Origin of the sequence: Bradyrhizobium valentinum (assembly GCF_001440405.1) — a bacterium.
GTDB lineage: Bacteria > Pseudomonadota > Alphaproteobacteria > Rhizobiales > Xanthobacteraceae > Bradyrhizobium > Bradyrhizobium valentinum.
In genome coordinates this window covers 64,294-121,964 of the sequence record NZ_LLXX01000153.1, presented here as the reverse complement: position 1 = coordinate 121,964, position 57,671 = coordinate 64,294, and the positions used below count along the sequence as shown (strand labels likewise).

Sequence of the window (57,671 nt, the reverse complement as noted above, 5' to 3'; positions counted from 1 at the left end):
TCTCGACTCCGTTGCCGAAGCCACTGTTCACCGGCTGATTGAGGATTTGCGCCGTGCCGGGAAGACCATCGTGGTCATCTCTCACCGACTCAGCACCATCTGTGGTGCCGACAAGATCGTCGTCTTAGATAAGGGGCGGATCGTTGCAGAGGGCAAGCATACTGATCTGCTGGGAGAAGGCGCTTACGCTCGCTTGTGGTGGACGCAAACCGGAGGCAGCTAAAGTTGTCGATGATGGCTGATCGGCAGAATGAACACACCATGTGATCGAACCCACACTCGCTTCGTACTAGAAAGCATCAAATGAAGAAACACGCTCTGCTCATTGCGCTTAGCGCCACCATTGTATCTCCGGCATTTGGCTGGGAAATCCACCAGTTCAAAAGCCGCCCGGAACGCACCGAGATCTTAGCAGAACTGCGCAGCGTTGGCGCGACGCTGTACGTCGGTTGCATCAACGGCGAGGCAATGCCTGTCCTGGAGTTCGACATGCGCATTGGCTCGGCAGGGATTGACGTGAGCTACAGGCTAGACGATGGTCCGATAATACGGCGCAATGCCGGGGTAAGCCAGGACGGTCGCTATCTCTGGATTTGGCAATTGGACGCCAATGAAGCAGTCGAGCGCTTACGGAACGCAAGGCGACTTAGGGTCAGCCTACGCGACATCACGGTCGATTTTGACCTAAGCAAGGGACATCGTGAGCTACCTAACTTCAGGTGCGCGCCCTTTCCTGTCTGAACACTCAAGCTCTGCGAATGTGGACGACCTTAACCGGAGTAATGTTTTGAAGAGTTCAAATGGAGGAAACATGACGAGCTCGACCCACGCGAATTCGACCGCGGCGTCGGGCTCCTTCATCGTGGCATCATGCTCTTCTCGCTTGCGATGGGCGGGTTTGCGATCTGACCCACCGACTTCGCACCTGCGTTCGGAGAACGAGGCTTTGAGGCACAACGAGGGCATCATCTAATTCGAGAACGATAGCCTGCGCCGTCAGCTCGCCAAGGCGAACGCCGACCGCGACGACCTGAAGCGCAGGAGCGAGGCGATCAAGAGCCTGCTCGATCAGACCGGCGCGTCGCTGATGCACGGACCGGTGTAAAAGTATGCACTTGACCTGACGACTGGCTCTTCGTCGTGGTGGGTGTCCGACGAAGATTTGTGTCCGGCGCTACGCGGCCGGCAACAATTTCTCCCTCGCAATGGGCAGCGCGTCAAGGAAGGTTTGCATCGGTGTTTTTCCATAGCACCATCGTCCCTGATGCGGGCGCGTTTCGTTGTACGCCGTCACCCAAACATCGAGATCATTCTGCAGCTCGTCGATGGCTCGATAGATCTTCTTGCGGAACGCCACACGATAGAACTCATCGAGCGCGGTTCGATGGAAGCGCTCGCAGATTCCGTTGGTCTGCGGGCTCTTGGTCTTGCTCCGCGTATGATCGATGTCCTCGACGGCGAGATAGAGCTCGTAGTCGTGATGCTCGGGGTTGCCGCAATACTCGGTGCCACGATCCGTCAGCACCCGGCACAGTACAATACCGTGCTGTTCGAAGAACGGCAGCACCCGATCGTTCAGCATCTCCGCCGCGGTGATTGGCGTCTTGCGGTCGTAGAGCTTGGCGAAGACCACCTTGGTGTAGGTATCGATGAAGGTCTGCTGATAGATGCGGCCCACGCCCTTCATGTTGCCGACATAGAAGGTGTCCTGGGCGCCGCAATAGCCGGGACATTCGCTCTCGAACTCGCCGTGGACCTCCTTCTCGGTCTTGGCTTTCTCCAGCGCCACGACCTGGGCTTCGGTGAGGACAAAGCCCTGCTTTGCCATCCTGGCTTCGAGCGCCTTGAGCCGCGTCTTGGTGTTCGCCAGATCGTGGCGCAACCAGACGCCCCGCACACCGAACGGGCGAGATCGACAAGCCCTGTTTCTTCAACTCGTTAGAAACACGCACCTGGCCCCAGGTCGGCTGTTCGATCGCCAGCGCCACCACTGCCGCTTCGATCTCAGGCGCGACACGGTTCTTGAGGATCGGCTTCTTCCGGCTGATCTCGGCAAGCGCCAGCTCGCCGCCTTTGTCGTACAGTTCCTTGAACCGGTAGAAGCTGTCGCGACTATATCCCATCATCTGGCAGGCTGGCTGACATTGCCCAACTGCTTGGCCAGTTCCAACACCCCGACCTTCGCGCGAATGACTTTCTGCTCTTGTGTCATGGTTGCATCTCCTGTGTGAGACGCTGCGGGGCAGCGCGGAAGCGCCAGTTCGGGTGAGCGCTCCCGCTCGCCCCGCAGCTCCATTCCCCACCAGTCCAAACCATTCTGTCTGATTAAGTCGAGATTTTTACAACCGGAGAGTTTACGCGCCCACATTCGGCAAGAACGTGTTGAAAGCTGTCCTTACAAGACTCGCTCTTGGTGGCGCTTTTGGTCGCCGTGACGAACTTTATATGGAATCTAATGAGGGCGTCGCCGTCTCTGACCGAATCGGCCGCAAGTCCGGTTCTGCTAGCCATTGCCGGCCTTGCGTTAGTGACCGCTTATCCGGCATAGCACTGGCTGGTAAGCGCCCCTACGTTCGGCGAGATGCTCGTGCCGGCGATGATGTTCTCGTTTTTACTTCGGCATCTATACCGGCACTATGCTGGGCGCTCCGGTCGAGATCGTGCCGAAGCATATGGGCACAACCTGCTTCTCCCTGGCCTTCACGCTCGCGTCCGCCTTGTTCGGCACCTTTACGCCACTGGCCTCGAATTGGCTGATCAACGGACCGATGACAAGGCTTACTCGCTTTTGGTTGATGTTCGCAGCCGTCCTCGGCATCATCGCGGCACTCACTTCTATCCCGGGTCCCTCAAGCCATCGAGAGTTGCGAAGCCGTCGCGGCCTGAGCGGCCCAACAGCGTTTTAGGCGTGCAAGCCACACCGCACTGGCCAGCGGTCCGAACCGCTGACTGGGCGGAGCATCGAGCTTCGGCGACATCGCGTGCTCCTTGGCTCCTTGTTCGGTGCCCCTGCCAGCATTCGTTGCCAGCCGAGGGCGGGAGTACGGCCGACTACTTCATTAACGAAAGGTGCGCCTCGACAACGAGAGCTGTGTCCGATCTAGCTCTTACACATGATCAGTAGTGATCTGCGCCTCCACCAGAATGATCACCAGAGTGGGTCCGCCACATGATAAGCGTTTCCGCTATGCTCGCTTGATCCAGAGTCGAAATGAGAAAAACTCCGTCGCTCTGCATCTATGATCATCGAAGTGTAAAGTGCTCTAACCGCGCCGTATTCAGGTTAGAGGGCTTAAGATCATGGAGCTTCTTTCAGCTCGGCCAAATCTCTCAACCTCGCCTGCTTATTGAAGAGCCACGGCCATGCCAACAATGCCGAGCACGGTGGTTGTAATGGCAGCTGAACAGGCAAACATATTCGTAGCTGTTCGCTCCTCTTCGCTTCCCGTTCAAGCGACGATGAATTGCCCGATCATACGCTCCAGCAATTCAGCAGAACAGCCAAACAGCTCCCGAATAAGGACATTGACCATTTCTGGCGAACACTTGGGCTAAACATCTTTTTAGCTTCACCAGCCGAAACGGCGCAACGGAGGGAGCGGGATTGCAGTGCGCCGGCCAGATGGATCGAACCAATGAAGGTCCTTGTTAGGCACCATAGCAGCTGCCCAATCGTCACCGAAACTTGAATAGCTCGCCATAGCCGCCGTGTCGCTGGGCTCCATTCGATGTCGCGGGCGGCTCGCCGATGAGCCAACAGGGCCGCATTCGACGCGACCGTCAACGGTAGTCTCGGCATGGTGTTCGACTCGTATTGGCGCGGCAACAGCTTTCAGCATGAACGACTAACTGCAGTAACGGGCTCTCGTCGGGCCGCCCCCTTGATGTAGGCAGGTGGGACGTCGGCCAAATAACGGGCTATAGAACAGCTAGTTCTTTACGCGCATCGAATGCTCGAAGTTCACATTTCTGGCTCCCATGTTTTCGCTTGAGCTAGTGCTGATTCAGCGCCAGGCGCGCGGTAAGCGGAAGCCATTGCCGAAGAGTCCGGTCCATGACCACACATCGCCAAAGGATTTTGAGTCCGACTGCTTCTCCCCCGCCTTTGGCCTGCCACCGATGCGCGCGAAGTTCAGGATTGCCTTCGAGACGAGCTGCGGATGGGTGAGGAGAAAGTTGTCCGGCTGGGTGTGCATCAGCGCCGGCATATCCTTGTATTTTTTCAGATCCTCATACGACTCATTCAGCATCTTCTTGTATAGTGAAAAACTGTTCGACGTGCTGCGACCGCCGCGCGACTTCACACGGAAGATTGCTTCCGCGGCAATTCGTCCAGAGATCATCGCAACGTTCAGAGGCCCACGATGGCTGGTATTATTGAGTTCGGCGGCATCCCCGACCACCACCCAGCCCTTGCCGCAGAGCTGGGGTATGGTGTTGTAGCCGCGTTTCGCGATGAGGTGCGCGGAATATTCCTTGAGCTCTGAGCCGTTGATTAGCGGCACCACCGACGGATGACGCTTGAAGCGATTGAGTAGCGCGTAAGGCGTTTCGCCCGTTCGCTGGAGATCGGAGACGAGGCAGCCGATGCCGAGTGAGATGCACTCCCTATTCGCACAGATGAAACCCATGACGGTCATGCCGCGCGAGATGGAGCCGGCGGCCTCGATCACGATCCCTTCGTCGCGCTTGAGATTGAAACGGGCTTCGATGGTCTCGCGCGGCAAAAGGTGCATTTCCTTGACCTGCAGCGCAACCTGGTCGGGCGTCGGCCGCTCGCGCAAGCCCGCACACGTCCCGAGCAAGCCATTGACGCCCTCGGCGAGCACCACTACATCGGCGTGGATTATGCCGTCCTGGCGGTCGGTACGCACACCAATGACGCGGCCGCGGCGGTTCTGCGCCAGCTCCGTAACTGTAGTCTGGTACAAGATGGTGGCGCCGGCCTCCCTCACCTTCCGGGAGAACCATTTATCGAATAGGGCGCGGATAACGATATACCGGTTCGGTCGCTCGTCGTTGCAGTCGTTGAAACGGTAGCGCAGTCCGACATGGGAGCGCCTATCCATTAACCAAAAGCGCTGCTCGACAAGGCGGCGCTCGAGCGGCGCGTCCTCGCGGAAATCGGGGGTCAGCTGTTCCACGATGTCCGCATCAAGGATGGCAGTCTGCACGTTCTTTGATCCGGAATATTCGCCGCGCTCGAGCTGCAGCACCTTCATGCCACGCTTGGCCATGGTCAGCGCCGCCGCGTTGCCGGCCATTCCGGCGCCAACCACGATGGCATCGAACCTCTCTTCGATCACGGGGCCTCTCCTTTGTTCAGTGGCGCATGTTCTCAAAATGTACGCTCGCCTGCTACGCGGTCGCGTGAATGCGGCGACCGCCGGAGGCGGCGAGATCAAGGCCCAAGATCGTGGCTCCCAACAGCAGGATCTCCGGCTTGTGGGTGTTGACAAGATCGGCCAACGCCATGCTGTAGGACTGGTTACGGTAATCTGCGAGCATGTTGTCGGCGACGAGATGGACAAGGTCCTCGGCGTAGGAGAAGAATTCGACCGCGGCGCTGCGTGTCGCCTCGCCCTCCGGACCGATCTCGACCGCCGCGAGAACAACCTCCAGTTTTTCGGCAAGCTTGCTGCTCTCCCCCATCAGCTTCCAGGAGATTGGATGCACCTCCCCGCGCTCCTGTTCGATGAAGACCAGACATGCTTGTCAGCGTTGAATGCCCCGGCAGCGCCTTCTTGGCGGCGCGCCGTTGCGCAGGCAACGCGGGAGCTCTTATCACGTCGCTCATCGCCAAGACCCTTCAGATCAGGCATCGCGGGCTAGCGCCGCAAGGTCGGTTTCAAGCTTGGGCTGGTGCTTGAAGATGGCGTCGATCAATGCTTGCGCCGGCTGCTCGGCGGCCTCTACCAGCACCGCCTTCTCAGCGCGCGCGGACGGCGCGAAGACACGCTTGACGATGGTCGGCGAGCCCTTGAGACCGCATTTGGAGATGTCCTCGACACCGGCCTCCTGCGCACTCCATTTCACGATCGGCGTCCGGGCGGCACGCAATGCATCGGCCATGGCGCCGCGGCGAATCTGGTTGGTTGCCTCCAGCATGGTGATGAGACACGGCAGCCTGGTGCGAAGGACCTGAACGCCACCTTCGGAGCGCCGTTCCGTTTCAATTGTGCGGGCGGTGAGATCCAGGGCCCTGATCTTTGCGACGTAGGTAAGCTGCAGCACACCGAGCCGCTTCGCGACGCCGGGCCCAACCTGCGCGGTGTCGCCGTCGATGGTCTGCTTACCGGTGAAGATGAGGTCCGGCGGGCCATATTCCTTGCCGATTTTGCGGATGGCGGTCGCCAGCGCGTAAGTCGTTGCCAGCGTATCGGCGCCCGCAAAGCAGCGGTCGGTGAGCAGTACGGCGCGATCGGCGCCAAAGGTCAGCGCTTTGCGTAATGAGTCCTCGGCTGATGACGGCCCCATTGTAAGGACGGTGATCTCGCCGCCGAACTTATCGCGCAGCTCCAACGCGGCCTCGAGCGCGAAGAGGTCGTATGGATTAATGATGGTCGGCACGCCCTGACGCATGATCGTGTTGGTCACGGGGTGCACGCGGATCTGCGCGGAGTCGGGAACCTGCTTGATGCAGACGACGTTGTGCATGTGCTTCTCCAGACGTTGCAACGGCTGGCGAAGAGAACAGCAAGTGTCGTACCATTGCGCGAATTTCAAAATCAGGCAGCAATATAATGGCCTTTGGGAAGCGTCATGTCACTGTAGCCTGACGTTCGCCGGCGGAATTGCGACATTCGTCGTGACTACGACAGCCCGGTTCGCGCGGCGTGATTTGTCGTTGATCTGGATCAAGGAGAGCGGCTCAAAACGGGATGCGCTTTGCTCGAGTCGATCCATACGGATCCCGAGTCTCCGCAGCGGCCGCTGCGCTCACGAGAGAGCGTAAGTCCTGAGCCGACTTGCACTGGACGATGCTTCGCATCGCCAGGGGCAAGACCAGCGCCGCAATAAGCTTGCGGCGCCTGCGACCGGCTGGCACACGGCGGTCCCTTCGCGCGCAGGCCGCATCGCGCAGCGGTCGCTGCATATGACGCCGGGCAAATTGAACGAGGTCGAACACCCGATGGTCTCGCTGACTATATCCGGCGTGAGCTAATGGTCGATGGCGACACGGCCAACGAATTCGCGATGACAGCGCCGCGTTCGCACGACCGTTGCGGGCATGGGACCGCCGGTGGTCGCGCGGGCTGATCTCGAGGATGACAAAATCGGGCCGACGCGGGGGTCGCATCCGATCGTGATCGGGTCCAAGTCCGCGCCAAACCAACCAAGCCTCTATGTCTGTTTCTCCAGCTATTCGCCCCAACGGCGATGGTCACGGCCCCGACATACCCCAAGTCCGACACTCCTTTCACAAGCGCTTGATCTCGATGCCATATTTCCTCAGGGCGTAGCCAATCTGGCGCGGCGTAAGTCCAAGCAGGCGCGCCGCCTTTGCCTGCACCCAGCCGGATCTTTCCATGGCCGCGATGACACGCTCGCGATCTGTCATCTTAGCACCACCTACGAGGGCTGCGCCGACTGGCGCTAGCGGAGCCAGCTCGCTGCCGAAAGGCGGGAGCGATGTAGCAGCCTCGGCCGGCGATGTGGCCGGCTTGGCGGGCACTGGTACGATCGGCCGCGGCTGCAGCGCTATCTCGTCCGATCCGCTCTTCCACAGCATCGCGGAAAGGCACTGGCCGTGGCAGCAGGCAAAGTCGTCTCTCACGATCGATGGCCCCGGTGCCAGAGTCGCGGTCCGCTGCACGCAATTCTCAAGCTCGCGGACATTTCCGGGAAAACCGCAGTTCATCAGTACTTCAATCGCACTCGTATCGAAGGTGAGCGTACGGCCGTTTTCGCTGTTGAAATTCCTGAGAAACTTGGTGGCGAGGAGCGGGATATCACCGCGCCTTTCGCGCAACGGCGGCAGCAGCAAGGGAACCACGTTGATGCGATAATAGAGGTCGGCGCGGAACTCGTTCCTTGCCACCGCCTCTTCCAGGTTCTTATTCGTCGCGGCAATCACGCGAACATCGACCTTAATGGTCTGGTTGCCGCCGACGCGCTCGAATTCCTGCTCCTGCAGCACGCGCAGTAGCTTTGCCTGGAACGAGGCCGAGATCTCGCCGATCTCGTCCAGAAATAGCGTCCCCTTGTCGGCGAGCTCGAAGCGACCCTTGCGCGTACTGAACGCGCCGGTAAAGGCACCCTTCTCATGACCGAACAATTCGGATTCCAGTACCGTCTCAGTCAGCGCCGCGCAATTGAGTTTTATGAAGGGCCGCTTGGCGCGCGCCGACTGCTCGTGAATGGCCTTGGCGACCAGCTCCTTTCCGGTACCGGACTCGCCGCGCAACAGCATCGTGCTATTTGATTTGGCTACGACCGCGATCTTCTCGAGCAGCTTGCGCAACGCCGGGCTGTCGCCAATAATCCCCTCGACATGAACCTTCTTGCGCTCCCGCGCAGGCTGCTTGAGCTCGGACAATTCCTTTTGCAGCCGGTCCTTCTCCCCTATCAATCGCTCGCGGTCACACGCGAACAGGCGATGCAGCTTCACTGTCTGCCCCACTAGGTTGGCAATCATTGTGAGCAGCCGCACGTCGTAATCGAGCCGAACGCTCGACGCGTTGTCCAGGATGCGGTCGATCGTCAGCGTGCCCACGACATTCGCATCGATGCGAATGGGAACGCCGATGAACGACACTCGCATGTCGTCGGAGGCCCCGAGCACCTCCTTGTCCGCAGCACTAAAGGCCGGATGCACTGCTACGTTTTCGGCGACGAGCGGCTTGTCCGACGCCACGATCTCGTCGATTGCCTTCTGCGGCAGGCGCATCCGGTAGCGCTCGTCGCTGCCTTCGCTCCAGCCGGCGCCCACGGCAATATCCGGCACGCCATCATCGTGGAACAGAGAGACGATGCCGTGCCGCATCTGCACAAACGATTGCAGAAGATCGACGACGTTGGCCAGCGTGACTTCCAGCCGGCAGGGGGCGGTGAGTACTTTCGATATTTCGAAGATCCCGATAATCGCGCTCTCGTACAACGGCACATCAGGGACCGCGTCGTCCGTCTCGGAGTTTGAGTTAGGCCTTTCGCGTACGGAAGGGATATGCAGCATGACGACGTCTCCGTTGTTATGACCATCCTCCCTGTCCTCCTGTTCGGATTTACGAATATTGTGTTGCATGTCATCCTCGATCTCGCCGCCATTTTAGGATGACGCAAAAGATACCTTCTATTATGGCACGATGGTAAAACTTACAGCGCGTTGAGCGCGACATGACGGTAAACTTACAGTGCCTTGACTTGCTTATTGTTCTCTGCTCTTCCGCACTTGTCGCTCGCATTCCGTGGGAACACGAATTCCATTGATGTAGATCAAATCAGCTGCGATTTATTTGTTGCAGGTGCAGTCTATCACAGGTGTTGGCCACCATTGATCGGCACCTCGGTGCCTGTGACATAACTTGCCGCATCCGAGCAAAGGAAGAAGATGACCTTCGCGACTTCTTCGGGTGTGCCCACTCGGCGCAGCGGAATATTTGGTACAAGGCGCGCTTCCGTGTTCGGCGACAAAATGTCTGTCTTGATCTCGCCGGGGGCGATCGCATTCACGCGAATGCCATGCGGTGCATAGTCGTGCGCCATCTCGCGCGTGAGACACGCGAGCGCAGCTTTCGATGTCGCATAGGCAGAGCCGGCAAACGGGTGCACCCGCGAGCCTGCGATTGAGGTCACGTTGACAATTGATCCGGTCGCTGCTTTCAGCTCGTCAAACAGGCCTTGCGCGAGCAGGATCGGCGCCACCAGATTGAGGTGGAACACCCTCATCCAGGTCTCGACTGACGTCGTCAACGCCGTCAGTCGTGCGCCATTCGGCGTGTTCGGTGAAATGCCGGCATTGTTGATCAATGCGTGCAATGGCGCGCCCGCGAGGCGCTCCTTGACCTCGGCGATGGCGCGCGCCAGCATCCGATGGTTGCTGAGGTCGACTTGGACATGGTTGTCGGCCCCTGACTCCCACGGGCAGCGCCCGCCATCGAACGGTTGGCGCGCGCAAGAAATGATGCGCCAGCCCGCTTCCGAAAACAGCTTTCCGGTGGCGTGACCAATGCCGCGCGACGCGCCGGTTAGCACCAACGTCTTCTGTTCTCCCTGCTGGATGCGGACTCTATCGGTGTGAAACGGACAGCCCACGTCGGTCGCGGACGGTGGACCGGCGACCGCTTCGTCATTTCTTAGATCGAGACTCAAACGCGACTCCCATTCTCTTGCCCTCGACCGTGAACGCGGTGCAGGATTTGGGCCAGTGCGATGCAGAGGAACGCTCGGACGTTTTTGCGGCCCAATGTCGCGTTCGCAACAGCTTGTCGGGTTCCACACATCATGCGCGTTTGCTTTCGGACAGTAGCAAACGCTGAAGCACAAGCCGATTTTCGAGTCTCGCATAACGTGCGCGGCACCCCCCATTTGGCTCCGCTCTTGCTCCATGGCCCTAATGCGCGCTGGTTTATCGAAAAATATTGTCAATGCGGTCGGGCAAGGTCCGTCAGCTAAATTGCTGCGCATATCAGAACCGCCGGCGAATTCGCTTAGTTCGCTCTCACACCGTTCGATGCGCTGGAATGAGGTATTGCTGTTGAGCAATCCGCCCCTCCTCTACCGGCCACGTCATTCCAATTCATCATTTCGTGATCGAACTGGGTCTCACGACAGGTGGCAGCAAGCTCTCCCCTGCAGGCGTTTCTCGGCGGCCTATTGCCATCGCAGTCTTCATTGAGCGTGGCGATATTGGGGCTCGCGGTCGGCTAGCTCGGCTTGCTGCTGCGGCGGCGGAGCTGCCAGGCAGGCATAGTTTCTCATCTCGATCGCGCAATCGACCGCGACGACGGCCGAAACAGCGATTGACAGCCCTCGCATGAACGGCCGCTTCACAGCTCGAGGCCGCGATCCGCGAGCACCTTGTGCATTACCGCGCTCTTGATCTCGCGGGCGATCTCGTTGCGGATCTCGGCTCCGAGCACCCGCTCGGCATCGGCATCGTCTGTCAAGCCATCCTCGGCGAGCCGTCTATTCAGGCGGCTGTCGAACTCCTCTCCCATCGCATCGATGAGCCGCTCCTGCATCACTGCATGGTCACCGGGGGCGATGCGTCTCACCACGCTCTCCCAAGGTTGCCAGCGCCTTGCCAGATAGTCCGCGAATCCCGTCGCCTCCTGGTCCCGCACCGATGTCGCGGCCATGGCAACGTCGTCTTCTGTCACGTGAGAGATGTTCAAGAAGCGCATGTCTGGGGCGACGTGCCGCAGCTCCAGGGGGTCGCGCAGCTGGGTCTGGTAGGCAAGATAGACCTCGATGTCGTCGATGTCGGCGTCCGGGTCGGCACGGCGGAGCGAGTTGACCGTCTCGCGCGCGATCCCGTCCAGCGCCTCCAAGCGGAACATCACACGGCCGTGTTGGAGCAATTCGTCGAGCCGCCCGTCATAGGCTCCGTCCTCGACATCAGCGTTCAGGCGTGCGGTCTGCATGCCGTTCCAGGCCAAAGTGATGCGATCCTCACAGCTGTCGCTCGCTCCTAAAGCCTGCTCGAAATAGTGCTCGCGCAATCGCGGCCTGGCCGCCGCTTGCCGCACATCCTCGGCCACCGCCTGCCGGAACGCCTCGTTGCCATAGTTCACCGTGCCACGGAGCCTGTCGAGGAAGCGTGCGTAGTCCTGGGCACCTGGCTCTTCGGCGAAGCGCTGCCAGGCGGCCACCGTCCCAGTATCGCCCTCGAGCCAGTGCGCGACAACCTCGTGCAGAGGCCGCGGCTCGACTTCCACCGCTTCCTCGGCCATAGACAAAAAGATCTGCGGGCCGGCATAGTCCCCGGCATGCATGGCTGTCGCCAGGTTGGTCAGTACCTCCTCGGGCAGCGGATTATTATCCAGATCAACGCTGGACTCACGGCCCAGCTGCGTCAGCAGGGTCTCTGGCACGCTGGTCAGCTGGTTGTTGCTGGCGCCGAGCCATAGGAGCTCGGCGGGGACCATCTCGGGCAGGCTCGTCAGCTGGTTGTGGGTAACGCTGAGCCATTCGAGCTCGGCCGGGAGGGGCTCGGGCAGATTGGTCAGCTGATTGTAGTCGACGTTCAGGCGCTGGAGCCCGGCTGGAAGGTCGGGCAGACTGGTCAGCTGATTGTTGTCGACGTTCAGGCGCCGGAGCCCGGGCGGCAGGTCTGCGGGCAGGCTGGTCAGCCCGTTGCTGATGGCGTAGAGCCGCCGGAGCCCGGCTGGAAGGTCGGGCAAGCTGGTCAGCCGATTGTTGCTGGCGTACAGCCGCTGGAGATCGGCTGGAAGGTCGGGCAGGCTGGTCAGCTGATTGTTGTCGACGTTCAGGCGCCGGAGCTCGGGCGGGAGGGGAGCGGACAAGGCGGTCAGGGACAGGGACGACAGATCCAGCGGCTCATCGACATCGCCTGCATCCCGCCAAGCCCTCGTTCGACTTACTGCCTCTTGCCGATCCTCGTCTTCGCCCTGCCCCTCTTCGGCAGCCCGGCCCACCAGGACCTGGTCCTGCGACGAGGCGGGGTCGGCGGCGGACGCCTCCGCCTCCGTCAAGGCTTCGACCCACTGCGCCGCGGCCGGGGACCCTGGTTCGGAGGTTTCGGATTCGGAAGTCTCGGAAGGAGTGCCAGCGGCAAGCTGGGCCCGTTCTGCATTCATCGATGCCGTCTCTTCGGTAGCCAAGTGAAGGGAATGCGCCGGAGCGGTGCTTCTCGAAGTCGGTAGCTCTCACCATGGATGGTGATCACCGACCGACGAAGCAGGCGATCACGGAGCGCGGTTAACACGCTGCGCCATTCGCCCACAGGGCAGTTGCAGCAAGACCGGTACGTCCGGACGGATTCTACGGTTAACGAAAGGGTTTAGGGTTGTTTCGTTAAAGCAATACATCCCCTTCTCCTCTGCAGCAGATCAAGCCGGACTTCTCAGTCCAGATAGACAGTATCTCAATGCTATAAGACTTAGCTGTCCATAAACTGACGAGTCTCGGAAGACTCATAATGCGTCGATGGAAGCCCATCGACGTCTCTCGAAGCTGCAGCGTCAGTGGGGTCCACTGAAGAAAAACTGGCGACGGTCTGGCGTTCGGGACGCCTTTCGCGTAAAATCCGCGCAAACTCGTCGTCTTGGCTACAGCCTGCTCCGCAGACAGCTCGTCTTCAGTGGCGCCAATTTCCAGCTCTTCGAAGGTCAGCGCGCCAACTGGGTCGATCAGCCGTGATGATCGCTCCGATCGATGGCCGTAGATCTGGCGCTGGAGCTTGGCGATCCTAAGCTTCTGCTGGGCGATCAGCTGACCTTGCCCCCAATTTTTATCCAATCCTGAGTTCGCTCTGGCTATTGGATTTGCCCGGTCCGGCGGTGGGAGCGACGGGAGCTGGCGCGGAGCCTTCGGCATAGCGCAGCGCCAGATCCCGGCGCGGATGGCAGGTGAAGGCGAACTCGGACGGGGTCTTCCATCCGAGCCGCGAGTGCGGTCGTGTGTTGTTGTAATCGGCTCGCCAACATCCGAGTGCGACGCGGGCTTGGACCAGTGACGTGAACAGGGTCTCGTTCAACAACTCATCCCGCAACCGACCGTTGAAGCTCTCGATGAAGGCGTTCTGCATGGGTTTGCCCGGCGCGAATGCCATGCGACGCGGCTCTGGTCGGCCCATGCGAGAATGGCTTTGCTGGTGAGTTCGCTGCCGTTGTCACTGACCACCATCCTGGGCTTGCCGCGCTCGATCATCAGCCGGTCAAGTTCCCGCGCCACGCGGATGCCAGAGAGCGAGGTATCGGCCACCAGCGCCAGACACTCGCGGGTACAATCATCCACGACGGCCAGGATGCGGAAGCGGCCGCCGTCGGTGAGTTGGTCCGACACAAAGTCGAGCGACCAGCGGGCGTTCGGCGTCATCGGGACCAGCATCGGCGCCCTGGTCCCGATTGCCCGCTTGCGACTGCCGCGGCGGCGTACCGTCAGCTTCTCTTCCCGATAGAGTCGGAAGAGCTTCTTGTGGTTGATCAGATACCCCTCCCGCCTGAGCAGAACATGCAGCCGCCGATAGCCGAAGCGGCGGCGTTCCTGGGCAATCGTCCTTATGCGCTGGCGAAGATCGGCTTCGTCGGCCCCGATTGTCCGATATCTCATGGTCATACGGCAGTAGCCGATGGCTTTACACGCCCGCCGTTCGCTCATCCCGAATGCCTCTCGCAGATGGACGACAGCCTTCCACTTCTCCGCGGGCGTCACCACTTCTTTCCCAACAGGTCCTTCAGCGCCGTGTTGTCCAGCATGGCGTCGGCCAGGAGCCGCTTTAGCTTGGTGTTCTCATCCTCCAATGCCCTCAGCCGCTTGGCCTCCGAGACGTCCATCCCGCCGAACCTGGCCTTCCATTTGTAGATGCTGGCGTCGCTGACGCGGTGATTCCGGCACAGATCGGCCACAGAAACCCCGGCCTCGTGCTCCTTCAAGACCGCGATGATCTGCTCTTCCGTAAAACGATTGCGCTTCACGCTCTCGTCCTCGTCTTGGGCCAGAGCGAACTTCAAACTGGATTAAGCCCGTGGGCAAGGTCAGGGCATCCCGCTGGTGCCAGAAAGCTGGCCGCCCGCCAGCCTATCTGATCTCTCCGATCTCGTGCTCAGCCTGCCTACCCGACATCGCATCTTCTCTCGCTGATCTCGTTCTGGGCCTACCTGCGCTCGCCGCGCACCGCGGTCGGCGGCAGACGCAGGTGGTGCGGTACGAAGATTTGGTGGCGCGCGCCGACGAGGAAATCCGGCGCGTGATCGCTGGCCTCGGCCACGATCCAATGGGCATTGCATCGGCGATATGGAGCAGCCGGAATATCTTCGGTCCAGTCGCTTCGGGGATCGAAAAATCCTCGAGAGAAAGGCAGTCGATGACCGCTCAGTCTACACTTGGCAAACTGAACTGCGCATTCAAGAGATGCAAGCAATAACGGATGCAATCGGTGCCGAGCTTTTGATTGACCTCGGTTATGAGCAGGAACTTCGGCACGTTCAGCAAGCCGGGACCGTGGATAGAGGTCGGGCCGTAACCGAACAATATCGTCAGGTATTTCAAACCTGGTGGGATTTGCGCCGCGCGTAGCGAGGAGCTCGTGCGGCATCTGGCGGAAACGGGTGCGCCAAACAGTATTGTCTGGCAAGCTGAAGAGAACTCCTCCTCGGCTTTCGACCCCTCCATGGTTCGGAACGGCAACATCTAGCCGAGCCCAACATGGAGGAGAATTTGCGCCTGGCGAATTCGATAGCGGCTCAGTTGGAACAGGCGCTCACGCTGTCGGAGACCGATCGAGCTGCTGGATTGAATGCCATTCGTGATAGCGATGCGGCCATCGAGACGTTGCGGGCGGCAAACGTACGGCTTTATCCGCTGGGAAGATCAGCGGGCGGAAGGCATATTCAGCTACGAGCGGTTTGGAGCAGCGCGTTCCCCTTGCGGGCGATCCGCGAACTGATTGACGCAGCGCTGAAGGACGTGTCGCGAGACTTCCGGAGCCTTTACGCCGGGAAGCCGTTGGTCGATCCCGCCTGAGCGGCTCTTTGCGGGCTCTGCTGCTGGAAGCGTTCTACACGGTGCGATCTGAGCGGCAGTTGATCGAGCAGCTCGACCACAATCTTTTGTTCCGCTAATTTGTCGGACTGTCGATCGATGGTTCGGTATGGGATGCCACCGTGTTCTACAAGAACCGTGATCGGCTGCTCGATCGCGATAGTGCGACGACGTTCTTTGTCGCAGTTTCTGAACCTTACGAAAAACGACATCCGACAGGACGAACGGCGATGCTGCGCAAATGCGAAGCGCGCGCCGATATGATCGACGAGGTGCGGGTTGCAAGTTTCATAAAGCCAGGAGATGTTCGGAGGATTCATCAATCAAGATCAAACGACTCGGATCGTTCAAATCGAACTCAATAACGCGTGGCGCGAAGAGGCGGGCATAGCGGGTGAAGGCGCTAGTCGGCGGAAAGCGAATCACGGTATCGCATCGCCCGAGGAGATACATCTCGATAAGGGCGGAGATCCCGCCGTCCACTCCCAGTGCTGCACCATGTAATGGCCCGGCCTGATCCGCCTGGAAGCGTTTTGGGATCGTGAAAAGATCGGGAAACACACCCGACAGCTTGTCAAGCACCTGCGCGCTGTCCGTACACAACAATACCCTCACAGGTCCTGGATGTGGTAACGCTTTGGCCGTATCAATGGCAGTGCATACCTGCCGCAAGGCGAGCTCCGCATCGGCCCAGTAGGGCGTGTGCCCCATTATATCTTCGCCGTTGCCGTGCCGAACATGAACCCCGATTATATTGCGCCCTTCAAAGTGCTCTTGATATAGGGCGTCAATCCGAGCTTGAATTTCGGGCCTTGGTTTGATGCTCCGGAATATTTGTCGTTCGGCATTCTGATCGCAACGCCACATCAAACAAGCATCACACACCACGGTGTTGGCTTCACTATCTTGTTCGGCTTGGAAAAGCTCACTCAGCTCATCACGTTCTCGGAAAATCTGTTCATCTGGGCGGTAAACGCAGTCGATCGATGGCTTATTCCACCATGACGGGAAGAAAGGACCCGGGAATGAGAGCTGGTTGATCTCGTCATCGCAGATGACCCGTACGCCCGCGATGTCTTGAATTGGCTCGAAGAACACCGGAAAGGCGTTCGTGAAGGGTTGATTGAGATAACAGGAGCCACGCCAATCAATGGCTAGAGTCCGCCCCGTCCGCTGCGCATAGCGCCAGGCTGACGCCAGGGACCACAGGCAATCACCGAAACCAGTACGTCGTCGAGAAACAATGAACCGGCCGTTCATCGAGCCGCCAACAAACATTTGTGTTTCCTCGTTAAGGGAATACCGCCTGGATAAGGACGCTACGGAAACTCTACGTATGGCCTCGCCCGATGCTGTCGTCAGCGATCGTGATGTTAGCCAACTTGGCTGGTAGAACTTCATATGCCGCTACCATGGAGGAGCCGCGCGAAAATGTCGCCGTCGACATGCTTGATTTCAGTCGTATCCGCCTTGTTGCAACAGCTCCTCGAAGCCCTTTCTGGCATGTACCATGTCGAATAGAATTTCTGCTGCTGGGGCGCTTGCCGTCCTGAGCTGCCGCTATGGCGCAGCGCCCAAGACTACAAGCATGAGCCCAGCTACCGGGTATGCCGCCCTCAGGGGCCCAGCTGCCCCCGCATTTGGAGACATGCACACGGCCATATTCGTGGTGCTGTTATGCTTTCTCCAGCATTTGATCGCAGTCTTGATGCGCGCGAGCAGCATGTGAAGGATGCAGCCGAAGGCGACGGAGCTCCCATAATCCCCGCAGTTCCTTCACGACAGCTTCACGCCTAGCCCGATCGAAAGTAATTGTATCCAGGAGATCCCCGAGCACGGCTTCGCCCTCGATCTGCATCAGTAGATCGAACGCATCCTGTGATATACGCACACTGTCACCGCTGGAGTGCGCCGTACGGATTTCGCACACCGTCTCCTGGCGATATCGCGCTGTGTAAGCGCGAACCCGATAGAGGCGTGCATAAGGCGGCAATGAAACCGCAAGCGCAGTCCAATCCTCCAACGTTGCCGCCCTCTTCTTGACGAGGAACGGCCCGACCACAAGTCCATCCAGCTCTGTCGTCAGAAATGTGGTAATCGCGTCTGCAACCGAATCCACGATCGGCTCGGCATTGTTGTTAAAGGACGTATTGAGCAAAACTGGGATGCCAGTCCGCTTCTTGAACGAATTAATAACCTCCCAGTAGGCGGGATTTGTCTTGCGCGATACTGTTTGCAGTCGCGCAGTGCCGTCGACGTGCGTTATGGCGCCGAGCGCGCTTCGCTTGGAGTCGCGCACGCGAACTACAAAATTCATGAAGGGAAATTCGCGCGTACCGTCGGGGAGGTCGAAAAATTCGCTCGCATCCTCGTCCAGCACTGATGGCGCGAACGGTCGATAGCCTTCGCGCTTTTTGACCATCGCGTTGATCCGGTCCTTGTTTGCGGCAGGCCGAGGATCGGCAAGAATGCTGCGATTGCCAAGCGCACGTGGCCCGAACTCCGAACGACCCTGCACCCAGCCGATCACGGCGCCGTTCGCCATCCAGTCGGCTGCGGTACCTGCCACGTCGTTACTGCGTTCGACGTCAAGATGTCCACCCCATGCATCCAGTTCCTGCTGCACGGCGCTCTCGCTCCCGAGATCAGGACCCCAATAGACCCCCTGCAGCCGCTCACGTGGCGCGGGCCGGCCCAGCTCGTTAGACATCATTAGTGCAGCGCCTAATGCGCAGCCAGCGTCATGCGCCGCGGGTTGCACGAAGATGTGTTCGAAAAGCCCCGAATACAGCAGCTTACCGTTCATGGTGCAGTTGTGGGCTACCCCTCCAGCCAGGCACAACCGCTTCATACCGGTAGCCTCGCGATGATACCGGAGAATGTGAAACACGATCCGCTCCAAGGCTTCCTGCAATGAAGCACTCACATCTCGATGCTGCTGCGTGAATGGCATTCCCTTTCTTCGGACCTGGATGCTCCGGCGCAGCGTCGGACCGATTCGGTCGAGGTAGACGCGGTAGCCACCGTTGTCTAACAGTTCGTAGAACTGCTCGAAGAGCTCGCGATGGGGAGCCGGATCCCCGTAGGGGGCAAGCCCCATGACTTTGTATTCATCGAATATGCCGTAGCCGAGATACCGGATCGTCTCGAGATAAAATAGCCCTAGGGAATTATTCTCCGGGAAGGTCGCGAGTTGGGTAACCTCGGTTCCAGACCCCACAGCTAAGAGGCCGGAGAGAAAATCACCACCGCCATCGATCGCGAGGATTAGACTTTGCTCGAAGCCAGACATCGCAAAGGCGCTTACGGCGTGCGCCTGATGGTGACTTACGAAAGAGACACGCGACGGATCGACCTCGGTACCAAACTCCTGCGCTAGTAAGCCACGCATCAACAGTTTGGCATCCAAAGGAATGGAGAGGTCCGGCTGAGACCCGAACAGGCCTTCGAGCATAGCATTGCAATAGGCCTCGGTCGCGTAGAACGCGATACGATCGATATCGCTGAGCTGGATCCCTGCGGCTGCAAGGCAGTATTGTATCGAACGGCTTGGGAATTTGTTGGAGTGCTTAATCCGATTGAGGCGCTCCTCTTCAACGGCCGCTATCACGCGTCCGTCCCGGACGAGCACCGCAGCGCCATCGTGTAGAAATGTGTTCGAAAGCTCACGTGTATCTTCATAGACTTTGTCTAGTCCACCGCTCACTCCTAGACAGAACATCTCATTCTCCATTTATCGTGACACGAAGCCCAATTGACTGCCGAATTCGCGGTACTGCATCGCGTCTCTCCATCGCTTCTGCGGAATGTCGGATTAACGCATCAGGCGCCGGCGAAACAGCGCGATCGAGAGGAAGAACGGCAGCACCGCGTACATGCACAGTGCACCGATATGCAGGCCGATGCCGCCGGCCGGGAGCCCAAGCATCACTGGGCGGATGAGGTCGACCGAATGTGCCAGCGGCAATAAGCCTGCCACGCGCTGAAATGCGCTGGGCATCTGGCTCACCGGAAAGACTGCGCCGCACAGGAACACCATGGGTGTGACGACGAGCGTCTGGTAAAACACGAAATAATCGTAGCTGGGCGCAAGGGATACGACGACCATCGCTAGGCTCGCGAAGACGAAGCCAGTGATTGCGATTGCTGGTATCGAATAGAGGATGGATGCCCACGCAGCGTAGCCCAGGGTCGCGGCAACCACTGCAATTGCCGTTCCGGCCAGAACGGCTTTGGTGGCTGCCCAAGCCAATTCACCGAGAACGATGTCGCCGAGCGTGAGCTGTGTGCACAGGATTGCTTCCCAAGTGCGCTGAGCACGCATGCGGGCGAACGCCGCATACATTGTTTCGAAGGTGGCGGCGGTCATGGCGCTAGTCGCGACCATCCCACCAGCCAGAAACGCGATGTATGAAGTGCCATCAATGAGTCCCACAATTATTCCAAGGCCAAAGCCGAGCCCAAACAGATTAGTCATGGGATCGGCGAGATTCCCGAGAACCGATGCAAGCGCGACTTTCCTCCACGCCAGAAAGTTGCGACGCCATACAGCGACCCAGTTGTACGCGTTGGCGGGCATGACGGCAGCGTAACCTTCACGCATCGTTCATCTCTCCATTTCCCGCCCGGTCAGCCGCAAAAACACATCCTCGAGATTCGCAGGACGCTGCAGAAGGCGTAGACCTGCGCGCCCGCGAAGCTGCACGAGCACCTGCTCTGGATCTGGCGCATAGCAAAAAAGCGTCTCGCCGCTCACTTCGATATGCCGCGCATACGGCCTGATCAGAGAAGATAGCTCGTGCGGATTGCCGCCATAGATTTCGATCACTTGGCAACCGATCTGCTCATCGATCAACGCGCGAGGCTCGCCTTCTGCGATCTTGCGTCCTGCCTCAAGCACGCACAGCCGATCGCACAACCGCTCGGCCTCTTCCATGAAGTGGGTGGTCAAGAGAATCGTCTTGCCGCGCGCCAGCAGCAATCGCAGGCGTTCCCAGATTAGGTGGCGCGCGTGCGGATCTAGACCGGTGGTCGGCTCGTCCATCACCAGCAGATGTGGGTCGTTGATCAGCGCACGCGCCAGCGTCAGCCGCCGCTTCATGCCGCCGGATAGTTCGGCGACGCGAGCATCCGCCTTGCTCTCCAGGCGAGCGAACTCGAGCAGTTCTGGCACAACTGCTTCGACCTGGCGTGCGCTCATGTTGAAGTAGCGCCCAAATACCAGCAGGTTCTCGCGGACGGTGAAATCGAGTTCGAGGTTATCGAACTGCGGCACCACGCCGATGCGCGCGCGTGCCAGGCGGGCACGCGCCGGTACGGGCTCGCCGAGCACGGTCATCTTGCCCGTGTCTGGCGCTACCATGCCGAGAACCATACGCGCAATCGTGCTTTTGCCCGCCCCGTTTGGTCCGAGGAGGCCAAAGCACTCTCCCGACGCGACAGCAAAGGACAGTCCGTCGACGACGATTTTGTCGCCATACGACTTCCTTACGCAGGTAAGGTCGATTGCTACGGTGGACATATGTTCATCTTAGACTGAAAGAAGGCGTTCGGCCGGCGATCGCTCACTTACGACCGTTTTGGTCCACAGCAGGCCATCGCACCATATGTGTTCAACGCGTCCCCACTGGCAGGCTGCTGCGGCATCCGGAAAAAACCCACGTCCATGGTGGTTGGCACTCGTATTGCAAAGCAGCGGAATGCCCGTGAGTTCTTCATATTCGACGAGGAGCTCCGCGATTTTGTGCGGAGAGGTTCTGGGAACGGTCTGCAATCGCGCAGATCCGTCGAGATGTATAATAGCGGGGACTTTGTTCCACCATTCTGCCCGGGTCTGGTGATCGAAAAGCATGTAAGGATCCGGCGTCCCGGGGCTGAAAATTTCCGGCGCACGATCCTCCAGGCAAATCGGCGCGACTGGCCGAAAGAGTTCGCGGAGCTTAATGTCGTTGAGATGATCCTTCATTGCCGGCGAAGTCGCGGCTGCCAGAATGCTTCTGCCACCCAATGCTCGTGGTCCAAGCTCCGCGCGACCGGCGAGAAAAATTACGGGCTTGTTGCTCGCGAGGATGGTCGCAAGTTCTCGCATAGTGCATGGCACAGCGTTCCATTCGGACGACACATCGCTGCGTATCAGGGCCGGGCCACTGTAGACCGACCATCGCAGCGGCACGAAGCCCTTGTCCGCCGCCATGGCGGAGCAAGCGGCACCGATTGCCGAGCCGCTGTCATTCGGAAAGGGCGGCACCCAGACATCATCGAACAGGCCGGTCGCACGTAGTGCACTGTTCCATTTGATATTGAGACCGCAGCCACCGGCTATGCACAAATTGCGTGGTCCCGGAGAACACGAATGCCGCTCCAAAGCAATGGCCATTTGGCGGATAAGGAGACGCTCGAGGAAACAATGAAACGATGCAAGTACATCTTCGGGCAGCTTGTCCTTCAATCGGAGCGCGCTGGCGTCGAAGAAGTCGTGCATAGCCTCAAGTGAGGCCTCCTCGCTATTGACCTCCGCACGGTGACGACGAGCATGCTCCATGTCGGCCGCAAAGCGCTCCTCGTAGAGCTCCTGAAACACCGCCACGATGTCTTCATTAACAGACCCGAGCGCGATATAGGCCATCAGCTTGCCGGCAATACCTAGATCCCAGCTGGTACGGCTCGCCTGCTTATAAGGTCCGAAGTGATGGCCCGCGACAGCATAAGCATGGCCTATGATCGGAAACAGGCATTCGATGAACCGCGCGCCGCGGGGTTTTACGTAGTAGAGACGTGGAAAGATGCAGCCGTCCCATACCAGGCAGAAGGCGGGTTGTCCGGCCTTGGCAAAAGGGCTCGTGCAGTATGCGGAGGCCACATGGCCTGTGACGTGCGGATAGCTTTTATAAGGAAAGACCCTGCCGTCGAGCATCAGGTTAAAGCCGTCGCGCGAAGTGAGAAGGCCGCGGGCATTCCGTTCAACATACGGCGCCCCTTTGAGAGTGATAGGTGCCACCCCGCTGAGGACCTGGAATTGCGACTCGACCTCCCCGTCCCAGCCGTCGATGACGAACTGATCAACATCCTGCGGATCCAGACCATGCTCCGCCAAAGCGACAACAACTGCGTCAAGATTGTCGATGGTTTGATACCGCGGATTGTTGCCCCGTTTCTCCTGCTCGACGCAAAAGACCAGCCGTCCATCCTCCACAAGAGCGATCGCCCCGTCATGCGTCAGCTTGATGCCGCAGATGCGCATAGTATCTCCATCTCAAGGTCGGCAATTGGATTTAATCGAAACTCGAACCGGATTCCGAAAGTAGACGAGCAAGCAGTCTTCGTTAGCCGACTCACCCTGGCACTGTACGCACTCGACCTCGATCAACGTTTCATTGAGCATGGTGATGACCGCCTCGGCACCAGCAGGGTGCCCCCAACGAGTGCAGGCGGCATCACGCGCCGATCCAAAGACCAGATGCCCACCTGGCGCAAGCATCTGCACCAGATTGCGGATGGCCGCGCGGATCTCAGTTATGTCTTCGAGGTAATAGAGAACTTCCGCCACGACGATCAGATCGAACAGCTCTGGGGTCGAGAACTGTTGAATGTCGGAAGCTATCCACGTGATGTGCGACCACCTCTTCGTCCGTTGGCACGCTCGACCGATCGCTCGCGGCATAACATCGACCACTGTGAGCCGTTTGCAGTGGGGTGCCAGCTTTTCTGTGAATGCGCCGGCTGCGCACCCGACTTCGAGAGCATGTGCAATAACCCCTTGTGAAAGCGCCAGCCGGAGCATTTGCGTGTGACGCTCCCGCTCGAACGGATTGCCGTCGAGCCGCCACGGATCGTCGGTCGCCAATTCGAGATCTAACGATTGATATTTCATTTTCCGGCTCACGACTTGTGCACCCACGTAACGTTCAAGGTCACTCGCCGCTGCAGATACTGTTCGAGGTTACGAACCTCGAAGAACGGCGCGAATGATCCGTCGGGCGAATTGACCCAGCAATGACCGAACCTCCTTTAGCGTCGGCGGCTCTTGGTCCAGCGATCGGGTTTGGGATGACGACCTGTCTTTCACTCTCGTTTGGTAATTTTGCAGACTCGCGTGACAGCCAATCGCTGTTGCTCAATGTACACAATGCATAGGCTTTCACGGGCAGTAGGAGAAAGATGTTGATGAGTGTGTGCAGAGAAAAGCCGAGAAATCGAAGCTCGCGAGCACGAAATGCTGCGACGCTGCAGCGCACCACAGTCATTGATGCGATAATCAGTCCTGTCCACCACGGTACTGTGGCTGTGAGTGCGAGCTGCGCGAGCGCCGCTATCGATGACAGGGCGAGAAGTAGCGGGCCGAGATTCTGTCCGACTACATCTAGCGTGAGATAGCGATCGAGTTCGGGCAACAGGCGCAGCGCAAGGAAGGTGTCACGGAAAGTGCTCCGCGCCCAACGCAGTTGTTGGCGCAAATATGGCCCTAGCCTATCCGGAACCACTGTTGCCGCGACGGCGTCGGGAACGTACTCCGTTTGAAAACCTGCTTTCAACATGAGGATCGTGAGGTGGCGATCCTCACCGAAGTCGCTTGGCTTTCCCCGAAAAAACTGCGTCTCGTACTGATCTAGCAGCAAAAGGAGCGCGGAACGGCGGTACATGGCACATGGGCCGCAGCAGCACATAACGGCGCCGAAGCGGGCCTGTGCCGCGCGCTCCTCGTTGCAAGCCAACCAGTACTCCATGTCGATCAGCCGGGTTAACCAGGTGTCGTTTCGGTTGCTCGCCGTCAACTGGCCCATGGCCGCCCCGATCGCTGGATCTTGCATCTTTCGTGCAAGTTTCGTGACTACATCGGCGGCGAGTATCGTGTCCGAATCGACGTTGAGCACCAAATCTCCAGCCGACCCGCGTATCGCGGCGATCTGCGCCTTCCGTTTTCCGACGTTCTTGCCCAGCAGAATAAAGCTGAACCTCGGGTCGTCAGCGTAGGCGTCGTGAACGGGTGCTACAGCGTCGAGATTTCCGGAACCGTCGTCAACTACATAGACCTGCAGTTTCCCGGCATAGTCTTGGCTTGCAATGGATCTCAGACACGCCGATAGCGTGCGCGGGTCCTCGTTGAAGCAGGGGACCATGACATCCACGCTCGGCAAAGCGCCGGAGACAGCCACGTCGTCCGAGGCCGATGATACGTTTGTCGGCAGAGCATAAAGCACCTGCGCGCTTCGATAGAAGGTCGAGAGCAGCGCATACAACGAGATAGCGACTGTGCTGGTCGTGGCAAGAAGATTCATTGGTGTGTCTATTTGTTCAGTGAGGTTGAGGAAGCGAGCGGATTGAGAACCCGCGGCCATGCAATGCTGGAATCAGGCGCGAAAGTGCCAAGACGGTCTGGTCGCGCACACGAGCATGAGTGGCCCGTCCCAACTCCTCGGGAGGACATCCATCGTGTAAGAGCACGATTGCACCCGGGCGGACAGAGGCCAGCACAGCGTCGACAATCGCGTTAACACCGGGACGAGACCAGTCTCGCGGATCTACCGACCAGTGCAGGGCGGCCAATCCAGCCCTCGCCGACGTAGTGAGCACCTCTTCGCTCCACATACCATAAGGTGCCCGCATATGCCGCAGAGCGGCCTGGGGGCAGGCCATTTTGATGACCCTGCTCGCGGTTAGTATTTCATACTGCACTTCCGTGAGTTTGCATCTGGACAGGTCCGGATGCGTCATCGTGTGGTTTGCGACCTCGTGCCCTTCTGCGATCATTCGTCGGATTAGTTTCGGCTGGTCCGCCGCGTACGCGCCGATGACGAAGAACGTTGCGGGCACTCGGTGTTCCGCGAGCACATCCAAGACATCCGGCGTGCAGAGTGGATCGGGACCGTCGTCAAACGTCAGATAGACGCCGCGACTTTCCGTGCGGTCAGCGTACTCGCTGCGCGCTTCGCATAAGCGGTCGAGGTATGTCATAGCTCTGGCCCGTTCCGATCAATCACCGTACCGGTCGGCCACTCGCTGATCGGCCGTCCAATCGGCAGAACCAGGACAAGCACGTCCTCAACGCGCGTGGGCGATAACTTCAGATACACATCCGGAAGGGTGGACCGCACGCTAACCCCAGAGATAATGGTCGCCAGTCCGCGGCGGGCCAGCAACCTTGTAAGGTGTTCCTTCAGCGCATGCCGAACCGTACCGAAACCGAATGGAACGCCAAGCTTCTGCAGTACTGGATACATCACGCGCATTGAGTGGGTGATTCCGAGTCCTTCAAGATCCGGACGTACCCCGTACAATCCTAGCTCGGCCACTAGTAGATCGACGTCTCCGACCTTGATGAAGCGGCGTAGCGCGCCGATATGAGCCGCTACGCCGCGTGCGTCGTAGCCGATTACACGGAGCTCAGGTCTCGCGCCGGCCCAACTTCGATGGCCTTCGAATGGTTTGGCATTGAATGCCCCGGTGGGACCATAGGTCTTTCGGAAGAAGTCGGAGAGTTCGATATGGTCGGCGAGGCGCAGTTCATTTTCCCAGGCCACTCTCCACCGCACCGGAGAGCGCATGGAGATATCTGCCGTAGAGCTTGATACGACAATATTCATGATTGTCTCCCATGCACCGTCTGGCATTTGACGATGTACTTGGTGCACGCGAGCAGTTCACTATCGATGAATGGCTCCACCGGGGAATGGGAAACGCTGGTCTGGCATAGCTCGAGCCCGGCCACTCCGGGCCACTGAACATCCGCTATCAAGCAGGACGTGCTGAGAGGACGGCTGGATTTCAACAACTCATCTGCGCACTGGAAAGGGTCGGGATTGTCGCCTGTCAAACAGAGTACGCCTGTCAGCGCTTCACGGACCGATGCATCGTTATCCACGACGGAGATTACGTCGAGCGCATGTGCCATTCGCACCAGATCTAACTCCTGCATTTTCCGCACGATTTGACTGCTATGGACACGGGATACATTTGGCCGGGTCGCAAAGGCATTTGGCGCCTGCAATCGGCAGCTCCTGATTGGTTGCGACGTTAGAGCGAAGTGGAGGGCTGGATCAATTCTACAGAGGTAAACGCCCAATATAGAAATGCTTCGAGAAGCTATACGAACGTTTACCGGTAGTGAGCACCGACGCGACCTGCGGCACGCCTGTCGCGTCAAGACACTGCGATGCAGTTTGTACAACGCGTTGACAAATCTGGCTCCAATGGGCATGCGCTTCGATCGGCGCTCGGGGTGCAGCTGAGACTTTTTTCGCGGAGCCAGGGCAAAGACTGGTAAGCATTCCTGATATGCCTGAATTTTTTGTTTGTCCCGACCGACGGCTTTGCTATCCGCCATTCGGCACAATTGGTAAAATCGATTGTTTTTATTGAACTCATCCAAAGGATGGATAACTCCACGCTATGCGCTTCAAAGGCCTTGATCTAAATCTTCTCGTCGCGCTCGATGCTCTGATGACCGAGCGTAATCTCACCGCGGCGGCACGCAGCATCAACCTGAGCCAGCCGGCTATGAGTGCGGCAGTCGCCCGGCTACGCGCCTATTTCCGCGATGAACTATTTACGATGAGGGGCCGGGAGCTTGTCCCAACACCACGAGCGGAACGACTCGCCGCGCCGATTCGCGAGACTCTGGTGCACATTCAGCTCTCCATTATTTCCCACGACACGTTCAACCCAGCCAAATCGGATCGCCGCTTCAGGATTCTCCTTTCCGATTTCATGACAGTCATTTTTTTTCGAAAGATCGTCGACCGTGTCGCGCAGGAAGCTCCCGCCGTCCGGTTCGAATTTCTGCCTTTTGTCGATGAGCCCGAAGAGCTTCTGCGGCGCGGCGAAGTCGACTTTCTTGTCATGCCGGAATTGTTCATGTCGAGCGCGCATCCTAAAGCGACACTGTTCGAGGAGACACTCGTGTGCGTAGGCTGCCGCACGAACAAGCAGCTGTCACGGCAGCTCTCGTTCGACAAATACATATCAATGGGACATGTTGCAGCGAAGTTCGGGCAGGCGCTGAGGCCCAATATTGAGGAATGGTTCTTGCTTGAGCACGGTCTTAAGAGGCGCATCGAGGTCGTTGTGCAGGGCTTTACCATGATCCCGCCGATGCTATCGGAGACTGAGCGTATAGCGACGATGCCCTCAAGGTTGGCCCAGCATTTTGCAAAGACAATGCCGCTGCTGATCGTCGAAACTCCACTTCCACTTCCCGCATTCACCGAGGCCATCCAATGGCCCGCCCTCCACAATACTGATCCGGCAAGCATTTGGATGCGGCGGATAATATTGCAGGAGGCATCCCGCATGGCTTCTCCGCGCGAGACCCCCAGAAATCGCAGGCGCTGCTAGGTTTTTACTCAAGGCGTCTTAACACCTGCTCTCGACATCAATCCAGATGCTTCAGGATGTGGTCGCTCGGGCCGATGTCGTTGTGCCGCAATGTCTCAGAGGCCCGCACTGCAAGAGGCACGTACGCCATATTCTACATGCAGAAGAACCCCTGCAACTCGATGTCCGCCGCAGCACGCCCGAATGGCGCACTTGATTTGCCGCTTGATCAAGTAGCTATTTGATCTTGCTTCTCGCGCCCGCCACCTGGCAGGCCCGCCGCAAGATGTTCTTGAAACTAGGCAGAGAGCGCAGCGGAATGGCTTTCCGCGATTGCGGCGGGTTGCATTTGGCACCGGTGTCGGCGACGCGGCTCAGATAATGCGAGAGATGCATTTTGTCGGATGAAATGAGTTCAGCTACACAAATGAAATTGCTTGAATCGCACACCGCGTCAGGTTGTAGGCTTAGAAACGAAGACCAACGCTAAGGCACGCGGGGGCGTCGATAGCGCATCTGCGGCGCTATTGGCGTAATGGTGCGCAACTGCGCCCTACTATCAACGGTTCATAGTGATCGGTGTGGTGCTGCGAGCGATTGCTGAGCGCACCAAAGGCCCTACTTCAAGACCGCGGGCGACTTCCACGCCCGCTCGCATGCTCCGTTGCGCAACCAACATGCTTGCGACCGAGTACGAGAGCCTTCTGTCCGATCGCGCGGTATCCCAAAACGAGCCTAGCTCGGGCGGGGGCGACTGGGACCTTCATAGAAGTAACCGTTGTTGCTCAATGTTTACGACGCAAAGGCTTTCAACGGGAGAAGATATGCCTTTTAAGGGCCTTGATCTAAATCTTCTTGTTGCGCTTGATGCTCTGATGACCGAGCGTAACCTCACCGCGGCGGCACGCAGCATCAAGCTGAGCCAGCCAGCCATGAGCGCCGCCGTCGAACGGCTACGCGCCTATTTCCGCGACGAACTATTTACGATGAGAGGCCGGGAACTTGTCCCAACACCGCGTGCCGAAGGGCTCGCCGCCCCTATTCGCAAGGCTCTGCTGCACATCCAGCTCTCCATTATATCCCAGGATGTGTTCAACCCTGCCACATCGGATCGCCGCTTCCGGATCCTCCTGTCCGATTTCATGACAATCGTATTTTTTCGAAAGGTCGTGGACCGTGTCGCACGGGAAGCTCCCGCCGTCAGTTTCGAATTGCTGCCACTCGCCGATGCGACCGATGAGCTTCTCCGGCGCGGTGAAGTCGATTTTCTTATCTTGCCGGAATTGTTCATGTCGAGTGCACACCCTAAGGCGACATTGTTCGAGGAGAGCCTCGTATGCGTCGGATGCCGCACGAACAAGCAGCTACCAGCGCAGCTTACATTCGAGAGATACATGTCCATGGGACACGTTGCGGTCAAGTTTGGGCTTACGCGAAAGCCCTCCATTGAAGAATGGTTCTTACTCAAGCACGGCCTCAAGAGACGCATCGAGGTCGTCGTGCAGAGCTTTAACATGATCCCGCCGGTACTATTGGACACTGGCCGCATAGGTATGATGCCCTCAAGGCTGGTTAAGCATTTCGAAAACGCGATGCCTCTGCAGATCGTCGAACTTACGCGGTCACTTCCCGCGTTTACCGAGGCCGTCCAATGGCCCGCTTTTCACAATAGTGATCCGGCAAGCATCTGGATGCGGCAGATATTGTTAGAAGAGGCGTCCCGCATGAGTCCTTCGCCTGGGACCACGAAAGATCCAGGCGCCCCTAAATTCAGTTAAAGCGTCTTCTCACCTCCTCTTCGCATCAATCCGGTTACCCCCAATCCTTCGTGAGAACCGACCCTCATTCATCGTAAGCCCGGATGCGCAAAAGCGTCCTACGTCCGTCATATCTGCACCCATAGTTCAGCTGTCTCTCGCGAGTCTGATATTAGGCTCCTCTCGGCTTGACGCCATTCTCGCTCGAGCTCGTTAGCGACAATTTGCGGCGTTGAAGATCAGTGGCCCGTTGCAAATGGCTATCGAACCTGCCACACCAGCAACGGTCTCAAGCCAGCGGTTGGGCTCGCTCGAGAGGATAGCGATCCAGTCGACAGCAGAGGCGGAGCGCGACATGCAACGACTTACGCGATCAACGACATTTCCTACACATCGTCCGCGGCAGTTCTGGCATGGTCAGCTCCGATATCTTCTTCTCGCTCGACCTTCGTCTCTTCGGAGCTCATGACATTCAAAGGGCGCCTGGCCCCTCGGACCGACCCCTATCCACCTCAAGCAGCGCATCATCTGCAAATCGAAGTGGTTGCAGGACTGATCTGCGAAGGCAAGCACGCGCTACTGGCAACCCAAATTGCGCAACGAACTCGCAAGCGCGCTGATAACAGCAGAACTCGACATTTGCCTGGAGGGTGGGACTAGCGAATCGGCCCAGATGCGCTCAGCGCACTGGCATCGACTAGTTTGGAAGGCATTGCCCGTCTGCGTGTCTGTCATTTTGTATACCAGGCGCGGGCGAGCATGTCGGATAGCCCGATCACTTACCCCTTCGCGCCAAGTCTCATCTACCGTGGTCCGATCGGTTGTGAACGGGATCAAAGAGCGGCCACCACTTTGCGATAGATATTGAGGCAGCGGGACCCAAGCTGAGAAACTTCTGGACTATCGTTGTTGGATCAGCATTGGCTGCCGATCGTTGCTCGTATCGGCTCGTCGCTTTCTTGCAGCCATGGCTCAGAATAGCGGCGCAACGAATGTGAGAATCCTCTTCTTCGGCCTGCGAGTTCGGCTGGACATAGGCACTGCGGTGCTCGCAGTTCCGAGAAAAGTTAGTCGATATCGCCTGCGCGGCCTTGAGAGGAAGCAAAGCGCGACTGTGTTGCGCAACAGCATCACTTCAACGTATACCGCACCTTCGTCGCTGTACGCCGGCGGTCTGTCTTCTTTTGGCCAAACGTCTTAGCCACGTGCGGCCGCCTTAGCGTTAATCACGGAGCCGAATGTTGCAGCAATACAGTGGTGTCTACGATCCGGAAGACCTCTCGGTCTTGGGAAGGCTTTTTGATGAAGCAGTCGCGGCGTTACCGGCTTCGATGCGAACTCCTGAAAATCGAACGGCAATCGCCACGCTTGTTCTGGAACGTGCAGCAGCCGGTGAGGGCCACTTGGCGTCCCTGATGAACTTGATGGGCGCCATTGCTTCTGCCGCTTGATCAGGCGACTCTCTGTGGACAGCAACCTTGCTGGCGCCAGAAGAGCCGCCTAGCTGGCGCCTGAAACGAAACCGTTTTCAGGTAGACCGTTGAAATAGCTTGAATCTCACGCGACGTCAGGTTGTAGGCTTGAAATTAGAGAACCATGACAAAACCTACACCACGAAGGCGTCGATGGCGCATTGGCGAGCTTGCAGAGGCGACCGGGGTAACGGTACGCACTCTGCATCATTATGAGCACACCGGCTTATTAAGTGCGTCGGAGCGCACCGACGGCGGTCACCGCATGTACGACCACGAAGGCCTCAAACGGGTACATCAAATCCGAGCGCTACGTGAGCTTGACTTCTCGCTTCACGAGATCCGTAGAGCGATAGAGGGCAGAACCTCGCTTACTGACCTATTGCGCAATCATTTGGGGAGAATTGAACTTCAAGTCGCGCGTGCAACCCTCTTGCGAAATCGTTTGCGCAACATGACGACGGATAGTGAATTGCACGTCAGTGTAGATGAGCTACCTGCCACTCTGGATGCAATGTCGCGGGTTGAGGAAGAACGCCCTCAGCCGCTCCCATGCACATGCGTCATGGACTCAGATCGAGAGGAGCAGTGGCGGAAGATCCGCGACGAGCTGCGCGATTGTGTTGATCGGGGCGAGCATCCCTGCAGCCAACGGGCAAATGCTGTGGCGCTTAAAGCGCGCTTGCTGATCACAGAAATCGCAGGAGCTGATTCGAGCGTTTCAATGATACTGAAAGTTCTTGCGCGATTGAGCGCGCCACGCAGTATGGCTGGCTGGGATCCCTGCCTAATGCAATATCTCGACCTCGCACTTGCCGCCTTGAGCGGATGAACTGCGCTGAACCTGCCGCGCATAATGCGTGCACACCTGCTGTGTTATCCATCTAGATGAGAATGATATGAGTTTTTTAGCGCTAGGGACGCGCCGGTTGTGGTTTGCGTCAGATGGTTAAGGACTCGTGGCGCTCTTCTCTAAGTTTTGCAGCGTCGCTCCTTCATCGAGACATGACTTTGGACACATTTATGAGACGAGCCACCGAAGGGATTGAATCGTACGTGGCGTCAGATTGTACGATCTAATGTAGGTGGCCACGGTCCCTGGCAATACGACCTAGGGACAACTCCGCCTAGCCGGGAGGATCGCATGGCCTGCAGTACGTTCAGAGTTTCTGGGCAAGAGCTTCGGCATTCGGGACGCAGTGGATGATCTTGGTGGCCTTGCAAGTGCTTGATCAGAGCGAGCCGTGCCGGTCGGGGTGATCGCGGGTGTGCTGGATGCTGACGCAGCGTTCGTTACGACGTAGTCGCGCTTCTCGCAAGGAGAGGCTTTGTCCGACCAACCGAACAAGACGGATTTATCTATCTCTCACTCACGGATAAGGATCGCAAACTTCGCGGATCTTGCTTCGCTGCAACCCAATTCGACTCGACATCATGTCGTTGGCACGTCGGTTGCTGCTCCAAAGGTTAAGTTAAGGATTACGAATGTCTCAAGCTGTTAGGCTCACGCCCCACGAGACGGTCAGAAGGCTCGAGCACTTCCGCAAGGAGCTGATTGTCAAAGTGCTCTATACGCCGGATGGGGTGCCGCCGCCGCCATACTTGCAGCTAAAACAGGACGACCAACTAGAGATCAGGGCGGGATGTATTCACGTCGCTGTTGCCGGACAGGAACGGGAGCTCGGTCCGAGTTCGGTGTGTGACGTCTCAGGCGCCGGTCCTCACAAAGTATGGAATACCGGCGACGAACCCGCAGACTCCATATACGTAACGCCGCCGCGGGGATGGACATGCGAACCGTTTGCTGTGTTCGATCGACTGCAGCGTCAGGAGCGCGTCGGACGTGATGAAATGCCGAGATTGCCAGCGTTCGGCGTGTATCTCACTGCTTATCGCCACATCTTTCCTATAGCGGGACCGCAACGGTTGTTTCGCTCTGCCACGGCAGGTCCGGAGGCATCGGCCAGCCGCGGCTTACGCGCTGCCTTGAGGCATCCAAAGCTGGCGTTATCTCGTAACCAAGCGATGCCCTCGCATGGGCAGGAACGGCAAGCTGTTAGCAAACTCAAGCGAACATCCGGAGCTCTAAGTGCCAATTTCTCGAATCACTGCAGCTGCAAGTGCAGCATTCCTCTCTTTTGCTTTGGCTTCGACCGCGCCAGCTGCCGACGTTAATATCGCCGTGGTCGGCCCGATGACCGGAAGCACTGCTGCGCTTGGCGTACAGATGCGCGACGGTGCTACTGCGGCTGTCGATGCGTTAAATGCTTCGGGCCTACTTCCCGGTATCAAGGTCATATTGAGCGTCGCCGATGACGCGTGCGATCCCAAGCAGGCCGTCGCAGTTGCCAATCGGCTGACGATGGATCAAGTCAAGTTGGTCGTTGGCCACTTTTGTTCGTCTTCCTCTATCCCCGCTTCCGACGTTTACGCCGAAGCGGCACTTATTCAGATTTCACCTGGCTCAACGAATCCTCAGCTAACAGAGCGTGGTCTCAAGACGGTGTTTCGGATCTGCGGCCGCGACGACCAACAAGGACTCGTGGCGGCCGAATACATCTTGCGACATTATCCGAACAAGAAGATTGCCGTCCTTGACGACAAGAGTACCGCCGGCAAGGGCATTGCCGACGTCGTTGAGTCACGCCTTCAGGAAGCGGGCGAAAAGGTCATTCGGCAAAGCTATGTGGCCGGCGAAAAGGACTATACGGCCCTGGTCTCAAGAATGAAAAGAGACGGAATCCAGATCGCCTATATCGGCGGCTATTACAACGAGATCGGCTTGATTGTGCGTCAAGCCGCAGAAGCAGGCGCAGGCCTCACTATCATGGCGAACGATCCGTTGATGACCAGCGACTTTTCGGCGATCGCGGGCGAAGCAGCAAACGGCACACTGTTCACCTTCATGCCCGACTCCACCAAGAATGCTCAAGCGGCGGACGCCGTAGCTAGGCTCAAGTCTTCCAACATGTCAGCGGGAGGCTACACGCTCTACGCCTATGCCGCCGTCCAGGCATGGGCGGACGCAGTCAAGCGGGCCGGTACCTTCGATGGGCCGCGAGTAGCAGCTGCGCTTCGTTCGCAGCCCACCCAAACAGTAATCGGGCCGGTCCGGTTCGATACCAAAGGAGACAATGCAGCTCCCGGCTTCGTCGTATACCGGTGGCATAACAACATTGTCGAGACCGTCGAGTAGAACTCATCGTTGTGACCGCACACGAGCCTAGATATTCAGGGAAGTAATGGAAATGATGAGACGTAATTCCGGACATGACGTGCTACTCGGGTCGGTTCTCGCGCTCGCGGTATTCGCGTCGTTTCTCGCGCTGGCAGTACTGCTCGTGGAGCTATCCTATGACGCCGATGCGCCAACGGAAGAGTTTATGCCCAACGGCACAGCTCGGCCGATGTCGCTGCGTTACTTTTGCTTAGCTCTTTGCCGAACTTCCACTGTGCGATCTGAGAACGACTCGTTCCGGACCAATATTTGGTACCTGGACCAACGCAGAGTGATATTGCCGCTAACTCAGAAATGACGGCAATGCCAATCCGTGACCGAGGCGGCTGATTGCTGCACTTTGGATGCCGGCCGTCCTCGCTGTCCCAATAAACACTCGAACTCTGTCCTCAGGCCGTCTACCGGACTGACTGAGCGGCATGCTGACAACTGCAATCGCCCTCGGTGGTTCTACGGGAGAAACCTATGTCCGATGCCAAATTGCAAAATGTGCTCTCTTCTCTTTCGCAGGCAGCGAAACAGTTAGATGCTCTGCCGTCCGGCCGGCCTGCGCCGGCCGCTAATTACGTCAAACTAAACAGGAATGAGAATCCATTTCCGTTGCCAACAACCGTATGGCAAAGTGCAATTGCGGCGCTTGAGCGGCAGTATCTGTATCCAGAAGATGACAACATTAGCCTGAGGGAAGCAGCCGCTAATACCTACGGCGTCGCGATCGATCATGTGATTGCCGGCAATGGATCATCTGAGCTTCTCGGGCTCATCTACAGAGCATTTCTTGCCCCGGGCGACAGCGTCGCAATGCTGTCGCCAGGTTTTTCATTCAATCGCAAACTTGCTATGTTGCAGGGTGCTCAACTGCTTGAAATCAGATGTAACGAACCTCAGTCGTTGCCGATAGAGCAATTGCTCTTTGGGCCAGCAAAAGATGCCAAGTTCATTCTGTTGGCGAATCCGAACAATCCGACCGGAACGTTCATCCCTATCGCCGATATCGAACGCCTCCTGGCACAATCGGACCGCCTCGTCGTGTTGGACGAAGCGTATGTCGATTTTGCGCCTGATAATGGCCTGCGGCTCCTCAGCCGTTATCCGAATCTTCTGCTCTTAAGAACACTTTCGAAAAGCTATGCCGCCGCTGGCATTCGCGTCGGCTTCGGGTTCGGCCACCCGCAGCTTATTGGAAGGCTTCGTAACATCCAGAACGTCTTCAACATGAATGTAATCGGGCACGCGGTCGGCATCAGCATTCTTGCGCATCGCGCCGTCTATGAAGAGAACCATAGGCACATCAGGCATGAAACACAGCGGGTTGCGACCGCACTGTCGCAACTTGGATTTTCTCTAACGCCCTCCCACGCAAACTTCTTGCTAGCGCGTGTGCCTGCGGGACACGACGGTGAATGGTGGCAGGCCGACTCGGCTTCTTTGCATATCACGTGGCAGAACACCACTGTACGCCGCATGGGAGAGTCCATCGCCAAATTTGTTCTTGTCGAGCGTCGCACAGCGCACACGGCAACTTCGTATCGGGCCATTGGTGATGCTGCTTAACCTCTATCATCCCCTGCGTGCATTTGAACAGATCTGTACGCTCGATCACTTGAGCGGTGGCCGGCTTGAGGTGGGTATCGGACGCGGCTCTCTTCCGCTTGAATTGGGCTACTACGGCATCAGCGCTGACGCGGCGCCAAGCCGTTATGAAGAAGCAAGCGAAATCCTTATCAGCGCTATGAAAGGCGGCATGCTATCCTATCAAGGCCAACATTTTGAGCTAAACAGCGTTCCGTTGACGGTAAAACTTATCAGCGTCCAAGGCCGCCGACATGGATTGCGACAAATCGACCCGAGTCCGCAGCTTGGGCAGCTGCCAATGGCGCAAATCTCGCGTGCGTAGGCCCCTCCTCTGCTGTACGCAAAGTTACTGATGCCTTCGGCGCTCATCGAGAGCCCAACGGCGAGGCTCACGATCAAATGCCATTTCTTGGATTGCTTCGCATGGTCGTGATTGCGCGTTCGGAGATAGATGCCTATTCGCTCGCGGCATCTCCTTACGCACAATGGCTCGAGCGCTTTAAGTTCCTCTACGAGCTCAATGCCATCCCTACACCACCTCACCTTCCGCTGACCTTCGATGCGGCAATCGAGAGCGAATTGTGCGTCGTCGGAACGCCAGCTTCTGTGCGACAAGTTCTCCTAAATCAGCTGGAAGAGGCAGGTGCGAATTACCTTCTTTGTCAACTCGCATTTGGCAATCTGCCATTAGATGCTTCCCTGTGCACCGCAACCGCAATCCAATCCGAAATCATGGCTGGACTTGGCCGACAATGATTTGCCCGTCCGGCTTTAGACATCAAACGTTTGGCAGCGCTCCTAGACCCTTCCCGTATAGTCGGCAGGCAGCATGCGCTCACGATCAGCAGCTCCTGTTTGCTCACCATGACATCCATGGGTCGACGAGGTGCGCTGTTGCCGCAGCTCACGCTATTCTAATCACACCTACGGAGGACTGACTAATGACGAAAGACCGATTCGCCATGGGCTTTGCCCTTGCATTGATTCTGATGGCGAGCTTTCCTGGAGCCGCCGGCGCGGAGGAGCCTGCGTACGCGGGGCTGAACGGGGGCGCGCCGATCAACACCGGCGACGTGTTGTCAGGCGAGCTCTACGCGTTTCGCATACGCGATGCCAAGCACGGCAAAAAGGTCGCCTACCATATCATCTCCGCGCCGCGCCGGCTGCCCGAGCCGCACGCGCTGTGCAAGCTAGAGACCGGACCGGTAATGTTTGAGCTGCTCACAACTGGCGAAGCGCACGCCCGTCAGCTGAAGCCACTAGTCGGCAAGAGGATCTCGGTGAAGGTCGATGAAATCGCCTGTGCCGACGCTGAGCAGATGAGCGAGGCGGTGATCAAGAAGTGGAGTCTGGTGAAACAGCGTTGACTTGTTAGAGCCTGCGCTGACAATGTTCCAGCATATCGCGCAACAAGTTGCGGAATTCCCCCCACTGCCGTGGAAGGCAACTAGCTGCAGGGCAAGGATTTGGATCTATAGAACGAAGCTTAGGCCATGATGAAGCAGTTTTCGTTGAATACCCATATAGGCAATCACAAGCTGCGTCCGATACGCAGATGCTGAACTACGGCTACGATCCACAATTATCGCAAGGAGCGGCTAAACCGCCGGTCTTTCTGACCTCGACCTTCGTTTTCCGGACTGCCGAGAAGACGGGATGGACTTTCGATTTCGTCTCAGATCGGCGCGAGCCTCCCGAGGGAATGGGACGCAGGCCTGGTTTATTCGCGGTTCAATCACCCCAACAGCGAAATTGTCGAGGACGGGATTTCCGGCTACGAGCGCATAGAGAATTGCGCACCATCCGGCATGGCGGTGATTGCGACGACAATCCTCGCGTTCGGCAAGCCCTGGCGACGTGATTCTGCACTCTCAACCCACTCTACGGTGCACCGGAAGCGTTGCTTGTGAAGACGCTTGCGGGCCTTTCGATTCGGTACCGTCGGCTTTGCCGACGGCCTCGACGAGACCGGAGTCATGCTGGCGACAGGGGACGCGATACACAAAGGCAGGGTTCCAATGATTTTCATCGAAACTCTGGCAAACCCGACCGATGGGCTGGTCGATATTGCGATGGTCCGCCGCGTCGCAGAGATGCCCGGCCGCGCCCAGGGGCACACGGCAATCGTCGCGTGCGATAACACATTGCTAGGGCCAGTGTTCCTGCGACCGATCGAACATGGTGCGGATTTCACTTTGTATTCACTGACCAATATGTCGCGGTCATTCAGACCTGATCGCTGGCGCTGCGCTCGGGTCAAGAGCCCTCATGAAGGACGTCAAAGCGCCGCGAGGCGCCACCCGCACCCAACTGGACCCGCATTCCTGCTGGATGATCAGCCGCTCGCTCGAAACACTGAGCCTTCGCATGGAAAAGCCGATAGAAATGCGCATCTCGTAGCGCAATACCTGCGCGACTACGAAAAAGTGGCCTCGCTCACCACGAGGCAGACGGGCCGCGGGCCGGCTATTCGCGAAGCAATGCACTGGCACAGGTTCCACATTTTCGTTCGATACTGTCGACGGAGAAGCCGCCGCATACAAATTTCGGAACGCGCTGAAACTCTTCAAGCTGGCAGTGAGCCTGGGCGGTACCGAGTCGCTTGCCAGCCTACCCGCAAGCATGACGCACTCAGGTGTTACGACTCACATTCGGGAAAAATCGGCGTCCTCGACTCCACCATCCGGCTATCGATCGGCATCGAACATGCGTCGGACCTAATTGCATATATCGCGCACGCGTTGACCGAGGCATAGCTGCAGGCGTGCGGCTGCTGGGACCGGCCCGCCAGGCGCCCATAAATGCTGTCCCGCGGGGCTTGTTGCCAACTCGACACCTCGGTCCCGTAATTACTTTGACGACGTGCTTGTGACCTCCGAGCAACCCTGAGCTGCGCTGCGCAGAATGCGTGATGGGCAAGCTGCCAGCGCGACTGCTCTTTTCATCCACAGAGGTCTGATTGCCATATCGATGCCATTAACCGGGCTATCAGGAGCATAGATGCAGCAGCATCATCGCTAAAGGAGAACCGTAAGTGCGCGTTAGTCCGTATTTTGAGGAGATCAAGGCTCGCGCGCTGCAACTGCTAACTAGCTTTCGGCCCACCGCAACCACATTCCCTCGAATCAAAGGGGAACTCCGACATGCCGTGCGCGGCGCACTCGGCCAAGCACGCGACGAGATGTACAAGCGCGAGAGACCCCGCATCATGGGGTCGCGAGCGGAACGCGCTGCTGCGTATCGGCGCACTCACTTCAACATCGGCAACTTCGCGCGAGCAGAGCGGGAAATTCGGAAGCTCATGTGGACGCGGCTGCACCACTGACAGTGGCGCCTTCATTTTACCCAGCGCTCGGTATCGGCAACTCTTACATACATTGCAGCGTTTTTGGCATAAGATCAAATCGCGCGCGAGCCTCGCGCCACCGCATCGTCTGAATGTTTTAGACGCGACACTCTTCGGCTGCATTTGCATCTCAACCAGGGACTCGAAACCTAAATGGACGTTACAAATAGCTCGTTTCGTCGGGAGACTCTGCGGGCATCGCAAGAGACAGCAAATCCGGGCTTAATAAAGCTCGTCACCGACCGCTACTTCAAACGCGAGCGGAATGGACGCTACCTGCTCGGCGAATCTGTTTCCGACCTGTTAAAGCGCGTCAAGGCGCAGAAGCGCGAAGAAGAGACGAGCCCCGCCTCACAGGATCTGCTCGTCGCCCGATCCGAAGAGCGCTTAATGTCGGCGCCGACAAGCCAATAGATTAAGCAACACTGCGCAATCCTCAAGGAGATCTGCGGCGTGCTCAAGTAGACATCTTGCGATCCCATCGATAATTGCAACGGGATCCGGCGTTACGTCGAAGCGCGCCGCGATGATGTTCGAGCGCTGAACAAACGTTCACACGATCCCGTTCGGCTCGCCGAAGAACTCAGGAATGCCAATCCAACCACTACTGACGACGAGAAGGAGGATCAACGTGTCTGAGCAGCGAATGATCACGGCAGGCGATTCGATCGCGAGGATCGATCGTTTCAGAACTTTCGGAAATGATCGATACGGACAATTCGATTTCCCCTTGCGTTCGAGGCGCGATGCACGCATTGCTCGATGAGGATCTTCTTTTGGCGAGAGCGAGAATTCTCGACTATATCGCGAAGCATGAGGCGCACTGGCGATGAGTATCCCTGCGGCCGTTTCAGGTGCTGAGGCCCTTGCCCTCGCCGAGGAGCGCTTCGCGTACGCTTGCGCGGTAATTGACGCTAATCCCGACGTGCTGCTCGAGATTCGCGACCTGACGCTGGAGTTCAGGATGCGGATCATCCCGCAAGCGGGGACGTCATGACGCGGTCCCCGCAGCACCAGCACTCGCCCAAGATCGAGGGCATCGCGCGAAAGCTCGAGATCGTGGTGGCGGAGCTAGCTTCGCTTTCGAATGCTGCTCGCAGCGAGCGGCATTAAGGCGCCGCCACCAATACGCCTCAGCGGAATATCGCAAGGTGATGCAGTCCGCCGGTTTCCAGGCTTCGATGAGCCGCAAGGGCGACTGCTATGACAATGCCCCGATGGAGAGCTTCTTCCACACGCTCAAGACCGAGCTCGTCCATCATCGCCAATACGCAACACGAAAGGAAGCCACACGTGATATCTTTGCCTACATTGAGGGCTTCTACAATCGAACCCGCCGTCACTCCGCCATCGGTTATATCAGCCCGATCGAGATGGAGCTAAAAGCAGCTTAACCCTGTCCATTTTTTCGGGGGAAGATCACAGCGACGGTCGCCAGCCACTCTGAATTCAAGCAAAGTGCGCCTGCGACTTCACGACAGTAAGGGCTCCTCGGTTAGCGGCCTCTTTCTTTTACGTTACCGAGCCCGCTCATAAGCGAAAGCAGACGCCCAATTCGGAAACTTGCCCGCCCTTCGAGCGAGCGTCCCGGTAGGCATTTCGATGGTTGGGCCTTCGGCGGACCGCCTCCCAGGCGAAATCCGCCACCTCCCCTGACTTTATGGCGTGCTGATACGCGCCCGGCACGCCAGTCGAACTCGGACATTGCTCTGATCCCCTGCCGTAAGGCGATTGCGAAATGTCTATGAAGCCTTTGGTTGTTGGGGAAGCCACCAATTGTGCATTGCGTGATGCGTACAGGCGATCACGTTGTCAGTGGGAGAAATCCATTCTCATCGAATTCTAATCGACAATTCTTGCTATTTGGTCGCGCCGCCGCGCGCAGCAAATCGCGGTAACCATGATCAGCCATCCATTTTGCTCGCGCCAAGTGACTATCAAACGCATTGCGAGCGCGCGCCGGCTCGCGATCTGGATCGATAGCAAGACCATCCGAGCCACCTCTTTCCAGTCGGCGCCATCGGTCTCGGCATCGAGAAGTCGCCAATACGTCACGAGATGCTGTTCATCGTAGCCCGTGAGCACCGGATCATCCGGAGCTGAATCGGCGACATCAGGATCGAGTGGCGGGGTCTTCATGGGTGTTACCAACAACTCCGTTGCTCGAATTTCGTCCCCTGTGTGTGGGCTTCTCTGCGTATTCCGACGATCGCGACCACCCGCTACGACGGATTGTGACCACCCATTCCGATCGATCGCGACCAGTGTGATGGTGCCGTCAGGTGCATTTTCTGATCTCAGTGTTTTGGCTCGACGTCAAGCGCGGTGGAGGCCGTCCCCGTAGTCGACAGGAGGGACCCGCGCGCGCTGCGGAGTGCTCCCACGGCTGACGCAGCAGCGCGCGCGGGAGATCCCTGTTGACCCACGGGGGCGGCCGGTGGGCTGGCGATGCGCTTCATATTTTTGCTCCCGTGGGCGGCTTGCCGTTGGCTGGCGGTGTGGCCGCGGCCGGCGCCAGCCGTTCCTCGTCGGCTTTGAGCTTGCGCATAGACGGGCCGTCGAGCTCGATCCGATAAGCGTTGTGGACAATACGATCCAACACGGCGTCGCCGACGGTGGGCTCGTGCCAAGTTGCCACAGGGAGTTGGCTGGTGATGAGGATGGAGCCGCGGCCATGACGGTCCTCGACGATCTCCATGAGATCGCGCCGCTGACTGGCTGAGAGGCGGTCGGGTCGGCAAGCACCTTAGTCCCGACAAAGCTGTGAGCGAAGATTGCCTCCGGATGCAGGCCAACCGCATCGCCGTGCTTCTTGATGTCGATCATGCGCTGGTCCAGCGCAATATCCTCGACGCCCCCGAATTTCTCCCCGCCCAAGCTGTGAAGCGCATCGCCCGGACGAACGTCCGTGTCCTGTAAGGCGAACCTGTAGCGATGCACCGGTCTCTTGGCGGTGCCGCCAACGTGCTTGACAAATTCGAGGCCGGATAACCCGTCGCGCTCGTATAAGAGATCTTCGGCCGACAAGTCCCGCAGCCGGAAATACTCCCACCAGACCGCTTTGCCTTCTCGGCCGTGGTAATCCAGCATTGAAGCAAGTAGCCAGCGCGCCTGCTGCTCAGGGGTGCGCTCGCCAGCGTCATCAGGCACTCCGTGGGTCAGTCGCACAGCAAGGGTAGCGACTTTCTTTTGCCACGCGTCGAGTTCCGGGCTGACTTCCGCCTCTGGGATCGCTGGCCGATCAATCGATCGCGCCGCTCTGGATAAGTTCGGCGCGCAGGGTCTCCAGCCAGTCGCGCAAGCGCTGCGTTGAAGCGCAATCGTCGCGGTTGTATCCGCAAATCGCAGCCTTGTCGGGCTCGGGAATGTTGCCGGCATCGGCGAGTTCAAGCCGCGCTTGCGTTCGTGCCATTACGACACGCACGTCCTCCAGGGATACCCCGCGCTCGAACCCATACAGGGGCTCAAGCTTCTTGATCGAATAGCTCTCTACGCTCGCGCGGATCGCATGCCGCACGACCGCATAAAGATCGACGAAGCGCTCGGCACGCAGAAGATTGTCGACGTCGTTCTCGCGTGTTGCGTAACGGCCCATTAAACGCTTAATGGCGGCCGGCTCGTAGGGGGCGAAGTGATAGATGTGAAGGTCAGGATGAGTTTGGAGCCGCTCAGCCACAAAGTCCATGAAGCGCTCGAAGGCCGCCCTCTCCTCCTGGCGCGTGGATGCCCAATCCCCAGTGTAGCGCGACGCACCCTGGTCGTCCGCGTAGAGGTACCCAAACAGGAATTCCAGGCCGCCCTCGCCAACGAAGGGATCACCCTCGAAATCAAAGAAGATGTCGCCTGCCGAGGGTTCTGGCAGTCGCGACAATCCAAATCCGGCAATCTGAGGCAGGGCCTCATAAATAACCGCTTCTTGTGCCCGACCATCGACCTGAATTCGTGCCTGTTCACGTATTTTTTCGTAACTTTGCACGGCGCCGCGATCGGGCCGCCACGGCAATGGCAGAGGAACGGTGGCCAACGCAGCCATAGTGTGAACGCCGCGCCTCTCAAGCTCGCCAGCTTGCGACTTGGTGATACCGGCGACGAGCGACAAGTGGTCGTCGGCCCTGCGGCGCTCGTCGCAGTGGTTTCTCCATCGGCAAATGTCGCAATGCTCGATCGGCTCGGGATAGGCACCCTCTGTAGGTGACGCAATCGCGCGCTCGAGACTGCCTCTTACATGCCGGTAGTAGGCCGCGTAATCGGCTATCCGGTATGGTTCGGGCTGATATTGCGTTCCCGGCGTCACCACAAAGGCGGATGCGGGAGCGCTCCCTTGCATGAACGATACCAAGTCGGAGTAAAGTGAGATTTGGAGGACGGTACTGCCCTTTGTCTCGCGCGCGAGCTTGGTATCAGTAACCTCATAAGACCATGCGCCGAAGCGGCTTGGCATCTCGACTCGGCGCAGGACGTCGGCGCGCCCACTCCATTGTCCAGATTGGAGGGCACCTTGGACAATGACGGTATCGCCACGCCGCATGGCCTCCGTGGTTGCCGCGACGGCCCCTGCATCAATGCCAACACCATCGATCACTGTGACAGCGGCTCCGGCAGTCTTCAGATGTTCGATGAAACCTTGCTCATGCAGCGCGCCGCGCTCCGCAAGCGTTTCGAGGACAGGGTCCCAGATCTTTGGCTTCGCGAGCTCGCCATGCGCGACCTTGAGATCAAGCTCAGTCAGGTAATGGCAATTCAGGTGGCCGACCAGGTCGCCCGCGCTGAGTTGAAGTGTTTCGCCCATTCGCTGCATGTCTTAACCTCGATGCTCGCAAGCGAAGCCGGTGAGTTACAGGCTGCGTGCGATCTCTCCTATGGCATTGATTTCCGAGGTGTTCTGCCGAACCCATAAGGACCGCGCGAGCGGTCCAGGAACCTGATCCTTGAATTTGCCGGCTGCAATGTCCTTCACAAAGCCTGATAGTCGTACTGGATCGACCTCTTCTTCGGTCGCGAGAGCTTTCAATTTGGGCAAAGCCTCGGTCGCGTTGGTCTGGGCAAGTGTGAGCCCTAAGTCGTGTACTTGGCCCGGAAGGCCGGCCATTGCGGCGGCTGCGCCGAACACTGCCGTCGTCTGCGAACCGCGCCAAAGAAATACGTGAAGGTCCCGCTCTTCCTGCACAAAGGTCGTGGTCTCAAGCTTCAAGCTCTGAAACATCTCACGTCCCTCGGCCAGCAACTCTTGCCCCCTATCGTCGAGGTAGGGCGGCACGTCGGACGCCAGGTAGACCCGACGCATTTCCTCCGCGAGACGATTATGGAGACGTTCACCGTCGGCGCGTTCGAATCGCGGCACGACGCCGCCGGGATGTGGCGCCACGAACAGCGTGCTGGTCTTTTCGTCGATGTCTTGAACGATCCAACGACGACCGGCGAAAACCACAAGGCCATCCTTGTGAACCGGGTACGAGAGAGGAAGAGTTCCGAGTGTCTTGCCGCCCATGGTGAGGCGCCACTCCTCGGCCGATTCGAATACAGCGAAGAAGCTCCGCGACTGCACGGTGTGCTCGCCTTTTTCTGCCAGCATGATCAATCCGTCGCCGGACTGTTCGACGAACTGGATCGCGCCAGATGCAAGATGGCGTAGAAGTTCGGCGAACTCAGATACAGAGACGGCCGCAAAGGGGCCAGGACCGCACAATAGATCGTAGAGCGGTCGCGCCTTTATCCCGCCGCGCTCGGCAATGACGGAAAGTATTTGATGAATGAGAGTTGAGGCGACCTCCGGCACCTGGCCTGCCGGCTCCACAAATTTTTCCAGCAAGAGCCGAATGACGGCGACGGAGCGGATTGTGTTCGGCCGTAGCCGGTCGAGGATTCCAGACTCGTTATCAATATGCGGCTCGCGCACGTAGACCCGCAGGATCGAGGGCGTGCCGCGGCGACGTCCGGTCCGGCCGAGCCTTTGCCGCAGCGATGACAGCGAGCGCGGCGATCCGATTTGAGCCACGGACTTAACCGAGCCAATGTCCACACCGAGCTCAAGGGTCGATGTGCAGATCGCGGTTGTCGGGAGGTTACCGTCCTTGAGGCGATCCTCCAGCTCTTCCCGTAGCGTCTTGGAGAGGCTGCCATGGTGCGGAAAGAATTCATCGGGCACCTTGGCTTTTTCCGATCGCCGCCGAAGCCGGTCGGCCGTCGACTCGACCGTACGTCGCGAGCTACCGAAAACCAGGTTGTTCGAGCCACGCAGAGTTCCAAAAAGGTGGTCGGCAATGGAATCGAGCGCGATCCTTCGCGGCACTTCTTCGGCGCCGGATCCGCCCTCGGCATGATCGGGATCGTCCAGTTCCGGTGGCTCGACATAGCCGCGTATCTGCAGGCGCAATTCGGGGGCGTCAGTTTTGGCTTCGAGGATTTCAACTGAGTCCTGATTGCTCGGCCGAAGCCACCTAGCGGCCTGTGGCAGGTCACCGATGGTGGCCGAGAGGCCCATACGCCGGGCTGGTTTTGACGCCATTGCATCGATACGGCGCAAGAGGCTGGCCAAATGGAGGCCACGCGGTCCTTGCAGAAACGAATGCAATTCGTCGATGACGATGAAGTCGGCCGTTGATAGCAGCCGCCGCGCATCGCCGGCGCGTCTCGTCAGCATGGCTTCGATTGATTCTGGCGTGATAAGTGCAACGCCTTGAGGGTTCGAAATAGCTCGCTTCTTGGCGGACTGTGGCGCATCGCCATGCCACTTGACGACGGGGATATCCATCTTGTCGCAAAGCTCGTCGAGGCGCTTGAACTGATCGTTGATGAGCGCTTTCAGCGGGCTGATATACAAGACGGAGAATCCCGCATCACTGCGGTCGGCGACCTGCGTGAGGATGGGCAGAAACGCGGCTTCCGTCTTTCCAGCAGCGGTGGTCGCAGCAATCAGGATATCGCGATGACCATCGATAACGGAGAGGATAGTGCGCGCCTGGATCTCACGAAGCTCATCCCAGCCCTGGTCGCGGATCCAGCGGCGGATGGTCGGATGGAGCTTATGGTAGGCCCCTTCAGGAGAGTCGGAGGCTGGTGAGCTCATCGCCCTCCCCGTCCGCGCCCGCCTCGGCTACATTGTCCGGCGTATCAGGGACGATCGAGACCGTTTCAAGAAGGCCTTGCCACGTCGTGCCGGGATTTTGCTCAAGTATGGACAGCATCTGGACGAACGCCTTGACCGTCGAGCGTGGGGTGCGGAAATAGGATTCGCCTATCTTGCGGTCGCAATACATCATGAAAGCTGTAAGCGCTTCGTCGGGCACCAGGTATTTCGCGGAATCGCCGCTGGCGAAGACCGCGCGGATATTGCTGAGCAGAACCAGCAGATCTTCTGGCGTGAGATTTTGCAGGCGGACCACGGGCCCCGAGAAATCGACACGCCCTTCACCGGCGAACACGTTCTCAGCGAGACGTGACTGCAACGCCTCGTAGCTGAAGACGCCGCGGCGGGTATCGAGCAGGAATTCCGGCGTGCCACACATCACGAAACCGATCCCTGACGTCGTGCCCTGCAGCGCATCATTTACGATGTTGAGAATCTGCTCATAGTTTTGCTTGCGCGCTTGCGCATTCTGCAGCTTGTAGATGTTGGCCATCTCGTCGAACATGACCAAGAGACCCGCATAGCCAGCAATCCGGACGAGACATGCGAGCGACTTCAATGACTCATAGACGGTCTCGTCGTCGATGATAGTCCTTACGCCGAGATCCTTCCTTGCATCCGTCTTGGTGGAATACTCACCACGTAGCCAGCGGATCGCGTTTTCCTTCAGCGAACCATTCGACTCCTCGCTGCCCCGCCAATAGGCCTTCAGCACCGTGGCAAAGTCGTAACCGCCCTGAAGACCGGAAATAGGCTCCAACTTCTGGTCAATCACAGTTTCAACCGCTACGCTTTTCTCGCCCGCTTCCTTCACGGCATCGGTGACCAGCCTCTCGATGACACTCTGCAGGGCGCCGCCCTCGGGCTTGTTTCGGGTCGCCATGTTGTTGACGGCCTCGGCATACAGTGCGCGACCTTGGCCTCCGCTGCCGTGAATGCGCCGGTTCGGTGACAAGTCAGCGTGCATGGTGACGCATTTCTTTTCGTGCGCAATCAAGCGGACCATGCCTGCGAAGAATGTCTTGCCGGCACCATAGGCTCCGATAACGAAGCGGACTGCCGACCCACCGTCGGCAACACGATCGATGTCGCGAAGCAACCCCGCTGTCTCCCCCACGCGACCCACCACGATATGCGGCAATCCAAGACGCGGCACCACGCCTGCTGACAGAGCCTGGATAATCGTATCCCTCTCCTTCGAACGGATGGTCTTGGTAGCTTTCGTCATGCCGCACTCTCTCTTATCTCGGCGATGCGGTCGCGCAGATGCGGAGCGACCGCGACTTCATCCCCATCCTCGATCAACGCTTCGTCAAAACGATCGAAGGACCAATCATTGATACGTTCAATAGCCCCGTCGGGGAGCAAGCGCATTTCTCGCGCATGGCGATCAAATTCCGACCGGCTCATCGCCCCGCGCAGTTCAAGCAATTCGAGCAGTTCGGTGTGGGGTCCGTCTAGCCCCTTCAGAGTGGCGGGCTGATCGGCCATGGCGGGCGGCGGTGGCGGCGCTTCCTCCTCGAATATCCCCGACAAGAGCGCGGAGACGGCATCGGTCTCCTGACGCGTGCGGGCGAGGCGAGCCGCGTCGAACCGAATTCTGCTGGCAGCAGGCGGGAGGGCTCGCGCGGGCGCCGACTCCTTCGGGATGGGGACGCCTGCGACGCGTTTTTCTTCACTGATTGCGATGGGTTCGTCAGAACGGGCGGCGGCGGCCTGATGAAGGCCCTCGTAAACGGCCTCTTTCGGCAATCCAAGCGACTTATGCAGCCGTTCCAGGAATTTTACTTCGGCGACGTCGGGGGTTGGATTGTCGCCGACAACCGCGAAGGCCGCGCCGGCGATCGCTCTGCGTTCCGCTTCGCCCATTTCCGCGAGCTTACGCATCACGCGGGCACGTTTGGGAGGACTATTGAAGGTGGTCACGGCGAAGGCAATCAGGCGCGCTTGTTCCACGCCAGACAAGTCTGAAGCGGCGCGGATACGGGCGATCGTCCGCTGCAACTCTTCGAAGGATGCATCGCCATCTGCCCCAGCGGCCAGAACGGCGACCTCGACCTGCGCCCGCATCGCCGTGAACGCAGTTCGCGCGGCATCGACCGGTCCGCCCGCTTGAGCCTTGAACACGAAAACCTGTTCGTCGGCGCGTGGCACGCTGCTGCCGTATCGCCGGTCGGGCTCGATCGCAACATCTATGGAATCCAGCGCGCGGCCGAGATCATCGGCGACCGCCGCGGAGATCTTTCCATCCGGGGGAACTTCGATCCCCGCCATTTCGAAGAGAATCTGGGCGGTCGTGCTGCCACGCCCTTGCTCGCCCATGACGGACACCAGCCGACGTCGGAAATCGCCGACAGCGACGAGCCCGGGCGTCCGTTGAAGATCGTCCGGCAGCATCGCCGCCGCCACCATTGAGTTTCGAAGGGCCGGCTTGCGGCCTACGAAACGGCTGAAAGTATCGAGCTCATCAGTGCACTCGGCGACCAGCCCCTGTAGCTTATCGAGAGGCTTGGAAATGCTAGACACATCCGGCCATTGTTGGTGCGGGCCAACGACCTCGACTTCAAATGCTGCGCTTGCCGCGCGATACCGCAGGGAAATGTTGCTCTTTGCGTTGACCGCAAGCCCTGCCGGAAAATGCTTTACAAAGCGGATGTTCCATAGCTGCACGAATTCCTCGAAGCAGCGGAGCGCGGGTGTCCTGAGATAGGTGTCGGGTGAAGCCAATGCCCATCGCAACGCATCCTCGGCGGAAAGTGACGGCGCGGCGGCGAGGCGCTCTCCTAGATGAAGACGGGTCGCAATATCCATCTCTGGACCACCCGCTCGCTCAGGTGACAGCGGCGGCAAGGGGAGCCGCGCGCCGTACCACACGCAGGCCGTGGTGACGAACGTAGTCGCGTAGCCACGAAAGGGGTTGTTGGTGCCATAAATCGTGAGCAGTCGCTCGACTTCGCGCACGAGCAGGGCCGCATCGTCGCCACGTTCAACGAAAAGACGATGCTCAAGCCCGTAGAAAAATACGAAGACATGGCCGATGCCGTAGGCAGGATTGCGCCGGCCGTCACGCATCCAATCCAGGAAGGCACGCCGTGCGGCGGGCGACATGTCCGAATAGGAGGGCCAATAGGGCATCGAATTGCCTTCGATGTCCGCACCAGCGGCCGCGACCGGCAGCGCGGGATTGATAGCATATTGCACAATCGCCCGCCCCGGCCCCGGAAGGTGTCCACCCAGGTAGAAGAGACCGCTCGCAATCTCAGCGTTACCTACGCGCGCCCGTTCACCGAGAGGAATCCACCTTGCCGGCGGCGCCTGTTGCCGCGTCGGACCGCTGCTTCGGACTGGCTGTCTAGCCGCGCGCGACGATTCTCCATGATCAAGTGCCGGTACGGCTTGAGATTTTCTGCGCGAGAGCAGATACGCCGAAAGGATAATGCCGCCGCATACGAGCACAAACGCGCTGATCGCCGCGGCGTTTTCGACCACGAATCGATAAACGGCCGAAACCGCGGCTGCCAGCAGGCCGAAAACGACCAGGAAAACTGTTCCGCCTGCGGAAGATGTACGCCGACGCCCCATGCTCGAAATACCGCGTACGTCCTTCAATAAGAACTCAAAAACTATCGCCGTAGGGTGAGTTTCGCATGCCATGCAACCAACAGCAAACCTTATCCCGCCAGGCTGGCGATTGTCGGCCCACATTCTGTCCCTGCTCTACTCCCCGCCGGTTCGTCCGGCACGGTTGGAACTCCGCCCGGTGGTCACCGCCGACACCGCGCCAACAATCTGCGATCCAATGCATTGCGGCTGGTCAGGTCCCGCTTTGCATACTGCGGGGGAGCTGCTCTATTCCACCGCCTTCACAGGCACGCTTCACGATTTCGCTTTGTCGAGCGGCAACGTCAAGGCGGCTGTATAGGAACGACCGCGACCGCCGTCGAAGTCGAACTCATAGAGCCGGACAGCGCCGAGCGCGGTCTGACGCTGGCCGAGAAAGAAGGTGAAAGCGTTGGGCGCAGCGACGAACAGGTGCGTGAGGCCGGCCCCGTCAGCCTTGGCAGTGCGGATCGCGCTGGTCGCCGCGTCGGCAAGCTCGAATGCGTGGCGGCCGCAAGTGACCGATTGCGCACCCGAACCGCAACTCGGCTTTAGGATCAGGATTTTCCCGACATTCGGAAGAGCGGATTCGCAATATCGGCGCACATCGGCCGATACGTCATGCGTCAGGCCGACCGCGACTGCGAGGTCCGGTTGATCGGGCCGAAGTTCCACGGTTTCGGAGACGAGGGTCAGCCAGGTCGGATCGGGAATCACGTCATCGGCGGACCAGAGCCGCCGGCCCGTGCTTCGCTGTTCGAGCTCCACTTGGCGGCCGGACTTGATGTTTATGACCGAGCCCGCGGCGAAGGCAAGCGTAACGTGGGCGTCAAGCGCAAGTCGCAACCGCGGCTGGTCTTTGGCGGCCGCGAGGAGAAAGGTCCGCAGTGCGGGATAGAGTTTGGCGTCCCAGTCCGCGTCGCTGCGGATGTACCGTTCGTCGAAGGACGGAATCAGATCCAGGACCGCGTGACAGCGCTCCTCAAGCCGATCGAACGCGTGCTCAAAGGATTTCACGCCGTAGACGCGAGGGCCGCCCTGGGCCGCCCCGAGCATATCTTCTCGAGCGCATACGGCACGGAAGCTTTCGCGGTCGAACTCGACACGTCCCTGCGCCATCCACTGAAAGATGACGTCGTCGTAGGGGAACGCGCTCTGATTGGCCGGAATGCGGCGCAGTCCGACATAGGCGAACAACAGGTCTAGCTGATCGCGAAGCCCATCGAGCGTATCGGTCGCCTCACCGAAGGCGAGCGTGCGTGCGAGCAGCCGAAGCTCCGCCTCGTCGATGCCGAGATGCTCGCGCCAGGCTTTGCGCACGGCTCCTGCCCTGCTGTTGTCGGTCAGAGAGCCATAGAGCCGCTCGAGCCGCATCGCGCCCGAGCGGGTGCCGACCATCTCGCGCAGCGGGTCATTGCGGTCGAGCCGCCAATTGGTCACCAGCTTGAAGCGCACGCCGCTGCCTTGCGGCGCATGGACAATCTGTGCTTCGCGCGCCCGCTGCAGCAATGAGCGGGCGTTGGCGTTGATGAACTCCGGATCGACCAGGTGTGAGTAACCGTAGCTGTCGGGTGTGACATGCCATTTGCACTGCATGTGCTTGCGCCGCAGCGGATCGCCATACTGGTCGACCGCACTGCGTGCCGGATCGTATTCGACCCAGATGTCGTCGAAACTCTTCGGGCCCGTCTCGAAACCCACGCGGACGATCGGGCTTTCGGGATCGAGCAGACGCGCCGCGTGATACCAGAACAGACGCGCCTGGAAGGTGTCCCCGTCACGCCGCACCGTTACCGCCTGGGTCATGGCTCCCTCACCTCGGCATCTCGACATCCCGGAAGGGAGGCGTCGGAATCATGGACCGGGCGATCTCGACCGCGCGCGCGCCGTCGACAGCCCTGGTCGGATAGGCGTCGAGGACGATGGTCGGCAGCAGCCGTTGCGTCAGGTCCGAAAAGGTGAAGCCGTGGTCGCGACCGCCGCGCTGCGGCCCGGTGGCCGAGACTAGGGCATCGATATGATGGTGACCGAGGCCGATGGTCTCCAGCCGGCTCGACAGCACGAAGCGGCGCTGCTCGTCGCCGGGACGCGCAAAACTCAGGACGTCAGCCGCTCTGCGCCGCACGGCCGGATCGAGCGCATTGAGGCGGTTGGTGCACATCAGGACGGCCGCCGGCAGTTTCGCATTGGCGATCCGATCGATGCCGCGGATGAAGGCGTTCACGCCGGCGCGGTCCTCGTGATGCATCTGAGCCGCCTCGCGCGACTGCGCCAGCGCGTCGGCCTCGTCGACCAGCAGGACCACAGCCCCACGCGCCCGGCCCGAAGCCGACTTGAGTTTGGTCGCCTCCGCCACGGTGTAGTCGAACGCTGCCGAGAGCAGCTGCGTCATTTCGCCGACCCGGCCCTGCCCGCGCGTCGACAGGCTGAGCGGAAAAAGCGTGATGTCGATCTTCTCCTGCCGCGCGACCGCATCGCCGATCGTCTCGGCGAGCTCGGTCTTTCCGGAGCCTACGTCGCCGGCGAGCACCACCAGTGGAGGCCGCCGCAGCACCGTGTCGAGCAAAGCCTGCGCACCCGGATGGTGCTTCTTCGCCCAATCGGCGAGGCCGCTGGGATTGACGAGCAGGCCGAGGATCTTCGCGAGGCGGTTCTTCTGCTCATCGAGCCCGACGAGCCGGGCGAGGCGCGCCTGTGGGTCGATGTCGGGATAGGTGATGCGGCGCTCGAAGAGCTCATCGAGTGTCGGCTTGGTGTTCATCAGAAGCTCCTAACGGTAGCGCGGTCGAGGGCCCTGCCCCCGGACGAATAGGTGCGGTCGTTGGATAGGTAGCCCAAGACCCCGGGCTCGGCGGCACCGTTGCGCGCGAACGGCAAGATCGCCTTGAAGGCTTCGCGCTCGGCCTGGCTGAGCCGGTCCCACGCCGCCGTGTAGGTCATATAGCTGTAAAAGGAGGCGCCGCTGATGTCGGCGCCTGGGCGGATGCGGCCGGGGTCGTCGTCGTCGGCCGACGCACCGGCGAGGTCACGGGCCGTATAACGAAGAGTCGGCTCGATCCACTTGCCATCCCTCTTGAAACCGTAAGTGACCGTGTCGAGATAACCGGCCCGCAGCATCTCGGTCGCCTCGGTCTCGTAGTCCGCGATGCTTTCGTCGGACGGCTTGCAGTAGAACCGCTGCATGCGCTTCAGGTCAGTTGCGACCTTGGCGGCCATGTGGCGGGCGTGGGTGACCGTGAAGGTTCTGCTTTCGGTATAGCTGTAGCTGTCGGACATGGTGGACCTCACGCCTGGAAGGAGGAGCCGAAGACCTTCTGCCAATAGGCGACGGTCAGTTGCTTGTTGGGAGCGGCAAGCGCCGCATCGATCGCGTCGCCGGCGTCGAGTGCGGCATCGACGATCGCGTCCGCGTTCGTTGTCGTGTAGAGGCGAGCGACGTTGTTCGTGGCGTTCACCGGATCAATGATCTGCACAGTGTCGGAGAACGTGCCGACCGACGAGGCCGGATAGTAGTCGCTGAACACGATCTGCTGCCGGAAGTCCGTGCGGGCGAGATAGGTAAAGAAGTGCTGAAGCGCCTCCGGATAGTCGGAGAGATCCAACCCGTCGTCGCAGAGCTTGGCGAGGATCATCTCGATCATGAAGGATTTGAAACGGAAGCCGTCCCGTTCCTGCTTCATGCGCCGGGCCCAGAACTTCACGAGCCGGACCACCTGCGCGAAATGCTTCTCCTGCGCGCGCTTGCGCTTGGCCGCGAATTCCAGATGCAGCGGAATGCTCGTCTTCAGGAACGAGCCGTCATCCTGGCTGACGAGGTTGCCATACCACTTCGGGTCACCATCATAGAGGATCGGCACCACGTCTACATCGAGCCCCGTCCCCCGGAAGGAGACGGTGACGGAATAGGTCTGCGGCTTGACCTGGTCGGGACTAAAATTGGGGAAGGCCTTGCGAAGCCGCTCGGCCAGATAGTCGAGCAAAGCCTGCACGTCCTTCGGCGCGTCGGCGCCGCTGATGTAGCAGGCGATGTCGATGTCATTGAGAGAACGAAGCGCCGTACCCTTCGCCAGGCTGCCGGAGAGCAGCATCTTCTTCAGTGTGAAGTCCGGATGCTCGGACAGATAGCCTTCCAGCTTCTCGCGAAGCCGCCGGGCCTGCGCCCGATACTCATCCGCCGTGTCCTTGGGCAGGTTCACTTTATCCTGCGCAAAGGTGGCGATTTCATCATGGCCGACGTGTTGCCGTCCCATATCCCGCTCCTGTTTGGCCGGCTGGCCCGAGGCGCGGCGGCGTTGAGACTAGGACATAATAGCCAAATTTTAGCTATTCAAGGTGCCTAAATCTGGCTATTTGACCTTGACAAAATCAATTGATTCTCTATATCCTGCGGACAACGACGGAGGATGAGATGACGGCGAAGCGAACTATGACGCTGAACCTCACCGACGCCGAGATGCGGGTTCTGGACGAACTGTCGGCCCGGAAGGACATCACCAAGACTGCCGTGCTCCGGCAGGCCTTGCGCCTCTATCAGACGATCGATGCTCGGGTCGAAAAGGGCGAAAAGCTCTTGTTCGAGAACGACGCGACGAAGGAGAAGGCGGAGTTGATGCTTCTATGACGGTCGACGTCTCGAAAATCTATCTTCTCGATGTCGCGACCGGTGCAAGCGTCGAAGCCGAGCTGCGCGATGCGATCGAGCAGGCGCAGCTCGACGACTGGCAGACGAAGTGGCGCCCTGCCCTGCTGACCGTACTTCAGGAGCTCGCGCGCAGAGGCGTGCCGATAGACCAGTGGCCGCAAAGCTGGCACTGGGATTGGACGCAGAAGACGACCCGCGTGCAAGGGCTCTTGGCCTTCCGCGGGTTCAGCGTCGTCGCTCTCGGCGAAACGCAAGGCCTGGCTCAGGTCGATCTGACCAAGACGGGCCGGGAAGCAAACCAGCGCGGCAAGCCGCTCGTGTATGTCGATTACCTCGAGGCTGCGCCATGGAACCGACCGGAGCTCGGGGCCGCCCCGCGCCTCCGCGGCGTGGGCTCGGCCCTCATCACGGCAGCCATCGCGCTCAGCGAAGACGAGGGTTTCAAGGGGCGCTTGGGGCTCCATTCCCTGCCCCAAGCCGATGATTACTACCGCAAGATCGGAATGACCGATCTGGGCCAGGACGTGGCGTACCAAAATTTAAGATACTTTGAGATGACCAGCGAGCAGGCTCGCGCGTTCTTCGAACAGGAGGGAGAACGATGAAAATTGAACGGAGTAAGGAGTGGTGGATGGCTCGAGCTCGTCGTGAAGGCGACGCCGCCGTCGGCGCCGGCTTGCTGGCGTTCGATCCGGTACCGGACGAGCGTCCGACCACGATTACGCAGACCGCTGCGGCCGAGGAAACCCGAATCGCTTTCGGCAAGTTCGTGAACCTGATGCGACGCCGTCGCGGTCTCTCCATGGAGAGACTGGCCGAGGTCGCCGAGCTCGACGCGAGCGAGTTGCTCGTGATCGAGAACGAAGTCCATTATGTTCCCGAGCCGCGAACGATCTTCAAACTGGCGCAGACCTTTGAGGTATCTCAGCGGCGCTTGATGCAGCTTGCCGGACTGACCGCGGCGAACGACGCCGGGTTGCGGCAGGAGGCTGTCCGATTCGCCGCCCGCTCCGAGGCTATGCAGAAGCTGACGCCGGAAGAAAACTCGGCTCTCGAGGCGTTCGTCGCCGTCTTGAGCGAACAGGACCCCAAGCGAGCCAAGTGAAGAACGTCAGCCTCGGACATCGAACGATCGCCGATATCGACGGACAGGTCGACAAGGTCCTACGGGGTCTTGGCAACCCGGAGCCGCCCATCGATCTGCGCGTTGTCCGGGACCTGCTGAAGCTCGACCGCGGCTACTATTCGACGACCGACGACAGCCTTTTGCGAGAGACTTTCTCGCGCATGAAGGTCGCAGGTCTTCAGGTTCTCCTCCGCCCGACGCTCCTGCGCGACGCGGTCCAAAATCTCAGCCTGAAGGCCCTGTATTTGCCCGACCAGAAGCGGATCCTGCTCGACCAGGATCTGCCTGTCCTCAAGCACCGCTGGAACGAGGCCCATGAGATCGGCCACGACATCATCCCTTGGCACACCGGGATGATGTTGGGCGATACGGAACAGACGCTCACGCCCGCCTGCCACCAAATCATGGAAGCCGAGGCGAACTACGCTGCCGGCCAGATGCTTTTTCTCGCTGGTCGCTTCGTCTCCGAAGCGATCTCTTCGAGCCCGAGCCTTGCGTTCGTCAAAAGCTTGAGCAAGGGGTTCGGCAACACCATGACGTCCACGCTCTGGCGCTTCGTCGAACAGGGCCATGGTGGCCGGCCGATCGTCGCCCTGGTCACAGGCCATCCGCATCCGGCACGGCGCAAGACCGATTTCGATCCTGCGAACCCATGCCGCTATTGCGTGGAATCTCCCCCATTCCGCCAACGTTTTGGCTCGCTGCGCGAGACCGATCTGTTCGCGACGATCGTCGGCTATTGTGGCGCGCAACGAGGCGGCAGCCTCGGTCGGAGCGAGGTGCTCCTGGCGGACCTCAACGGAGACCGGCACGTTTTCGATTTCGAGACGTTCTTCAATCGCCACGAGGCCTTGACGCTGGGCTATTGGCTGCGTTCACATAGCTCGCCCGTGCCTGTGCAATGATGCTGCGGGGGCGAGCGAACCGCCACCAAAAAAGGGGAACGATGGCGTGTTTAGTACACGCACAAGCAGGCCACGTGCGAGATTGTATCGCAATTCGTCCCAACGTGGCTTCGTGTGGATTTCAAATCGAAAGGAAATCGTTCGAAAAGGCGACTCGCACAGCCCTCTGCACTGACGTGATTAGTGTCAACGGCGGAGCACGACAGCCTTCCAATGCTTGGCTGCGATGAAAAGTGCGAGCAGGGAGAGGCAAGCAAACAGCCCCGGCTCGACCCCAGGCAGGATCGTCGCACTTCCCGTGCATGGGTCGATGGCCCCTTCGGTAAAGTTGGTACAAATGCGAGCGGGATCGCTCAGCTTCGAATTCCAGAGCCACCCCAAATTCCAGAGACCGATCAGCTTCTTGCTGCCTTCATTCAGCATTACCTGCGCCGTTAGAAGGGAGTACCAGAAGTAGATCATGGCGACGAAGGGTAGACCGGACAGAAGCGCGAGCATGGCTCCCTGATAGACCCGTCCCTCGACCGAAGCCGTATCGATGGCCTCAAAACCAACGACGGGGATCCGCTCGTGCCATCGTTTGCCGCCGCGCCGGGCGTACAGAAGGCCAATTGCAGACGATGCGATGGCGAGAACGGAGCAAACGAGGATGGCCACCATGGCCGCTGGCACGCGTTGAGAGAGGACAAGCTTGGCGCCGAAGACTTCGTTTCCGCCTTGCGCCACGATCCAGGAGTTCAAAGCGTAGTAGAGCAGCGCCGCGCTCACGACAGACCAAATCTTGCTCAGCTGGACCTGTGTCATACGTCCTTCCAAAGTCGCATCGATCGAAGTGTAGCATTCATTCTGCGTTCAGGGAGGTAAAGGCCACTATTCACCTTCAAGCGCGAAAAAGAATTATTAGACGAT

The 57,671-nt window shown here is 59.0% G+C and carries 42 protein-coding genes and 11 pseudogenes (1 of these 53 running past the window's edge); 24 read left to right on the top strand and 29 right to left on the bottom strand.

All coding sequences use genetic code 11. From position 1 onward, the window contains the following. Both CP49_RS27505 and CP49_RS27500 read left to right on the top strand, forming a co-directional pair. Positions 1 to 223 carry the 3' end of a peptidase domain-containing ABC transporter gene (locus CP49_RS27505; RefSeq protein WP_057853278.1) on the top strand. The gene continues 1,931 nt to the left of window position 1, outside the view, so the window shows 223 of its 2,154 coding nt (coding positions 1,932–2,154); its start codon lies off the left edge, out of view; it ends in the stop codon at positions 221 to 223. An 80-nt stretch (positions 224 to 303) separates the two neighbouring features. Beyond that, a complete protein-coding gene (locus CP49_RS27500; RefSeq protein WP_057853277.1) occupies positions 304 to 741 on the top strand; it encodes a hypothetical protein in 438 nt (145 codons plus the stop codon). Positions 742 to 1,174: 433 nt separating this feature from the next. Here CP49_RS27500 and CP49_RS27495 read toward each other — a convergent pair. Next, positions 1,175 to 2,212: pseudogene (locus CP49_RS27495) on the bottom strand (IS481 family transposase). Between the two features lie 125 nt (positions 2,213 to 2,337). On the opposite strand from CP49_RS27495, the pseudogene CP49_RS47935 reads away from it, so the two are divergent. Continuing rightward, a pseudogene (locus CP49_RS47935) lies at positions 2,338 to 2,886 on the top strand (MFS transporter); the annotation flags it as partial. Positions 2,887 to 4,004: 1,118 nt separating this feature from the next. Here CP49_RS47935 and CP49_RS27485 read toward each other — a convergent pair. From CP49_RS27485 to CP49_RS27450, 8 genes and pseudogenes are all read right to left on the bottom strand, one after another. Next, positions 4,005 to 5,306, bottom strand: coding sequence for an FAD-dependent oxidoreductase (locus CP49_RS27485; protein ID WP_057853275.1), 1,302 nt, complete (start codon positions 5,304 to 5,306; stop codon positions 4,005 to 4,007). Between the two features lie 82 nt (positions 5,307 to 5,388). Then, positions 5,389 to 5,797, bottom strand: a pseudogene (locus CP49_RS27480) (electron transfer flavoprotein subunit alpha); the annotation flags it as partial. Between the two features lie 17 nt (positions 5,798 to 5,814). Beyond that, positions 5,815 to 6,657 carry an electron transfer flavoprotein subunit beta/FixA family protein gene (locus CP49_RS27475; RefSeq protein WP_057853273.1) on the bottom strand — a complete coding sequence of 281 codons (843 nt, stop codon included), beginning with the start codon at positions 6,655 to 6,657 and terminating at the stop codon, positions 5,815 to 5,817. Positions 6,658 to 7,420: 763 nt separating this feature from the next. Next, a complete protein-coding gene (gene nifA, locus CP49_RS27470; protein WP_057853272.1) occupies positions 7,421 to 9,244 on the bottom strand; it encodes a nif-specific transcriptional activator NifA in 1,824 nt (607 codons plus the stop codon). Positions 9,245 to 9,474: 230 nt separating this feature from the next. Next, on the bottom strand, positions 9,475 to 10,254 hold the full coding sequence (locus CP49_RS27465; RefSeq protein WP_420807656.1) for an SDR family NAD(P)-dependent oxidoreductase: 780 nt from the start codon (positions 10,252 to 10,254) through the stop codon (positions 9,475 to 9,477). Positions 10,255 to 10,988: 734 nt separating this feature from the next. Then, complete coding sequence (locus CP49_RS27460) at positions 10,989 to 12,761, bottom strand: NEL-type E3 ubiquitin ligase domain-containing protein (protein ID WP_057853329.1); 1,773 nt, start codon at positions 12,759 to 12,761, stop codon at positions 10,989 to 10,991. 416 nt (positions 12,762 to 13,177) lie between these two features. Beyond that, positions 13,178 to 13,500 (bottom strand): annotated as a pseudogene (locus CP49_RS49430) (IS66 family transposase); the annotation flags it as partial. Next, positions 13,415 to 14,600, bottom strand: a pseudogene (locus CP49_RS27450) (IS3 family transposase). The pseudogenes CP49_RS27450 and CP49_RS49430, both read right to left, overlap by 86 nt. 319 nt (positions 14,601 to 14,919) lie before the next feature. Between CP49_RS27450 and CP49_RS27440 the strand changes: the two are divergent. Both CP49_RS27440 and CP49_RS49425 read left to right on the top strand, forming a co-directional pair. After that, positions 14,920 to 15,201, top strand: coding sequence for a hypothetical protein (locus CP49_RS27440; protein ID WP_057853269.1), 282 nt, complete (start codon positions 14,920 to 14,922; stop codon positions 15,199 to 15,201). Positions 15,202 to 15,481: 280 nt separating this feature from the next. After that, positions 15,482 to 15,854 (top strand): annotated as a pseudogene (locus CP49_RS49425) (transposase); the annotation flags it as partial. A 100-nt stretch (positions 15,855 to 15,954) separates the two neighbouring features. On the opposite strand, the gene CP49_RS27430 reads toward CP49_RS49425, so the two are convergent. From CP49_RS27430 to CP49_RS27390, 9 genes are all read right to left on the bottom strand, one after another. Further along, on the bottom strand, positions 15,955 to 17,067 hold the full coding sequence (locus CP49_RS27430) for a nodulation protein NodZ (protein WP_420807653.1): 1,113 nt from the start codon (positions 17,065 to 17,067) through the stop codon (positions 15,955 to 15,957). A 274-nt stretch (positions 17,068 to 17,341) separates the two neighbouring features. Next, positions 17,342 to 19,387 carry a carbamoyltransferase family protein gene (locus CP49_RS27425; protein ID WP_057853327.1) on the bottom strand — a complete coding sequence of 682 codons (2,046 nt, stop codon included), beginning with the start codon at positions 19,385 to 19,387 and terminating at the stop codon, positions 17,342 to 17,344. A 93-nt stretch (positions 19,388 to 19,480) separates the two neighbouring features. Continuing rightward, positions 19,481 to 20,269 (bottom strand): ABC transporter permease, encoded by a 789-nt coding sequence (locus tag CP49_RS27420; protein ID WP_057853266.1) that lies wholly within the window; start codon positions 20,267 to 20,269, stop codon positions 19,481 to 19,483. A gap of 3 nt (positions 20,270 to 20,272) precedes the next feature. Further along, on the bottom strand, positions 20,273 to 21,187 hold the full coding sequence (nodI, locus tag CP49_RS27415) for a nodulation factor ABC transporter ATP-binding protein NodI (RefSeq protein WP_057853265.1): 915 nt from the start codon (positions 21,185 to 21,187) through the stop codon (positions 20,273 to 20,275). 9 nt (positions 21,188 to 21,196) lie between these two features. Further along, entirely contained in the window at positions 21,197 to 22,906 is a 1,710-nt protein-coding gene (gene nodU / locus CP49_RS27410; RefSeq protein ID WP_057853264.1) for a nodulation protein NodU, read from the bottom strand. Positions 22,907 to 22,918: 12 nt separating this feature from the next. Continuing rightward, positions 22,919 to 23,536 carry a nodulation methyltransferase NodS gene (gene nodS / locus CP49_RS27405; RefSeq protein ID WP_057853263.1) on the bottom strand — a complete coding sequence of 206 codons (618 nt, stop codon included), beginning with the start codon at positions 23,534 to 23,536 and terminating at the stop codon, positions 22,919 to 22,921. A gap of 40 nt (positions 23,537 to 23,576) precedes the next feature. Further along, positions 23,577 to 24,941, bottom strand: a complete 1,365-nt coding sequence (nodC, locus tag CP49_RS27400; RefSeq protein ID WP_057853262.1) for a chitooligosaccharide synthase NodC — start codon at positions 24,939 to 24,941, stop codon at positions 23,577 to 23,579. Between the two features lie 16 nt (positions 24,942 to 24,957). Beyond that, the gene (gene nodB / locus CP49_RS27395; RefSeq protein WP_057853261.1) at positions 24,958 to 25,617 is read right to left on the bottom strand and encodes a chitooligosaccharide deacetylase NodB; all 660 of its coding nucleotides are present in this window, start codon (positions 25,615 to 25,617) and stop codon (positions 24,958 to 24,960) included. After that, positions 25,614 to 26,246, bottom strand: coding sequence for a NodA family N-acyltransferase (locus CP49_RS27390; RefSeq protein WP_057853260.1), 633 nt, complete (start codon positions 26,244 to 26,246; stop codon positions 25,614 to 25,616). Before CP49_RS27390 ends, nodB begins: the two co-directional genes overlap by 4 nt. Positions 26,247 to 27,051: 805 nt before the next feature. Here CP49_RS27390 and nodD1 point away from each other — a divergent pair. From nodD1 to CP49_RS27320, 14 genes and pseudogenes are all read left to right on the top strand, one after another. Then, the gene (gene nodD1 / locus CP49_RS27380) at positions 27,052 to 27,996 is read left to right on the top strand and encodes a transcriptional regulator NodD1 (protein ID WP_057853258.1); all 945 of its coding nucleotides are present in this window, start codon (positions 27,052 to 27,054) and stop codon (positions 27,994 to 27,996) included. An 803-nt stretch (positions 27,997 to 28,799) separates the two neighbouring features. After that, positions 28,800 to 29,753, top strand: a complete 954-nt coding sequence (locus CP49_RS27375) for a LysR family transcriptional regulator (RefSeq protein ID WP_057853257.1) — start codon at positions 28,800 to 28,802, stop codon at positions 29,751 to 29,753. 1,217 nt (positions 29,754 to 30,970) lie between these two features. Further along, positions 30,971 to 31,183, top strand: a complete 213-nt coding sequence (locus tag CP49_RS43500) for a hypothetical protein (protein WP_245310892.1) — start codon at positions 30,971 to 30,973, stop codon at positions 31,181 to 31,183. A gap of 145 nt (positions 31,184 to 31,328) precedes the next feature. Then, positions 31,329 to 32,036, top strand: a complete 708-nt coding sequence (locus tag CP49_RS27370) for a MerR family transcriptional regulator (protein WP_082646279.1) — start codon at positions 31,329 to 31,331, stop codon at positions 32,034 to 32,036. 1,257 nt (positions 32,037 to 33,293) lie between these two features. Further along, positions 33,294 to 34,400, top strand: coding sequence for a branched-chain amino acid ABC transporter substrate-binding protein (locus CP49_RS27365; protein WP_082646278.1), 1,107 nt, complete (start codon positions 33,294 to 33,296; stop codon positions 34,398 to 34,400). 507 nt (positions 34,401 to 34,907) lie between these two features. Continuing rightward, positions 34,908 to 35,996, top strand: coding sequence for a pyridoxal phosphate-dependent aminotransferase (locus CP49_RS27355; protein WP_245310890.1), 1,089 nt, complete (start codon positions 34,908 to 34,910; stop codon positions 35,994 to 35,996). After that, complete coding sequence (locus tag CP49_RS47925; RefSeq protein WP_245310889.1) at positions 35,929 to 36,339, top strand: LLM class flavin-dependent oxidoreductase; 411 nt, start codon at positions 35,929 to 35,931, stop codon at positions 36,337 to 36,339. Before CP49_RS27355 ends, CP49_RS47925 begins: the two co-directional genes overlap by 68 nt. After that, positions 36,273 to 36,773: a hypothetical protein gene (locus tag CP49_RS47920; RefSeq protein ID WP_245310902.1), complete on the top strand. Its 501-nt coding sequence runs from the start codon at positions 36,273 to 36,275 to the stop codon at positions 36,771 to 36,773. The genes CP49_RS47925 and CP49_RS47920 overlap by 67 nt, the downstream gene beginning before the upstream one ends. Positions 36,774 to 36,958: 185 nt before the next feature. Beyond that, positions 36,959 to 37,384 (top strand): hypothetical protein, encoded by a 426-nt coding sequence (locus CP49_RS27345; protein WP_057853255.1) that lies wholly within the window; start codon positions 36,959 to 36,961, stop codon positions 37,382 to 37,384. A gap of 609 nt (positions 37,385 to 37,993) precedes the next feature. Then, positions 37,994 to 38,167 (top strand): annotated as a pseudogene (locus CP49_RS48745) (methionine gamma-lyase); the annotation flags it as partial. Positions 38,168 to 38,285: 118 nt separating this feature from the next. Further along, positions 38,286 to 38,738 (top strand): annotated as a pseudogene (locus CP49_RS48740) (PLP-dependent transferase). Positions 38,739 to 39,516: 778 nt separating this feature from the next. Then, positions 39,517 to 39,777: a hypothetical protein gene (locus CP49_RS27330; RefSeq protein ID WP_057853253.1), complete on the top strand. Its 261-nt coding sequence runs from the start codon at positions 39,517 to 39,519 to the stop codon at positions 39,775 to 39,777. A gap of 415 nt (positions 39,778 to 40,192) precedes the next feature. Then, positions 40,193 to 40,360: a hypothetical protein gene (locus CP49_RS45240; RefSeq protein WP_156438685.1), complete on the top strand. Its 168-nt coding sequence runs from the start codon at positions 40,193 to 40,195 to the stop codon at positions 40,358 to 40,360. Between the two features lie 127 nt (positions 40,361 to 40,487). Next, positions 40,488 to 40,757: pseudogene (locus CP49_RS27320) on the top strand (IS3 family transposase); the annotation flags it as partial. 410 nt (positions 40,758 to 41,167) lie between these two features. Here the strand turns inward: CP49_RS27320 and CP49_RS27315 are convergent. Both CP49_RS27315 and CP49_RS45235 read right to left on the bottom strand, forming a co-directional pair. Continuing rightward, a pseudogene (locus tag CP49_RS27315) lies at positions 41,168 to 41,502 on the bottom strand (DNA -binding domain-containing protein). Positions 41,503 to 41,818: 316 nt separating this feature from the next. Next, a pseudogene (locus CP49_RS45235) lies at positions 41,819 to 42,085 on the bottom strand (ATP-binding protein); the annotation flags it as partial. Between the two features lie 62 nt (positions 42,086 to 42,147). Here CP49_RS45235 and CP49_RS48735 point away from each other — a divergent pair. Then, positions 42,148 to 42,282 carry a hypothetical protein gene (locus CP49_RS48735; RefSeq protein WP_276326857.1) on the top strand — a complete coding sequence of 45 codons (135 nt, stop codon included), beginning with the start codon at positions 42,148 to 42,150 and terminating at the stop codon, positions 42,280 to 42,282. A gap of 322 nt (positions 42,283 to 42,604) precedes the next feature. Here CP49_RS48735 and CP49_RS43495 read toward each other — a convergent pair whose 3' ends face one another. The 8 genes from CP49_RS43495 to CP49_RS27270 form a co-directional block, all read right to left on the bottom strand. Beyond that, complete coding sequence (locus tag CP49_RS43495; RefSeq protein WP_245310888.1) at positions 42,605 to 44,161, bottom strand: TM0106 family RecB-like putative nuclease; 1,557 nt, start codon at positions 44,159 to 44,161, stop codon at positions 42,605 to 42,607. 36 nt (positions 44,162 to 44,197) lie between these two features. Then, a complete protein-coding gene (locus CP49_RS27300; RefSeq protein WP_057853248.1) occupies positions 44,198 to 46,429 on the bottom strand; it encodes a DEAD/DEAH box helicase in 2,232 nt (743 codons plus the stop codon). Then, positions 46,401 to 47,717 carry an ATP-binding protein gene (locus CP49_RS27295; RefSeq protein WP_057853247.1) on the bottom strand — a complete coding sequence of 439 codons (1,317 nt, stop codon included), beginning with the start codon at positions 47,715 to 47,717 and terminating at the stop codon, positions 46,401 to 46,403. Before CP49_RS27295 ends, CP49_RS27300 begins: the two co-directional genes overlap by 29 nt. Further along, positions 47,714 to 50,098 (bottom strand): tellurite resistance TerB family protein, encoded by a 2,385-nt coding sequence (locus CP49_RS27290; protein WP_245310887.1) that lies wholly within the window; start codon positions 50,096 to 50,098, stop codon positions 47,714 to 47,716. The genes CP49_RS27295 and CP49_RS27290 overlap by 4 nt, the downstream gene beginning before the upstream one ends. Before the next feature lie 267 nt (positions 50,099 to 50,365). Next, the gene (locus CP49_RS27285; RefSeq protein WP_057853246.1) at positions 50,366 to 51,895 is read right to left on the bottom strand and encodes an SAVED domain-containing protein; all 1,530 of its coding nucleotides are present in this window, start codon (positions 51,893 to 51,895) and stop codon (positions 50,366 to 50,368) included. A 7-nt stretch (positions 51,896 to 51,902) separates the two neighbouring features. Continuing rightward, positions 51,903 to 52,850, bottom strand: a complete 948-nt coding sequence (locus tag CP49_RS27280; protein WP_057853245.1) for an AAA family ATPase — start codon at positions 52,848 to 52,850, stop codon at positions 51,903 to 51,905. Continuing rightward, the gene (locus tag CP49_RS27275; RefSeq protein ID WP_057853244.1) at positions 52,850 to 53,365 is read right to left on the bottom strand and encodes an HORMA-1 domain-containing protein; all 516 of its coding nucleotides are present in this window, start codon (positions 53,363 to 53,365) and stop codon (positions 52,850 to 52,852) included. Before CP49_RS27275 ends, CP49_RS27280 begins: the two co-directional genes overlap by 1 nt. A gap of 8 nt (positions 53,366 to 53,373) precedes the next feature. After that, a complete protein-coding gene (locus tag CP49_RS27270; RefSeq protein ID WP_057847964.1) occupies positions 53,374 to 54,339 on the bottom strand; it encodes a CBASS oligonucleotide cyclase in 966 nt (321 codons plus the stop codon). Between the two features lie 158 nt (positions 54,340 to 54,497). Between CP49_RS27270 and CP49_RS27265 the strand changes: the two genes are divergently transcribed. The 4 genes from CP49_RS27265 (at position 54,498) to CP49_RS27250 (ending at position 56,762) form a co-directional block, all read left to right on the top strand. Continuing rightward, positions 54,498 to 54,710 carry a ribbon-helix-helix protein, CopG family gene (locus CP49_RS27265; protein WP_009734077.1) on the top strand — a complete coding sequence of 71 codons (213 nt, stop codon included), beginning with the start codon at positions 54,498 to 54,500 and terminating at the stop codon, positions 54,708 to 54,710. Then, positions 54,707 to 55,336, top strand: coding sequence for a GNAT family protein (locus CP49_RS27260; RefSeq protein WP_057847963.1), 630 nt, complete (start codon positions 54,707 to 54,709; stop codon positions 55,334 to 55,336). The genes CP49_RS27265 and CP49_RS27260 overlap by 4 nt, the downstream gene beginning before the upstream one ends. A gap of 71 nt (positions 55,337 to 55,407) precedes the next feature. Beyond that, positions 55,408 to 55,836 (top strand): helix-turn-helix domain-containing protein, encoded by a 429-nt coding sequence (locus tag CP49_RS27255; protein ID WP_245310886.1) that lies wholly within the window; start codon positions 55,408 to 55,410, stop codon positions 55,834 to 55,836. Positions 55,837 to 56,018: 182 nt separating this feature from the next. Continuing rightward, positions 56,019 to 56,762: an ImmA/IrrE family metallo-endopeptidase gene (locus CP49_RS27250; protein ID WP_420807652.1), complete on the top strand. Its 744-nt coding sequence runs from the start codon at positions 56,019 to 56,021 to the stop codon at positions 56,760 to 56,762. Between the two features lie 186 nt (positions 56,763 to 56,948). On the opposite strand, the gene CP49_RS27245 is transcribed toward CP49_RS27250, so the two are convergent. Further along, positions 56,949 to 57,566 (bottom strand): hypothetical protein, encoded by a 618-nt coding sequence (locus tag CP49_RS27245; RefSeq protein WP_057853242.1) that lies wholly within the window; start codon positions 57,564 to 57,566, stop codon positions 56,949 to 56,951. Between the last annotated feature and the right edge of the window lie 105 nt (positions 57,567 to 57,671).

Excerpts from the sequence above, each read along its gene's own strand:
- CP49_RS27500 (WP_057853277.1), top strand. The coding sequence starts at position 304 with ATGAAGAAACACGCTCTGCTCATTGCGCTTAGCGCCACCATTGTATCT.
- CP49_RS27475 (WP_057853273.1), bottom strand. The coding sequence starts at position 6,657 with ATGCACAACGTCGTCTGCATCAAGCAGGTTCCCGACTCCGCGCAGATC.
- nifA (WP_057853272.1), bottom strand. The coding sequence starts at position 9,244 with ATGCAACACAATATTCGTAAATCCGAACAGGAGGACAGGGAGGATGGT.
- CP49_RS27460 (WP_057853329.1), bottom strand. The coding sequence starts at position 12,761 with ATGAATGCAGAACGGGCCCAGCTTGCCGCTGGCACTCCTTCCGAGACT.
- CP49_RS27440 (WP_057853269.1), top strand. The coding sequence starts at position 14,920 with ATGGAGCAGCCGGAATATCTTCGGTCCAGTCGCTTCGGGGATCGAAAA.
- CP49_RS27430 (WP_420807653.1), bottom strand. The coding sequence starts at position 17,067 with ATGAAGTTCTACCAGCCAAGTTGGCTAACATCACGATCGCTGACGACA.
- CP49_RS27425 (WP_057853327.1), bottom strand. The coding sequence starts at position 19,387 with ATGTTCTGTCTAGGAGTGAGCGGTGGACTAGACAAAGTCTATGAAGAT.
- CP49_RS27420 (WP_057853266.1), bottom strand. The coding sequence starts at position 20,269 with ATGCGTGAAGGTTACGCTGCCGTCATGCCCGCCAACGCGTACAACTGG.
- nodI (WP_057853265.1), bottom strand. The coding sequence starts at position 21,187 with ATGTCCACCGTAGCAATCGACCTTACCTGCGTAAGGAAGTCGTATGGC.
- nodU (WP_057853264.1), bottom strand. The coding sequence starts at position 22,906 with ATGCGCATCTGCGGCATCAAGCTGACGCATGACGGGGCGATCGCTCTT.
- nodS (WP_057853263.1), bottom strand. The coding sequence starts at position 23,536 with ATGAAATATCAATCGTTAGATCTCGAATTGGCGACCGACGATCCGTGG.
- nodC (WP_057853262.1), bottom strand. The coding sequence starts at position 24,941 with ATGAATCTTCTTGCCACGACCAGCACAGTCGCTATCTCGTTGTATGCG.
- nodB (WP_057853261.1), bottom strand. The coding sequence starts at position 25,617 with ATGACATACCTCGACCGCTTATGCGAAGCGCGCAGCGAGTACGCTGAC.
- CP49_RS27390 (WP_057853260.1), bottom strand. The coding sequence starts at position 26,246 with ATGAATATTGTCGTATCAAGCTCTACGGCAGATATCTCCATGCGCTCT.
- nodD1 (WP_057853258.1), top strand. The coding sequence starts at position 27,052 with ATGCGCTTCAAAGGCCTTGATCTAAATCTTCTCGTCGCGCTCGATGCT.
- CP49_RS27375 (WP_057853257.1), top strand. The coding sequence starts at position 28,800 with ATGCCTTTTAAGGGCCTTGATCTAAATCTTCTTGTTGCGCTTGATGCT.
- CP49_RS43500 (WP_245310892.1), top strand. The coding sequence starts at position 30,971 with ATGTTGCAGCAATACAGTGGTGTCTACGATCCGGAAGACCTCTCGGTC.
- CP49_RS27370 (WP_082646279.1), top strand. The coding sequence starts at position 31,329 with ATGACAAAACCTACACCACGAAGGCGTCGATGGCGCATTGGCGAGCTT.
- CP49_RS27355 (WP_245310890.1), top strand. The coding sequence starts at position 34,908 with ATGTCCGATGCCAAATTGCAAAATGTGCTCTCTTCTCTTTCGCAGGCA.
- CP49_RS27345 (WP_057853255.1), top strand. The coding sequence starts at position 36,959 with ATGACGAAAGACCGATTCGCCATGGGCTTTGCCCTTGCATTGATTCTG.
- CP49_RS27330 (WP_057853253.1), top strand. The coding sequence starts at position 39,517 with ATGGACGTTACAAATAGCTCGTTTCGTCGGGAGACTCTGCGGGCATCG.
- CP49_RS45240 (WP_156438685.1), top strand. The coding sequence starts at position 40,193 with ATGAGTATCCCTGCGGCCGTTTCAGGTGCTGAGGCCCTTGCCCTCGCC.
- CP49_RS48735 (WP_276326857.1), top strand. The coding sequence starts at position 42,148 with ATGCAGGCCAACCGCATCGCCGTGCTTCTTGATGTCGATCATGCGCTG.
- CP49_RS43495 (WP_245310888.1), bottom strand. The coding sequence starts at position 44,161 with ATGCAGCGAATGGGCGAAACACTTCAACTCAGCGCGGGCGACCTGGTC.
- CP49_RS27300 (WP_057853248.1), bottom strand. The coding sequence starts at position 46,429 with ATGAGCTCACCAGCCTCCGACTCTCCTGAAGGGGCCTACCATAAGCTC.
- CP49_RS27295 (WP_057853247.1), bottom strand. The coding sequence starts at position 47,717 with ATGACGAAAGCTACCAAGACCATCCGTTCGAAGGAGAGGGATACGATT.
- CP49_RS27285 (WP_057853246.1), bottom strand. The coding sequence starts at position 51,895 with ATGACCCAGGCGGTAACGGTGCGGCGTGACGGGGACACCTTCCAGGCG.
- CP49_RS27280 (WP_057853245.1), bottom strand. The coding sequence starts at position 52,850 with ATGAACACCAAGCCGACACTCGATGAGCTCTTCGAGCGCCGCATCACC.
- CP49_RS27275 (WP_057853244.1), bottom strand. The coding sequence starts at position 53,365 with ATGTCCGACAGCTACAGCTATACCGAAAGCAGAACCTTCACGGTCACC.
- CP49_RS27270 (WP_057847964.1), bottom strand. The coding sequence starts at position 54,339 with ATGGGACGGCAACACGTCGGCCATGATGAAATCGCCACCTTTGCGCAG.
- CP49_RS27265 (WP_009734077.1), top strand. The coding sequence starts at position 54,498 with ATGACGGCGAAGCGAACTATGACGCTGAACCTCACCGACGCCGAGATG.
- CP49_RS27260 (WP_057847963.1), top strand. The coding sequence starts at position 54,707 with ATGACGGTCGACGTCTCGAAAATCTATCTTCTCGATGTCGCGACCGGT.
- CP49_RS27250 (WP_420807652.1), top strand. The coding sequence starts at position 56,019 with ATGAAGGTCGCAGGTCTTCAGGTTCTCCTCCGCCCGACGCTCCTGCGC.
- CP49_RS27245 (WP_057853242.1), bottom strand. The coding sequence starts at position 57,566 with ATGACACAGGTCCAGCTGAGCAAGATTTGGTCTGTCGTGAGCGCGGCG.